Source organism: Photorhabdus sp. CRCIA-P01 (assembly GCF_003545805.1).
GTDB lineage: Bacteria > Pseudomonadota > Gammaproteobacteria > Enterobacterales > Enterobacteriaceae > Photorhabdus > Photorhabdus antumapuensis.
Map to the genome: position 1 here is coordinate 173,014 of NZ_NMQR01000001.1, position 57,671 is coordinate 230,684.

Consider the following 57,671-nt stretch of genomic DNA (forward strand, 5'->3'; position numbering starts at 1 on the left):
GGGTTTTCAAACCACTCATCCCAACGTTTAGTCAATGATATTGCCGATGCTTCCAACTCATTCTGACGAGGTTGAGCCGCCTCAACACAATTAAGTGCCCTCTCCGCCGCCTGCGCTGTCATCTGCACAACATAATCCAGGCGTTCTCTTGCATCGGGGATTGCTTCAGCAGCCTGAGCAATGGTTTGATCCAATCCCAACTCACGTAAACTATCACGCAACATACGCGTAAGCTGGCCGATACGGCTGATAATTTCACTGGCACTAATGGTCTCATCCCTTGGCATGACTGGATTTACACTCATTATGTCTCCTTAGAGGCCCAGTTTTTCAAATATTTTGTTGAGCTTTTCTTCCAAAGTAGCTGCGGTAAAAGGTTTAACAACATAACCACTGGCCCCGGCTTGCGCGGCTGCAATGATATTTTCTTTCTTCGCTTCCGCAGTCACCATCAAAACCGGTATCTTAGCCAATTGGGCATCTTCACGAATGATTTTTAGCAACTCTAAACCATCCATATTGGGCATATTCCAATCAGAGATGATAAAGTCAAATTGAGATGCACGAATCTTAGCCAAGGCTTCTACCCCATCTTGAGCTTCTTCTACATTATTAAAGCCCAATTCTTTTAAAAGGTTACGAACAATGCGACGCATGGTTGAAAAATCATCAACCACCAAAAATCTCAGATCCTTATTCGCCATAAAAACTCCTTGAAATTATTTACCAATCAGCGCAGAGCCGCTTAAAAAATTAAATTTATACCCGTCATCTTTCAAGTTGCCTCTTTGTTGGCTGCGCTCACTCACCCCGGTCACATAGTTATCTATGCTCCCGGGGATTCGCTCCCTTGCCGTCGCGATGCACCTTGAAATCCATAGGGGTATATCCGATAGCGGTTAAATACGGACAGCTTGCCCCGAGCTTATTTTTGCCAACATTCTCTTGCTCATTTTGAGTATATCCATGACCTCATCCACCGCCCCCATTTGTATTGCCGCTCTTGGCATACCAAATACCACACAACTTGCTTCATCCTGCGCCAACGTGTACGCTCCAGCTTGCTTCATCTCCAGTAAACCTGCCGCACCATCACTGCCCATGCCGGTCAGTAACACTCCGACAGCATTCCTCCCGGCAAATTTAGCAACTGATCGGAACAACACATCCACAGACGGACGATGACGATTAACAGCTGGTGCATCGGTGATCAGAATCTGGTAATCAGCACCATTACGGCATAGCTCCATATGGCGATCACCCGGAGCAATGTAGGCATGCCCCGGCAAAATCCGTTCACCATTTTCAGCCTCTTTTACGGTAATTTGGCTAAGTTTATTTAGTCGTTCAGCAAAAGAACGGGTAAAACCAGGTGGCATATGTTGAGTAATAAGGAGTGCTGGGCTGGTGACAGGTAACGGTTGCAACAAATTCTTTATTGCTTCCGTTCCTCCAGTAGAAGCGCCTACTGCTATCAGTTTTTCACTGGATAACAAAGGTTTAAAACTTAAAGGAGCAGAACTTACCGGTGTGGTTATTGGCACGGATAGTTTGGCTTGTGCCGCTGTTCGTATTTTCTCCGCAATAAATTCACTGTAAGCCAGCATTCCTTCACGAATACCTAATTGAGGTTTGGTTACAAAATCAACAGCACCAAGTTCCAATGCCCTTAATGTGATTTCAGAACCTTTGGCTGTCAGAGAAGAGATCATAACCACCGGCATTGGCCGTAAGCGCATTAATTTTTCTAGAAAATCAATACCATCCATGCGTGGCATTTCAACATCTAGTGTGAGTACTTGTGGATTATGCTTTTTAATTAGATCACGTGCTACCAGTGGATCTGGCGCACAAGCCACTACCTCCATATCCGGGTGACTATTGATGATCTCTCTCATGATTTGACGCATAAGCGCTGAATCATCGACACAAAGAACAGTTATTTTATTCATGACCTCTCCTTGCCCGGCCTACACCGTAAACGGTCTGTCCTTGCAAGTAGAATTCCCGGCTTATTTGAGTGACATTTTCAGAATGCCCTGCAAAGAGCAATCCATCAGGTTTTAACAAAGCAACAAAATGGCGCAGTATCCGTTCCTGCGTCTTTTTATCAAAATAAATCATAACATTACGGCAAAAGATGGCATCAAATTTCTCTTCAAACGGCCAATTGGGATCTAACAAGTTTAGATGCTGGAATGTCACCATGTCAGCAAGTTGGGGCCGGACACGAGCATAACCCTCATAAGATCCAATACCTTTAAAAAAGTAACGTTTTCTCTGTTGATCGGTCAGTTGGCGCAATTCATCCAGTCGGTAAACCCCTTTGCGTGCTTTTTCCAATACATGGGTATCAATATCACTGGCAATAATTTTTGCCCGGTGAAAACGCTCCCCTAAGACATCACTTAGCGTCATTGCAATCGAATATGGCTCTTCTCCTGTCGATGCCGCTGCACTCCATACCCGATACGATCCACTCTTCTTACTTGCATGTTTAACTAACAGAGGAAAATGATGAGCTTCCCTGAAAAAAGCCGTCAGGTTAGTTGTCAACGCATTGATAAATTCCTGCCACTCCTCACTATTCATGTCATTTTCAAGAATGAACAGGTATTGCCCAAAATCACGTATTTCAAGGGTACGCAAACGCCGAATTAAACGGTTGTAAACCATCTCCCGTTTATGTGCAGCCAGCACAATACCCGCACGTTGATATATGAGCTGGCAGATGCGCTCAAAATGCGCATCTGACATGGTATAACGCTGAATCATGTGATTCAGTGGCGAAGACGGCAAGCTTGTCGCTGAAGCAATTAAATTTGATTTCATCTGGCCTCAGCGAGTCTGATTGACTGTCCCTTCGCTATCCGCGGACCTCAGCGTCAGTGAAAGTTCATTTTCAAGCTTATTTTCTGAATTATCGGGTAACTCAAATTGTGCCACTATTTTCACCAAAATATCGGCCTGGTCTTCAAGTGCCGCCGCCGCCGCAGCTGACTGTTCAACCAATGCGGCGTTCTGCTGAGTAACCTGATCCATCTGTGTAACAGCTTGTGCTACTTGATGAATCCCCCGACTTTGTTCATCAGATGCCGCAGCAATTTCAGCCATCAGATCCGTGACCTGGTTTACAGAAACGACCAATTCATTCATGGTCTTCCCTGCATGACTAACTAACTCGGAACCTTGGCTTACCCGCTGAACGGATTCACTAATTAATGTCTTAATCTCTTTCGCTGCTTCGGCACTTCGCTGAGCAAGATCCCTCACTTCACCAGCAACAACAGAGAAACCTCGGCCTTGTTCACCTGCCCGGGCGGCTTCTACTGCCGCATTCAGGGCCAAAATGTTGGTCTGAAATGCAATACCATCAATAACGCTGATAATGGCACTGATTTTCTGTGAGCTATTGGCAATTGCATCCATTGTTTCCACAACATCAACTGTCAGTTCGCCCCCTTTAGAGGCTGTTTTCGATGCAGATACCGCCAATTCACTAGCCTGGCGAGCATTTTCCGCATTCTGACGCACAGTTGCAGTCAGTTGTTCCATACTGGCTGCCGTTTCTTCCAGTGATGCAGCTTGCTCTTCAGTGCGGGAAGAGAGATCGGTATTACCCTGAGTAATTTCCTGAATACCGCTATACATCAAGTTAGTATTCTCTTTTACCAAAGTAATGGAATTAACCAATGAACGTTGCATTTCACGTAATTTGAGGAACACTTCACCAATTTCATCTTGAGTGAAAACAGAAACTTCTTTATTAAGTTTTCCTTCCGCAACATTTTGGAAGTGACTACGCATATTGGCAAAAGGTCTAAGCAGATTCTTTTTCAACCACCAATGAGCCGCCCAGGCAACAGCCAGTACCATTAAGATCGCACCTGCAAACATGGCAACTGAAATTTGGTAATAAAGACGGCCATCTTGAACGGCGGTTGTAATCTCCTCACCGATATATTGCATATAATGATTGAAATCAGATTCAAGTTGCTGCTGATACTTTTCTGTCGGCTGGTCTAAGAATGCATCATAATTACCACTTTCTAAAAAAGCCGAGAGTTCTCTAAGCGCTTTGATATATTCCTTATAACTGGTTTCTACTGAAGCCAGCAATACACTACTACCATCCTCGTCATTTAATTTAGGCAGCGCAATAAACTCGGCAAAATGCATCTCAGCCCTATCTAAGGTCTCCTTAACATTAGCGACCATACTGCCAATATGATCCTCAGATTGTTGCAGCGTTTTCCCTACAGCGATTCGATTAAGTGTATTACGCGATTGCAGCAGAGCTGCCCAGCTCAACCCTAAGGTATCCCTCTTCTGTGTTCCCAGATCAATCCGTTCAATATAAGACTGATCTGCATGAATGATTCCAAGTGATAAACCACTTGAGATTATCTGCATTACACAAAACATCATCAGTAACAGATATAAACTGGTTGATATACGAAGCCTGCCTAACATGTAATCACCTCTGTTAACGGCTGCATGTGCAGCCGTAGTTATCGCTTAGTGTTTTAAAATGTTTCCCAATTAGCTTGTTCTTCCACATTGTTGGCTTTCTTCAACACCAGTGGATTCGATTTAGCAGGAGGAGCCTTAGCCACAGGCAAATGCTCAATTTTCATTTCGGGTTGAGATTTATCGCCAAGATTCGGTAATTGAAACAAAGAAACTAGTTTCTTCAATCCAGCCGCTTGATCTTCCAGAGCCGCCGCCGCCGCTGCGGATTGCTCAACTAAAGCGGCATTTTGTTGTGTTACACGATCCATTTCGGAGATAGCCAGACCAACCTGAGTTATCCCTCTGCTTTGTTCATCGGATGCAGATGCAATTTCACCCATAATGTCAGTTACACGGGTTACTGAACTGACAATGTTATTCATTGTTTCGCCTGCGCTCTCAACCAGGACAGAACCTGTATCCGCGCGGCTTACTGAATCTTCTATTAATGCTTTGATCTCTTTTGCTGCCTCGGCACTACGCTGTGCAAGGTTACGCACTTCTCCTGCCACAACAGCAAAACCTCGCCCATGTTCACCGGCACGTGCGGCTTCCACTGCGGCATTCAGCGCCAAAATGTTAGTCTGGAACGCAATAGCATCAATAACACTGGTAATATCGGAAATCTTCTGAGAACTACCAGCAATTTCACGCATTGTCTGTACAACATTCGCCACGACTTTTCCGCCCTGGCGTGCAACTTCAGAAGCACTATCAGCCAGGTTACTTGCCTGAAGAGCATTTTCCGCATTTTGGCGTACAGTTGCTGTCAATTGCTCCATACTGGCGGCAGTTTCTTCCAAAGAAGCAACCTGTTCCTCAGTACGCGAAGAGAGATCATTATTTCCGGCGGCAATTTCACTGGTTCCATCATAAATGCTTTCACTACTTTGACGAACACTACTGACAGTAGTGATAAATTCTTTCTGCATATGCTTCAGGCCAACAGCCAGCGTACTCATCTCATTTCTGCCTAAAACAGTAATATTTTGTGTCAAATCACCGGTGGAAAGCGCTTTAATGTTCTCCAATAATTTGTTTAACGGATTCAGTAAACTATGTTTGATGCTAACCCAACTAAAAATCATGGCTGAAACCAGAATCAGTATGACAATACCCAACATAATCATCGCATTTCTGTAGGATATATCTGCATCAAATACCACATCAGAATAGAGATGATCATTTTGAGTCAAATAGAAGTTATATTCTTCCTCAAAAGCACTCTGATATTTGCTCGTTGGTTGGTTGAAAAATTCTACCGCCCGATCATGTTCAAGCAGAACAATAAGCTCATGAAGCGCTGAAATATAAACATCATAGGCTTTTTTAAGGCGATTAAGACTTTCTGATTCATGAATAGGCAATTTAGCGGTCTGTTCGTATTGTTCAAAACGCTGCTCTGCGATAGAGAGGTTACTTCTGGTATCTGTCAGTAACTGCTCCAGTGTGTAGTAATTATCGACTCCCTCGTCTTTTTTCATCATGTAACGAATGCCAGCACGGTTCAAACTGTTACGGGCCTGTAACAAATTAACCCAAGTGTCATTCAAAAATGTCTGCTGTTCCCGCATTTTATCCAGTATTTCTAGATTTTCCTTGTTACTTTTCAACTCATGGAAGAAAAGCCCTCCGGATATAAATTGCAGAGCACCAAATAATATGATGACCGCCATCAGTCCGGTCACTATTTTCATTCGGTTAAACATGTTTTCCCTTTTTACAATAGATCAGCATGGCTCTGTTATCGGCATCATCAAGGGAAACTTTACTGGTCGAATAAAAGAAATTTGAATATTTTTTCTGGTTTGGAATTTACGGGAATACAGACAAAAAATAACTGCCATCCGTCGATGATGGCAGTCACATTTAATGATTAGTTTTTAGCCACTGAATCGACCAACGCCATCTCTTCACTATTAAGCAATTTCTCAATATCCACTAAAATCAGCATACGATCATCAAGTGAACCCAATCCTGTTAGATATTCGGTAGATAATGTTACTGCAAATTCAGGCGCCGGACAGATTTGCTCAGCTTTGAGCGATAAAACATCCGAAACACCATCAACGACAATACCAACCACTCGGTTTAACAGATTCAGAACAATAACAACAGTATTATCATTATAGGTAACCGTTTCCTGGGCAAATTTAATTCTCAGGTCAATAATAGGCACAATAACGCCACGCAGATTAGTTATCCCTTTAATGAATGCCGGAGTATTTGCAATACGGGTGACCTGATCATAGCCCCGGATCTCCTGTACTTTCAGTATTTCGATACCATACTCTTCATCACCCAGGGTAAAAACCAGATATCCTTCCCCGGCAGTTTCTCCTGACAATTTATTAAACGCTTCTATGGCCGACATGATCTTACCTTTTACTGTGAGATTGACGATTTTCTATGGGGATATTCCCCCATTCAGTGCTTATTTTTTGCTAATAACTCAGCTTTGCTGAGTGCCAATTGGTCATGATTGAGTTGCTGCAAGGCAGAAACATCAATAATCAACGCCACACTGCCATCTCCCATAATGGTGGCAGCGGAGATCCCGGGTACTTTGCGATAGTTACTTTCGATATTTTTCACAACCACTTGATGCTGGCCAACTAATTGATCAACCAGCAAGGCATAACGACGGCCAGCACTTTGTACAATCACAATAATCCCTTTCGTCGGATCTGTTTTTGCATCAGGAATATCAAAAACTCGATATAACTTAATGAGTGGCAAGTATTCTCCTCTGACATGCAATAATTTTTCATCTCCCGCCAAGGGATAAATATCTTCTTCCTGCGGTTGAAGAGAACTGACTACCGCACTCAACGGCAAAATAAACACTTCGCCATTCACTTTCACTGACATACCATCAAGGATTGCCAGTGTCAGAGGTAACAAAATCCGAGTCACTGTCCCTTTACCTGCCTGGAAGTTAATCTGGATTTGCCCCCCCATTTCCTGAATATTTCGCTTAACCACGTCCATTCCCACACCGCGGCCAGATACATCCGTTACAACTTCAGCCGTGGAAAAACCAGGCGCGAAAATCAACATCGCAACCTCTTCGTTACTCATGTTTTCACTGACTGATAGCCCTTGTGATATCGCTTTGGCCAGAATCTTTTCACGGTTCAACCCGGCGCCATCATCCACAACTTCAATACAGATATTCCCGCCCTGATGTTCAGCAGAAAGTGTCAAGTTGCCCGTTTCAGGTTTGCCCACAGCAAGCCGATCTTCCGGCTCTTCAATACCATGATCTAGACTGTTACGGACTAGATGAGTCAGCGGATCAATAATGCGCTCGATTAAACTCTTATCCAACTCAGTGGAACTGCCAACCAAAGTTAGATCCACTTTTTTATTCAGCTTGCTAGCAAGATCCCTGACTAAACGTGGGTAACGGCTGAACACATATTCCATTGGCATCATACGGATAGACATCACAGATTCTTGCAAATCTCTGGAATTTCTCTGTAACTGCACCATGCAATTTAGCAAATCGCCATACAAAGTCGGTTCAAGAGCGTTACAATGCTGAGCCAGCATAGATTGGGTAATAACCAATTCACCAACCAGATTTATCAGTTGATCAACCTTCTCAACCGCAACTCGAATACTGGAAGATTCTGCTCGTTGACGTGGCGATCCAGCCGGAGGTATCGGTGCAGGACGTCCAGCCGGCGGTGTGGAACCTTTTTCCGGTGTAGTTGTTTTAACAACTTTAGCTGTATCTTTATTTTTAACTTTGTCTTTGGGTTCAACTACCGGCAAAAAAGTGATCTGTTCCGGTTCAATAACAAAACAGAGCACTGCGGTAATATCGTCCTCCGTGGCTGATGTTACTAATGATGCTTCAACACTATCCCTAGTCTGTTCAGTATCATAAACCTCCCCCAGATTACTCAGCTCATCAAGCATCAGAGAAACTTCACGCTCTTTCAGACCAGAAAGATGAACCCGAACTCTACCTTGCTGGTTTTCAGTCGCAGCAGGCTCCGATTTTAATTCTGGCTCAGATTCAAGCACCTCTGGCATCACCGCATCCATGACAGGCTCAACACCGCCTTCATTCTCTCTCTGTACTTCCAATGCAAGCTGGCGCAAAGTCTCACAGATGTAGGTAAACGCACTTTCATCCGGCTCCTGAGAACTTTTATAGGCATCCAACTGTTGCTGCATAATATCTTTCGCTTCTAAAAACAGGTTGATAATATCAGTCGTCAGACTCATTTCATCTCGTCTGGCACTGTCCAGCAAATTTTCCAGAACATGCGTGGTTTGCTGTAGCTTGATAAAACCAAAAGTCGCAGCGCCACCTTTTATTGAGTGAGCACTACGAAAAATAGCATTCAATTGCTCCCGATCTGGCTCATCAGGATCGAGCTGCAATAGATGCTGCTCCATATCTTCCAGCAATTCGTCTGCTTCATCAAAAAAGGTCTGATAAAACGCGGTAATATCCATTGTTACTTTGTCACCTTAGCCGGTACACGATTAGGTTCAGCACTCAGTGATGCTGGTTGAGCCAATACTGTGATTTCATTGGACTGTTGTGCTGACCTACTTTCAGCCGAATCCTTTCCAATCGCCTCGTGAATTTCCTTACTATCATTAATAATCAAGGAATCGCTGCCGGTGTTTTGCTGTTCAATCCGCTCTTCCGCTTGTTTATTGAGCACCAAGATACTGATGCGACGGTTAACTGGCGCACTGGCATCTTCCTGTTTCAGGCGAACCGTCGCAGCCATGCCAACAACCCGCAATATCTTTTCTTCATCCAATCCCCCAATCAACAACTCTCTCCTTGATGCATTCGCTCGATCCGCGGAGAGTTCCCAGTTACTGTAACCACGCTCACCATTAGCATATTTCAAGTCATCGGTATGACCAGACAAGCTGATTTTATTGGGAATATCGTTCAGGATTGGTGCAATAGCCCGCAAAATGTCACTCATGTAACTTTCAACTTTTGCACTACCAACCATAAACATTGGCCGGTTTTCTCGGTCAATAATCTGGATACGTAACCCTTCATCCATCATGTCAATCAACAGATGTGGACGTAATGCTTTAAGGCGGGGATCAGTAATGATCAACTGATCGAGTTGCTCACGCAGCCTATTTAATTTACGAGCCTCATTATTAGCTTCAACGACTTCAACCTGACGCAGAATGTCGCCTTCCTGATGAAGCACATCCTCCCCTCCTCCTGGAATAGGATTGGAGCTATCACTGCTACGCTCCCCTTTATTGATTGCAACTTGTAACGGGGTACGGAAATATTCTGCAATTCGAGTCAGTTCTTGTGGGCTGGAAATTGCCAACAGCCACATAACCAGGAAAAATGCCATCATGGCGGTCATAAAATCAGCATAAGCAATTTTCCATGAACCACCATGATGTTTGATGCCATTCCTTTTACGTCTTTTTACCCTAATGACAGAGACGTTACGCGCCTTCATGCCTGTTCTTCAGTTTCTTGCGGGACAGGTACTTTTACCCGGCGAACGTGTTCTTCTAACTCAGTGAAAGAAGGGCGATCTGTGAGATAGAGTGTTTTACGACCGAATTCAACAGCAATTTGTGGAGCATAACCATTCAGGCTGGATAATAATGTCACTTTAATGCATTGCATCATTTTAAGATGCTCACCGCTGCGCTGACGTAGCAATGTTGCCAGTGGCGAGATAAAACCATATGCCAGCAAAATACCGAGGAATGTCCCAACCATTGCATGAGCAATCAGCACGCCAAGTTCCCCTGCCGGGCGATCTGCCGAACCCAAGGCATTAACAACCCCCATAACAGCAGCGACAATACCAAAAGCAGGAAGAGAATCTCCAACCATCGTCAAACTAGTTGCCGGAATCTCGCTTTCCTGCTCATAAGTTTCAATTTCTTCATCCATCAAAGCCTCAATTTCATGAGGATTCATATTGCCACTTACAATCAATCGCATGTAGTCAGTGATAAAATCCATCAAATGCTTATCCTTAAGCAAACGCGGGTACTGGGTGAAAATATCACTCTGCTGAGGATGTTCGATATCTCGCTCTAATGCTAAGACACCATGCATGCGGGATTTTGCTAACAACCGAAAAAGCAGCGCCATCAGATCCATATACATCACTTTGTTATATTTAGATCTACGCATTACCTTTGGCAAAACACGCAATGTTGCCTTAATCGCTTTTCCGTTGTTACCAACAATGAAAGCACCGATACCAGCACCAGTGATAATTAAAAATTCAGCGGGTTGATAAAGCGCGCCTAAATGACCACCTACAATCAGGTAACCACCGATTACCGCCCCAAAAACTACGATATATCCTAAAAATACTAACACGCGATATCCTTTAGCTAAGTTGGTGAGCGGATGGGAAGTTGAGCAGTTTGAATCCAGAATGGTTGTGGTTTCAATACAGGTTACAAGAGAAAAAGTAAAATCCGTAACCTGTAGGAATAATTTTCCCATTTAAATTCACACTGCGTGCTGAGCAAGTCCATCCAGCAGTTGTGAATTAGTATCGGCAGACTCAAGGGAAAGTTTACGTTTTTTTACTGCACGTGATGGAGGTTGGCAAAGGCTACAAACAAAGCTATTCACAGGTTGATGAGCATGAGTAATAAAAGTTCCACCACAAGTCCGACATTGTGAAGGTTGCAACATGCCACTGTCCACAAAACGTACCAACGTCCAGGCACGAGTCAACGCCAAAACCGGGGCGTCCCCTTCAACAGGAGGACATTGTTCAAGATAGAGTCGATACGCTTTAACAACAGCCTCTACACCTTCACAATAACCACTCTTGAGTAAAAAACGATAGGCATTATAAAACATCGATGAATGAATATTCTGTTCCCACGTCATAAACCAATCAGTTGAAAAAGGCAGCATCCCTTTGGGCGGAGGACTCCCCCTCAATTCTTTATAAAGCTTAATTAGTCGCCCTCTGCTCAATTGTGTTTCACTTTCAAGCAGTTGTAACCGTGCCCCCAAAGTGATGAGTTCCATCGCCAACTGTATATCCTTAGCTTCTTGAACTATACTTTTCTCGGCCATCTCTTATGCTCTTTTTTTCACTGACGTATCGTCTTTCGAAGATAACTTTTGAAACAAATGAGTAGATAACAAAATGCCTGTATGTATTTGTTGTAAATCATCCACTCGGGATTCCCTAGTAAGCTGCTGAATAGTTTCACTGTCTTCGAACCGGAAATTACAGACTAATTGATTAGTCTCAGCGAGCTTGACCAACTGAGGTAATGTCAATTCAGACAACGTATCAGCCATAGAATCGCTAATACCTAAACGGAACATCGCTGACGCTTTTTCATGGTTAATTAATCGCTGAGCTAAAAGCAAATACGATAAATTTATGTCATAAATATGTTTGAGCAATTCAACCGTACTCATTTCTCTATCCCGTCCGATTACATTAAAAAATCAGTTAAGTGTTCGAAAAACCACTCGTGAAAAAATTCCTAAAATAGCTTAGGGATTAATAATCTCTTACATAACTAAAATATACAGGGTTAGTCAGAGCAGTAACCATCCTTTGTATTACTTTTGATTCATCCAACTTCAAAAATATTACGGTAGTGAGTTGCAAAAATAATATTGCATTACCTGATATAACATTTTTCATTGGCGATTAAGAATATTCTTAATGCAGAACAACTTTACTCCTGAATCATCGACTTATACAACGGAAAGAGGGCGCAATTTTAAATACTATGTGACATAACTCACAAAAACAAGGGCTTTTAATATGCATTTAATCGATGAATTGCTCATTAACTATTCAAACAATTAAATAAAATCCGAATTCTCAATTTTAATAAGTTAAATTATCTAAATAAAAATATTAGATATATTTTTTGATTTTATACGATCTATTAAACTTATAAATTTAAAATAACGATAAAAAATCCTATCCTGAGTCAAACTAACACTAAAAAAGACAGTTTTATCCCTGAGTAATAAGTGTAAACAATAATCTTATTCTGAGATCCGGTATCTCCATTTGTACGATAAAACAGATTAAGTTTATGTAAAATTTGGTTGCAAAAAAGATACTGGTATGATCACTTTTCGTTTAGATTTGTACTTTTTTTAACCAAAAGGCTTAACTAAAAATGCATACCACCATGCACAGATAACACTAACCATACAAAAATAGCATAAAATACAGTAAGATAATGAATAAAAAAACAACTATAACAACATCTTATTGATTGCATAACAATCAATATCCAGTATAGAGACAGCCAGAAAAATCGGTCTATTTCAACTCCTGACAACCCAAACAGCAGCAAAATTAATTAGAAAAACTTATCAAATAGTGTATCTCATAATATAATAATGCGCAAAACCCCTCTATTGATTACTTTATCTTTTTCATCTTTAGTCTTCATGCCTCAAATTAATAATTAATTAAATTTATACATATCCAATATATATATTTTAAAAACATTAGTCATTTTAAACTAATTGAATATGCTTTATTATCCTTACAATCTGCTTTAAAGTTCTGTAAGAGATACAATTCCAAAAATAAAACGTCCAAACTACATAAATATATAACTTTATCAAATATCTATCATAAATAAAATTACCACCATTTATATAATACAAGAAACAGATAGTTTACATATTAATATTTAAATAAAAAATACACGCTATTTCAGAATTCATATTCTTATGATACAAACCAAATGAAATATTAAAAGTCATTTTTCCCATTTCTCATTATTTCATGTAATATTTACGATCATCATCCCAAAAACATTATTTATACATATAAAAAATATAGCTAATAACGTCATTAATATATATCAAAAATATCATTTCCTTAAATGATGAAAATAGATAAAACAATTAACTCTACAGGAACAAAATAATTAATTGAAATTTATTGCAAAAATAATCAATAGGAATAGAGATAAAAATCAATATTATTTCCCACCAGAATAATGAAACTAATAATCATTGGTGATATAAATACCCTAACATTCCATAAAAAAGATGAAAAGAATAGGATTTTGATAAGAAATTTATTTCCCCATATAAATAATAGTGATAATTTTCCAAGTAATTATAACTATTCATCAAACATGACAGTTTAATGTAACAACCGATTACAACCTAACCTAATCACAAAAACACTCTCAGAACAAAGGCTCTAAACCCAATAGTTCATCAAACAAGAAGGGAATATAGCTATCGAGAATCATTATCAATTATGTAATCAATAACACTGGCAATGTATCTGTTTTTTGGACAAAACACATCCTTTATACGCACAATATATGAACAAAAGATATCTGAGAAAATAACAATTCAATACACTAATCTGGCTGAAATAAAACCTTATGAATAAAATTTTTCACTAAAAAAATCATCAACATCAAAATATATATCTATAAAACAGAAATGAAACAAGCTGGCTCCGCCAGTACCATAGAATATTCAACATTTTTAATACCTCATTTATAATGATCTTCTTAGGAGTTGTTTAATCCATTTTATTCCAATGTAAAAAAAACAAGAAATATCACACATCAGATCTTGTACTAGTAAATGAATATCTTGTACCAAAAAGAATGGAATAAAGGCTCTGGTAATCAACATTGAAAAAACATTACCAAAGTTCAAACTTACCGTTATATTCAAGCACTTGATAATACTCCCACTCGCCTCTCTTCTCTTAACGGCCCTTCATCTGACACCCCTAAATTCTTTATCAAGCCTAGTAATATCTATCGCTTTTTTTGCACTATCTGTACCTTTGCTAACAAAAACTCCTACACCAGCGTATCTCAATACCACAGCATCATTAATGTTATCATCAAGAAATCAACCGCATGCCCGTTCTTTTACAATACAGGATTTTTACGATGCACAGTTTACTAAATACCAATCTAATTTCATTTCTCAAGATTTCAGTAACCACCAGCTCTGTTTGTTAGAATGCTAAAATAACTTTGAATTCTAACCCTACATCATGACAAATCCTGACAGTAATAGCAGAATTATCCTCGGTAAGAACTCTTGCTACTGCGCCACTCTCTCTTAATACAGAAATAACAGGGACTGCACTCCCCTTCACTGGCTCAAAGAAAGTTAGCAACTCCTGTAATATCATCACTCTTTCATCATCATAAAGATGACAAGCGTTTTTACTTTATCATCGGATAAATATCGAACAGTTAAATTAATACTCTAAAACCTTGTCTGATGGTAACCATTAACTACCTCCATTATTTTTTCACGACATTCTTCATCAAGCAGAATTATTATCTATTTTACTCTTATATAAGAACAAACTTAGATCATTTCTTCTACTTATCCTTTGAAAATAATTGATATTTTCACTGAAAATTCTGAGCAATAATGAACAACTGATGGCGAACCAAATTAAATATCAACTCATCAATTTTTCTGTACCCGCGTATGATACCTATATCAGGTTTACCATGACTAAATGCTGATATGAGAATAGCAGACCAGTACCACTTCGCATATCTGCCTCAAATAGCAACAAGAACATAATTTCACCTAGTACAAGATATTCGATTAATCATTCTTGTTTGTTTCTGATGACGAACCCCCATTTGTCAACGGTGATTCCTTATCAAACTAGTGATTGCTGTTTTACACAAAAGATTTTCAGATCGGTAGTTCAGAAACAATTTTCCAGTTTATTGAGCTAACGCTCTTTTCCAGACTTATACGACAAACAATTGCTTCTATCTCTTTTTGCTCATCCAGTGTTGCTAACACTTCAGCGCACACTTCAAATTTTCCAAGTTGAACTCTATCAGCGAAATTCAATGATTGTAACCTCACAGATACTCCATTGAGAGCCTGTAACACCAAAGTTCTCACCAGAATTTCGTCATCACTGTCACACACTACGTGAATTTTATAACACTGTACTTGATCAATAGCCTGCTGCCTGGGTTGTAAATTAATACGTTGGGCCGCTTCACGTAACAATATATTTGCGCAAAGAATAATGGCGGTTGCTATCGCAGCTAGCCAATATTGTCCGAGGCCACACAGCACACCAATTCCAGCAGAGCACCATAAGGTTGCCGCGGTATTTAATCCACGAATGTTCATACCTTCCCGCATAATGACACCCGCACCAAGGAAACCAATGCCTGAAACAACTTGTGCAGCAATACGACCAGCACTATCGGGTGAAGTTGTTATTGAACTGAGGATAAAAACTGCTGCACCGGTCGCAACTAATGCATTGGTTCTTAAACCTGCCATACGTTGACGCCATTGGCGCTCAGCACCAATTAATGCGCCAAAGCACGTAGCCGATAATAAATGAAAGACAAAAGGAGTTATTAACATGACATTCTCCATACAACCAAATGGATAAATAATCATGTGCATTTATTTTGCACACAGAAATGTATGCTGAATGTTTAATTCAGCCCTATTTTCTGTCCATACCCGGAGGTAACAAAGCGTAAATATATAACAGCATAATAAAAACTCAATATACTATCCCGGCTACTTGACCAAGCACCGGATAACACCATTCTTTGAGTAAGTACAGCTCAGATATTTTGAGTGGTACTGCCCGCTTTATTTGGCAAGCAGCAGATCGGAAGGAAATAGCTTGCCGTTTTATTGTCTATTTAACTGAAAACTTTGACTACCCAATGGCTATCTCCCCAATAAAATTTGTACGAAGTATAATCAGGAGTAATTAATAAGTAAAGAAGGATATGGCTTTAGTAAAGAAAAAACCCGTCACTATAGAAAATAGTGACGGGTTTCAAAATCATCCAAGCAATCAGATAGCCATTACGTTTGCTGCTGCTGGACCTTTCGCACCATTTTCAATGGTGAATTCTACGTTCTGGCCTTCTGCCAAAGTTTTGAAACCGTTACCCTGAATGGCAGAGAAGTGAACGAATACGTCTTTGCTACCGTCAGCTGGGGTGATGAAACCGAAGCCTTTAGACTCGTTGAACCACTTCACTTGACCTTTCATTTTGTCAGACATTGTGACTTTCCTATATATCAAAAAAATTTTGCCACCATTGGGCATGTATTGGCCAGTTATATCAGCTATTACTTATGGAGGCACTAAGAAGGAAACGCGTCAACAAAGGCTATCTGAGGATAACACTTACACATAACTCATTAACTCAAGATGTCGTACATAAAGTAGGTCTGTTTATCAGGCCGGCTGCATTAACTCATGATAGAAAAGGAATAGCAACCTTTTTATGCATTGGTGTTTTAAAAAAAATATTTATGCTCATTATTAACGCAATAAGTTAACAAATTACGTCATCAATTACAAATTTTTTTGATTTATTCAACCTTTATCTTAATGAAAGCACTAGAGTTAATCTTAGTCAATAACAGTTGGCAGATTAAAATAAGACAACTGATCTACGTAAGGTTACCTGCCCCATGCTAACCTTAAAGGCAAATAGTTATGAAAATATTTCACTTTTCCTTTGCTTAATCAGGTCAATATATGAATATCATCAAACAGATACTGATTCAGGATCTTGAACGAATCAACATTGAAGAACAACGTGATGGTAAACCTCGTTTTAACAGCCAATTTATCAATCACCATCCTTATCTTTGCCTAGCTATGCTTATATCCTACCTATTTCTCGCTGCACTTATCTGGTACGCCCCATATTTTAGTTTACTTTCACTACTAGCTTTTACCGTACTCTTCATTATTATGTCGGCGGTTCTATTACTCGAAATCAAACCTGTATATCGGTTTGATGATATCGGCGTACTTGATCTACGGGTATGTTACAACGGCGAATGGTTCGTCAGCGAAAAAATCTCAGACTGCGCAATCAAAGAGCTTTATTCCCACCCTCATGTTCCACTGGCAATAAAAGATGAAATCAAACGCATTATACAAATGAAAGGTGAAATTCATTTTTATGATGTTTATATCATGGCGTTTCCTGAACAATCACATACAGCAACATCGTTACCGATCATGAATAGCCGATAATGAACAAAAGTACTTAATTCCAACAAAATAGCGCAATTATAAAACAATGCGCTCATATGACGAGCAAATAACAAAACAGTAAGCTTTTTTGCGTTGACAGCGTTTCAATTGATCGCTAGTATTCGCCCCGTTCCCAAGAACGATTCCTCCATAGTTCAGTCGGTAGAACGGCGGACTGTTAATCCGTATGTCACTGGTTCAAGTCCAGTTGGAGGAGCCAAATTTCAGCCCGGAGATATTAAAGAGAATCTCTGGTATGCATGAAGTAGCTGGTATAAAAAACAGTTAATATGCAGAAAAAGCCCAATGTAAATTGGGCTTTTTCTATATAAGCAGTAACACATTCGCGAGCGCCAAGCCAATCAGTCCAGAACTACCTTGTAAGTCTTCTCTTTAGATTTATGCAATATATTCACTTCACCAACAAATGATATTTCGTAATGAATTTTTACTTGACCATTACCTATATAATTAAAGAAATCAATTCCACCCGGCTGACCATCAGCATTTTCTTCAGGTTTAATCACAGCTAACCGGAAAATATTATCTTCACTACCTTGCAAAGGATCTATCTTTAATACTAATTCTCCCGTATCCCGATTATCAGCAGAATACCCTCTTATATGTACTGTACCTTTTTTCAACTCCTTACCTTTAAGTTTAGCATCGCTGACCAAAATATTAATGTCATAATCAATAATATTCTCACCAATTGGTCGGCCCTTGCTTTCATCATATTCTTCAATATAAGGTATTTCTAAATCGCGACGAACCTGAATTGTTGAAGAATCCTCATCAAGTTCTACAAACACACGTTGAATAGCAGAAAATCTAGCAGTACCACTTTCGCTAATAGTATAATAAAGGCTATCGTGTTTACCTTCAGTAAGGAGAACATCTTTTACCGGCAAACTACGAATATCACCGCTATTTTGCACACCAGGAACAACTTCAACATTATCATTATCAAAAACAAATTTCAGATCATGTTTATCTAAGATATTGGAATCAGTAAAAAGTACTTTAACTCCTGCTTTTATATCGTCACTGCTAATAACATTGTCATAATGTGCCGGATATACAGGCGCTGCCAATCCTACTGATTTCAGTTTAAATCGCTTCAGAGGGACTTTCTCCACTACACTACCACTCGCATCCGTTACTTCAACATCAAAACCAATTGTAGCGTTAACCTTCTGATCTGTCTTAATTTTTACTAATATTTCAGACGCTCTACTAACAGGATCAAATATGCTATCTTTATTTACGATTTCATATTCACCTTCATTCAAGCCATTCACTACGATTTTACTTTTGTAATTTTCTAGTGGTACAGAACCATCATCATCCTGTAGAACTACAAACAGTCGTAATGGAACGTTAAACCAGTCTTTATGTGAAACCCAGTTAGTTACATCAGTATTAATTAAAAACTTCATGACTTCTCCTCATCTATTTTATAGAAATCACCAGAAAATTAGCCACTCTTTTAGGAGGGATATTATTTTCTTATTTTATATTTAAAATTATTTTCACCTCCTCACCAATTATTTAATTTAAGATTTTTTCTGAAATGGTTTTTATTCATTTAATTTCATATGCATATACAAATATATTATTAGATCGATAATATCTTAGTGCACTAGCAGAAAATGATATTTTTTTATTAATGGCAAACTCTTTAATATTCGCTTTGGCGTGGATTAATATCATGTTTGCCAAATCAGAGATCAAATACAAAATTACTTTTTCAGTTAATAATTATAGACAAGTAAATCCGCTAATAAATATCAAAATACAATAAGTGATCTGTTAAAACAGATCAAATAGGAAAATTACCATAAAATATAAAAATATTATAAATAACACCAAAATAAAATTAACTAATATATATTTAATTATATTTTTAATGCTCATGATTAATTATTTTCCAAATAAAAAATATAGATTACATTTTCAACATCTAATTATCATAGAAAAATATCAGTTAATTCTCATATTTCTTGAGCTGAAAATTTAATTGACTAAAAAACATCACTTTGAACACCAGTTAACCAATTAAACTCAATTTTCACTTTTCGCCTTTGACAAGACCAAAATACCCAGATATTATTCGCCTCGTTGTCAAGGACAATTCCTCCATAGTTCAGTCGGTAGAACGGCGGACTGTTAATCCGTATGTCACTGGTTCGAGTCCAGTTGGAGGAGCCAAATTCATAAGAAAACCCGCCTAGTGCGGGTTTTTTGCATTCCTAACTCCACCATTTACTTACAACGTAATATAATAATTCCGATCAACCTGCTTCCTAATAGCATACATCTCCAGCAAATACCCCTTACCTCGGCATAAAAACAGATCAATAAGTTCAGTTTGCCAGCAAGCAAACTATTTTTATTATTTCTGCTTTGACAAAGCAAAAACATACCGTTAATATGCACCCCGTTGTGAAGGAGTTCCTCCATAGTTCAGTCGGTAGAACGGCGGACTGTTAATCCGTATGTCACTGGTTCAAGTCCAGTTGGAGGAGCCAAATTATGAAAGTCCCGCTTAATGCGGGATTTTTGCTATTCCGACCTTTCTACTTAATTTCCCACACCATTTACTCGTAACATAAGCACAATAATTCTACTCAACTCATTCTAATAGAATAAAATTCCATCAAATTTCAATTAATTAGCATGAAAATATAACAACAAGTGCATTTTGACAGCAAACAAACCATTTTTATCATTTTCTACTTTGACAAAGCCGAAACATATCACTAATATGCACCCCGTTGTGAAGGAGTTCCTCCATAGTTCAGTCGGTAGAACGGCGGACTGTTAATCCGTATGTCACTGGTTCAAGTCCAGTTGGAGGAGCCAACTTCATTTCTATTTTTACCCTCATACTTTGCCTTTTCCTTTGTTATTAAGAAAATCCACCTCTGATTACCCTAACCTAGTTGATTTGGCTAAGTTTTTTTCTAAGAATTATATTCATTAATAGCTATTCAACCATTTTAGCTTTATCATCCATTCCCGGCCTGGATATGCTGAACTCAGCATCTTCGTTCCTATCATATATACTGGAGCCGGTTTCTCATGACCACTGAATCATACACAATAAAAATCCGCCGCCCTGATGACTGGCACATCCATTTTCGTGATGGTGAAATGCTAAAAACTGTCGTTCCCCACACCAGTCATTACTTTGGCCGGGCTATCGTCATGCCTAATCTGCTTACGCCGATTACAGAAGTGGTCAGTGCCAAGGCTTATAGAGACAGAATACTGGCAGCCATTCCCGAAGGACATAATTTCCAGCCTCTTATGACCTGTTATCTTACTGACACGACTGAAAGCTCTCAGATAGAAATGGGTTATAAAGAAGGCATTTTTACCGCTTGTAAGCTCTATCCCGCCAATGCCACAACCAATTCAAGTCACGGCGTCTCTGATATAAAGAATATTTATCCACTATTAGCAGCAATGGAAAAACTGGGGATGCCTCTGCTCGTCCACGGTGAGGTTACTGCTTCTCATATTGATATTTTTGATCGAGAAGCCCGTTTTATTGAACAAGTCATGGAGCCACTACGTAATCAATTCCCAGCACTGAAAGTTGTGTTTGAACACATAACTACCAAAGAAGCCGCACAATATGTGCTAGAAGGCAATAACAATCTGGCAGCAACATTAACTCCACAGCATCTCATGTTCAATCGCAACCATATGCTGGTTGGTGGGATTCGGCCACACCTATACTGTCTGCCTGTGCTGAAACGTAATGTGCATCAAGAGGCTTTACGGGCAGCCGTCGCCAGTGGCTGTGATCGCTTCTTTCTAGGCACAGACTCAGCACCACATGCACAACACAAGAAAGAGTCTTTCTGTGGTTGTGCCGGCGTCTTTAACGCACCATCAGCGTTACCTGCTTATGCAACAGTGTTCGAGGAGATGAATGCATTACAGCATTTTGAAACATTCTGTTCACTTAATGGCCCTAAATTTTACGGGCTACCTGTCAATGAAGGCTTTATCGAACTAACTCGCAAACCTTCTACCATAATTGAACACATTGATTGCAATAATGAAAAACTTATTCCATTCTTGGCTGGTGAAGATGCCCGCTGGGATGTGAAAGTAGCAGACTGATATAACATGGGGATGGTCATCATCCCCATTAATTTACATAGTTATCAATACACCAACAAATTGACTTATAATTCCTAACAAAAAACCTTCTTACTTTCATTAAAAAGCATATACTAACTAATGACTCATTCAAGAATGAGGTCGTTTGCTCTTAGTCAATGATATTAATAAATAATGCAGTGATCTGATTAGGAGGTTTTATGGGCAGTAAAGATGAAGTTATTCAAACGCATCCTGTTGTAGGTTGGGATGTCAGTACCGTTGATACATATGATGCAATGATGCTACGCCTTCACTATTTGTCCTCCCAAGATCAAACACCAGAACATGTCATGGTAGATCGAACCTTATGGTTGACAACTGACATTGCAAAGCAATTGATATACATCCTCCAGGCAGGAATTGAAAAGATCGAATCTTCAGAATACAGCGATCTAAACCATACTAAGCATTAATAATCTTAAACCCGGACCCCCGTATAAATGGGTGTCCGGTTAGGAGACCACATCGATTCATCTCAAAGATTTTGTCTGGAATACCATATCACTATATAATAATTTCGGATTAAGCTAACTTAACCATCAAAATTGCCGAGTTGACTACTAATAGATGGGGAGTTTATTGTGAGTTTGGCCAAACAGGAACAGGGATGTACAATAATGAAAATCTTAATTGTTGAAGAGTGCTATTATACCCGTTCAGGTATCAGAGAGTTTTTAAGGGAAAACGATAACGCTGAAAATCTTGAATTTATTGACTCACCTTCAATTCATGAGGCTATAGATATAGTAACTCACTTTTCCCCTGATATCGTTTTAGCTAATTTGACACATTATTGTCATCATGCCAGTTACTGTTCCGATTTACAGAAATTTATAACTCTTATAGATAACACTCGTATTTATATATACCTTAATAGCACCTATCCTTATTGTGACAATTATATTACATTGAAGGATAATGCTGTTATTCTCGCAAAGAGAAATCTTACCTATTTGCTTAATAAACTTAGTAAAACCACATTGCAAGAAATTCAGAGGCACAGAGCGAAAATCGACCAATACTGTTCTATTTTCAGCCCTCAAGAACATAAAGTTATCGATTACTGGATGAAAGAAATCCCTAATTACCAGATATCCCAAAAGTTAAAAATCAGTAATAGTACGGTCTACTCTCATAAAAGACACATTACTGAAAAAATCAATGTGCGTAATAGAGTTGAACTCTGCTTTATTTACAATGTATTTAAATATCTCTATTAAAATATCCTATTAACTAACTCAAATAAACTGGCACATTAATCTCTGTGCCAGCAATTAATCACATTATTCAGCAGACTGTAGTAAAGTGCTGTTCAATCCATCCTGTAGACGATGCCGGGATTTATTAAATATTTTTGCTCCATTTTCACGACCGGCACGGCGAGCACGCTGCTCTGTTTCCGGTAATCTTACTTCTTCTCCGCACATTTCACTACAACAGCCTTCAAATTTAGTTGCACACTCTGGACACTGAATAAATAGCAAATGGCAACCTTCATTTTTACAATTAGTATGACTGTCGCAAGACGCGCCACATTGATGGCAATGAGCAATCACGTCGTCTGAAATACGCTCCCCCATCCGTTCATCAAAGACAAAGTTTTTACCAATAAAACGTACCGGTAATCCCTGTTCTCTCGCTTTACGGGCATATTCGATAATACCGCCCTCTACGTGATAGACGTTTTTAAAGCCATTGTGCAGCATGTAAGCACTAGCTTTTTCACAACGAATACCACCGGTGCAGTACATTACAATATTTTTATCCTTATTATCCTGCAACATTTCCGCAGCCATTGGCAACTGTTCACGGAATGTATCAGAAGGAATTTCAATTGCATTTTCAAAATGCCCGACTTCATATTCATAGTGATTGCGCATATCAACAAATAGCGTGTCAGGATCATCCAGCATCTGGTTGACCTGCTCTGCTTTAAGGTACTCACCAGTTTTTGATGGATCAAAAGTTTTATCTTCAATCCCATCAGCCACTACCCGGTCACGTACTTTCATACGCAAAACCCAGAAAGATTTCCCATCATCATCAAGCGCAATATTCAGCCTCAAATTATCCAATGCAGGATCAACCCTATACAACAAAGCTTTAAATGCTGCTAAATTATGGGTTGGTAAACTTATCTGAGCATTCATCCCCTCTTTAGCAATATAAACCCGGCCAAATACTGAAAGCTCGGTAAATTGTTGATACAAGCTGTTACGAAAAGCCAGAGGATCTAAAATGTTAAAATATTTGTAAAAAGAGATGGTCGTGCGAGGTTGGGTCTCCGCCAACATATGTGCTTTCAGCTCTTTATTAGAAATGCGGTTGTGTAACACTGGCATGGTGTACTTTCCTGAATTTCAAGTCATAAAATATAGGTGTATAAGTGATAGCCTCCGCTATCAAGCGTAATATGATAACGAAAATGATTTTCAACGAGTAGTCATTTGTAACGCAGTGATAGGAAATCAGTAATAATAAAACGGGAGGGCCCTCCTCCCATCAATTGATCACGCAGCCATTTGCACACAGGACAAGGATAGATGCGTCAAACAGCCGACAACCAGCAGGTTTAACTGGCCGTAGCTTATTAATCCTTATCAAGGCTGGAACCAATCATCAGCGCTTTCCCATGTCTCTTGTAGAATCTCTTCAACAATTTTCCTATCATCAGGCGTACCACCACGAACAGATAGCCCATCATGACTTGCCAACTTCACATTGGTTTTAACATCAGGCCAGCGACGTTTAAGACGGTTATCCAGTTCTACAGCAAGTGCAGGGACAGCACCTTTTGGCAGTTTTTTAGATTTATCGATAGTGACTTCTACATGCATAATTTTTCCCTCCACAAACAACACTGTTCATATAAACAGTAATATTATCTACATGAATTGTAAATAGCTCTGTAAAACTATTTTAATTTTTATTTATCAGTAAATTATGAGCTACCATTCTTTATTAATGACAAAACGGGATGACAGCTAAGCGCACCAAAATCGAGCTCATAAACATTTCATGCTTGAAAACTTCGATATCCCGTCAAAAAATGTCACAATAAGGAAATTGTTTTGTCCATCTTATTGGAACTATAAAAACCTGAGAATCCATGATACAAGCACCTTCTTTTCAACGTTCACTACTTCATCCCCGTTATTGGCCTATTTGGTTTGGTATCAGTCTGCTTTACTTACTGGTTCTGCTCCCCTACCCCATTATTTACTGGATAGGCACACGTCTGGGCAGATTTTCTATGCGCTTTCTGAAAAAACGTGCCAAAGTTGCCGAAAGAAATCTTGAGCTATGTTTTCCGGATATGCCACAAGGGGAGCGCAACACGCTATTAATAAAAAACTTCGAATCCGTCGGAATGGGAATATTTGAAACGGGTATGGCCTGGTTTTGGCCTGACTGGCGGATAGAACGCTGGTTTACAGTTACCGGGCGAGAAAATATTCAGAAAATTCAAACTACCGGGCAAGGAATTATTGTTATTGGTATCCATTTCCTGACGCTGGAACTCGGTGCCCGAATTATCGGTTTGCTCAATCCGGGCATTGGTGTCTACCGACCAAATGATAATCCGGTTATGGATTGGCTACAAACATGGGGACGACTGCGCTCCAACAAATATATGCTGGATAGGAAAGATGTCAAAGGCATGATCCGCTGCCTGAAAAAGGGTGAAGTTGTCTGGTACGCCCCCGATCATGACTACGGCCCACGAAAAAGCGTATTTGCACCACTATTTGCTGTAGAACACGCTGCAACAACCACGGGCACTTCGATACTTGTGCGCCTCGCTGATCCGGCAATGATCCCCTTTACCCCCCGTCGTCTACCTGACGGAAAAGGTTATGAATTAATTATTCAACCCGCGGTAGATGGATTCCCTAAAGACGATGAAGTGAAAGCAGCGGCTTTTATGAACAAAGTGGTAGAACAGGAGATCTTACAAGCTCCTGATCAATATATGTGGCTACATCGTCGCTTTAAAACCCGGCCTGATGGTCATCCTTCTTTGTACGGGCAGGCTGACAAAGTCCATTAAATATCATTAACGGCTGTTTCTTCATCTAAGAAACGGCCATAATGACTGTCACATACAGCCTAATAATCCATTATTTTATTCCAATATTGATGTTATACCTTTTAATTTATTGCCGATTTTTATATAAAAGATAGAAATTAAAGTAGCTAAATAAACACAAAGCTAACAATCAAACAACTGTACTTTTTTACCTTTCATTATCACTCTCAATATCTGGCTTCTGAAAAGATTATTTATATTTCATAGCAATTACTTAATTTATTACTCTAAAATCTTTTTATTTACAAAAACATGAAAAACATAAATAAGTCAATAGTCCCCATCATCACTTTAATCAACCAGTGATAAGAAATGGGATTTCTGTCGAACTTTGCTCTGAAAAATGGAATATAAAGTAAGAGATATCCTACTTGTTAATAAAATTGACCGAAAATATGTTAAAAATATATTAACAAGACAAGACATCATTTAATAAAAACGTGGCTTTTTTGTTTGCTCTAAACCTAAATTTGAAAGAGCTTTTTAAAAGCTTTATTTATCACACACACTGCACTCTTAAAGTGCAGTCTTATAGGAAAACTTAGATGCAATCCTCCATTAACAATACAAAAACCAGAACTTTCTTTGGGCATCCTTATCCATTAAGTTCCTTGTTCTTCACAGAAATGTGGGAACGTTTCTCTTACTACGGCATACGTCCACTGCTGATCTTATTCATGGCTGCAACCATCTATGATGGTGGTATGGGTATTCCTCGTGAACAGGCCGCTGCCATTGTCGGTATCTTTGCAGGTAGTATTTATCTAACTACACTACCCGGTGGTTGGCTGGCGGATAACTGGTTAGGCCAACGTCAAGCAGTCTGGTATGGCTCAATCATTATTGCGCTAGGGCACCTGTCTATCGCTCTTTCCGCTTTCTTGGGTCATCACCTGTTTTTTATCGGCTTACTACTGATCGTATTAGGAACAGGACTGTTTAAAACCTGTATCACCGTGATGGTCGGCACGCTATATAAAAAAGATGATCCACGCCGTGATGGTGGTTTTTCCCTATTTTATATGGGGATCAACCTGGGCTCCTTCATCTCTCCGCTAATTACCGGCTTACTCATTCAAGACTATGGCTGGCATTGGGGTTTTGGTATTGGTGGGCTAGGAATGCTAGTTGCCCTACTAATATTCCGCTTCTACGCGGTTCCCCTGATGCGCCGTTATGACAAAGAGGGTGGATTGGATTCAAACTGGGATCTCCCTACAGTCAAACGTAAAAATGTCGGCAAATGGGTTTTTACGGCTATTATCGCTATGATTGCGATTATTGCCCTGCTTGTCCTCGGTATTATTCCATTTAATCCAGTGGCTGTGGCCAGCACAATGGTCTATGTCATCTCATCCTGTGTAACACTTTACTTTATCTATCTGTTCCTGTTTGCTGGTTTGAGTGGTAGTGACCGTTCCCGCCTGCTAGTTTGTTTTATTCTGTTGGTATCTGCTGCCTTCTTTTGGTCTGCATTCGAGCAAAAACCAACCTCATTTAACCTGTTTGCCAACGATTATACTAACCGCTTAGTGATGGGATTTGAGATCCCAACAGTATGGTTCCAATCAATCAACGCACTATTCATTGTCCTACTGGCTCCCGTATTCAGTTGGCTATGGCCTGCGTTGGTCAAAAGTAATATCAACCCAAGCAGTATCAGTAAATTCATTATTGGTATTCTGTTCGGTGCCGGTGGTTTTGGTCTGATGATCCTGGCAGCACAGGATGTATTAGCAACAGGTGAAACTGTTTCTCCACTCTGGCTGGTCGCAAGTATTCTGTTGCTGACACTCGGTGAGCTGTGCCTTAGCCCCATTGGGCTCGCAACGATGACGATACTGGCCCCATCCCGAATGCGTGGTCAGGTCATGGGCTTGTGGTTTTGTGGAAGTGCTTTGGGTAATTTAGCTGCCGGCTTGATTGGTGGACATGTGCGTGCTGACCAATTGGACAACCTGCCTGATCTATTTTCCCGTGTATCTTTAGCTCTGGTTATTTGTGCAGTGGTATTGATGGTGTTAATTGTTCCTATTCGCCGCCTGCTTAATAATGCCGACAAATCAGAAGTGAAAGCTCAATAATAATATTTATAGCCAACATAAAGCCATCTGAATCATAAGATGGCTTTATGTTCCTAAAAAAAATCCATCAGTGTACTGCCGTTATGATTGATGGCTTAACTATCTGTTTTACATTCAGTGATTCGGCTTGATATGCATGATTACGCACTTCCCACAGTTCAACAGCATGTTGAATATTAAGCCAAAAATAACATCCTCGTTGTCTGTATGTTACGCACAATATCATTGTGCATTAAGTCATAAAATGCTGAAAATATCATTTTGTCTTACGCAGCCTGGCTGGTGTGCAGCCATAATGCTGACTAAATGCAAAGGTAAAAGCTGACTGGGAAGCATAACCGGACAGAAAAGCAATATCAGCCAAAGGCTTATAACTATGAACCAATAAATTATAGGCAAATTTCATCCGGCATGTTTTCAAATAAGCCATTGGGCTCATACCCGTTGCAATAAAAAGTTTACGACGCAAGGTACTGGCAGATACCGCGCAAATATCAGCCATATCCATCACTGTCACTTTCTCATGCAGACGCCCAATAAGCCCCTGATGCAGTTTTACTATCAACGTTGAAGACGAACCTACTTGTGGTAGCTGAGCCAGTAGTAAACGGGCAACATCAGCGTGATTAGCGGGTGGCTGTGGGTAATCATGCAACCACTTAATAAGAGCAAGCGCAGGATCAGGTAATGGTTGCCAGAAAGAATCACTACGTAGTGGATTAAACAGTGCCGAAGGCAACTCCAGCACCAATTGCTGATTTTCACCACTAGCGAAAAAGCTATGCTTCGCATCCGGTGGGATCATAACAACATTTCCAAAACTAACGGTACGTTGTTGCCCTTCTACATTTAATTCCAACTGCCCGTTATAGCCAAAAACTAACTGCCATAACCCCTGATGGCTATGGCTAATAGTTTCAGCAGAATACCGGCGTAAATGTAATGAAGGTAATTGAAGAGCCATATTGATTGTCGCTGATTAAAATACACTCCAATCATTCGACAACAAAATAGCGTGGTTTACAACAACTTATGACCATTAGGGACAGGAAGAGTAAATTCTGCGATCACCACCGCACCATTTTCATCGACACTGCCGGTTAACAATACCTCTGATTTGACACCCGCGATCCGCTTTGGTGGAAAATTGCACACACAAAGAACCTGACGGCCAATTAATTGTTCAGGTGTGTAATGTACAGTTATCTGGGCGCTTGAACTTTTAACGCCCAACTCACCAAGATCAATTTGTAATTTATAGGCAGGCTTGCTGGCTTTAGGATTCAATTCTACTGAAATAATTGTGCCAACCCGCATGTCAACTTTCTCAAAGTCAGTCCATTCGATCTGTTCCATATATTCCTCTCCTTTAGTGCGAAGTCACTATACTCACATGCTAATAGAGGAAATTCTTTCGAGAAACTACCAACAATTGTCGACAAACTGCCTATTTTTCCCGACAGGTCATTCAATTCACTATCGAGTTGCTTTGAGTCACAGTTATTCCCGATCGAAAAAGTTACTTCTGGTCATGCCGCCATTCTCTTTAATACGCGCAGCGCGTTCAAAATCCTGACGGACTTTCTCACTGAACCCATCATCAAAGTTATTAAAATTATTAAATTTGTTAAATTCTTCTATTTTCGGTAGGAACTCAATTTCTCTTACCTGTTTTTCCAGTTCCCACTTCTCCGCCGCTTTGTTATTTGCAATGAGTTCATTCAGATCCCAATTCATATCCAAATGCTTGGATTCGAGATTTTCTCGCTTCTTCAAATATTCCGCAGATGGCTTATTGTCTGCCGGAATATCACTTTTATAATGGAAATTTAAAGCAAATGCTTGGAAAGAAATTGCAGATAAAATGACAAAAATGTAACGTGATCCCTTAATCATCATATGCTCCCTTTTCAAAACCATAACTTAGAATAATTATTAAATAATTATTGCCAATAAAAATCAACAACATTTATGTCTAACAAGCCAGTTATCAATATCAGGTTTACACTCTATTTAAATTATGGTCTTTCTACTGATCTGATAAAGCATTAACCCGCCGTGATTTGCGGGTCAATAGTCATTAGATGTTCATCGGGAATACAAGGTGTTACCTTCGCAATTAAATCGGGTTCCCTTGTCGATAAGCCAGCGCAACTGCCAAAGATTGCACTAAACACAAAGTAGCGGACTGAGAACGGAATGCCTCCACCTGTGCTTCTTTAACCACAAAACAAACATCACTAAAACTGGCTAGTGGGCTAATTTGGCTATCAGTAATCACGATCTGTTTTGCCCCGGCTTTCGCCGCCCGCTCACTGACCATCAGTGTTTCTTCTGCATAAGGGGTAAAACTGATTGAAACGATAACATCTTCTTCCCCAATTAAATTAATCTGTTCCCTGAACATTCCCCCCAAACCATCCACGAGTAAAGGGCGACATTCCAGATGATTCAATGCATAAGAAAGATAAACCGCCACACTAAAAGAGCGGCGCAGCCCAATAATGTAAATATTCCTAGCCTGGGCCAATAAGTCTACTGCGTTCCTTAAATCTTCGGGGGCCGTCCTGGCTGCTAGCTGTTGCATTGCCTGCACATTTGAACGAGCAAATTCCTGCAAAATATGCGGAGGGTCTTCTGGCGGCTCCTGTTCGCCATCCAGTTCCCTAAATAACCTGGCCCGGTCTGCATAACTGGCGGTTTCTTCCACCATATGCATGCGAAATAGCTGTTTCATTTCATTAAAACCACTGAAATCAAACGCATTAGCGAAACGAATTAATGTTGATGGAGGAACATCAGCTTCTCTGGCAATCACAGCAACAGTATCAAAAGCAACACTATTAGTATTATCCAGCACATATCGAGCTACTTGTTGCAGGCGTTTACTCAATTCACTATAGCGTGAACGGACTTGTTCTTGAAATTCATTCAGATTCGATGCGACAGACATAAATCCCCCATAAAATTTATCGCCAGCAATTGTAATCGTTTTACAGTATAAGCTGAATCATATTTCATTTTTATAGTTAAAAATGAAACACATAATCCATTCATTGTAATGATTTATTATTACCACTATATTGATTAACATCTAATTAGTCACCTAATTATCGGTATTTCATAAAAACTTTACTCCGATCACACTAATTGCCTTTCGTTCCAAATAATATTGAAAATAAAACATATATTTCATATATCTATTATCAAAGTTTGCGATTCAGTACTAACATCAAATCCGTAAAAGAGGCTCAGAATGGAACAAGTACAGAATTATGTTAATGGGCAACTCATTCCCAGTCATAGCACCCGTTTTTCGCCGGTTTTCAATCCAGCGACGGGAAAACAGATACGTCAGGTAGCACTAAGCACAGCTCATGAAGTTGAACAGGCAATTGAAGTCGCTCATCAGGCTTACAGTGAATGGTCTAAAGTTTCACCTCTCAAACGTGCTCGTGTCATGTTCCAGTTCAAAACATTGCTGGAAGCTAATATAGACAAATTGGCACGATTGATTTCAGAAGAACACGGAAAAATCTATTCAGATGCTATCGGTGAATTAACTCGTGGTCTGGAAGTCGTTGAGTTTGCCTGTGGCATCCCTCATCTACAAAAAGGTGAACATTCCGCGAATACCGGAACAGGCATAGATAGCCATTCATTAATGCAGCCTTTAGGCGTTTGTGCCGGCATTACCCCTTTCAACTTCCCGGCAATGGTTCCTATGTGGATGTTTCCTATCGCATTAGCGACAGGGAATACTTTCGTATTGAAGCCATCAGAAAAAGATCCCTCTCTCGCGGTTGAATTAGCATCACTACTTAAACAATCCGGTTTACCCAATGGCGTATTTAATGTTGTCAACGGCGATAAAGAGGTGGTCGATGTACTACTAACAGATCCACGCGTACAAGCCGTCAGCTTTGTGGGTTCAACTCCTGTTGCTGAATATATCTACACTACCGCTTCAGCTCACGGGAAACGCTGTCAGGCTCTCGGTGGTGCAAAAAATCACTGTATTCTGATGCCAGATGCCGATCTCGATATGGCTAGCAGTGCTATTACAGGTGCGGCTTTCGGCGCAGCCGGTGAACGTTGCATGGCATTGTCTGTTGTATTAGCGGTTGGGGATGAAATGGCAGATGCGTTAATTGAAAAATTACGTCAACAAATCAACAAAATATCTGTCGGTCCCGGTATTGCCGCAACTAAAGAAAACGATATGGGTCCCGTTATCTCCGCCCAACACCAAGCTAAAATCGGTGATTACATCGACAGTGGCGAAAAACAGGGGGCCAGTTTGTTAATTGATGGCCGTCAACTCAAGGTTCCGGGCTATGAAAATGGCTATTTTATTGGCCCGACACTGTTCGATAATGTCACGCCAGAGATGAAAATCTATCAAGAAGAGATCTTCGGCCCCGTTCTGTCAATTGTTCGAGTACCCGATTATGCCACCGCGCTGACATTAATTAACTGCCATCAATATGGTAATGGTACCGCGATATTCACCCGCGATGGAGAAACCGCTCGCCAATTCAGCGAAGATGTACAAACAGGTATGGTAGGCATCAATATCCCCATTCCAGTACCAATGGCCTTTCACAGTTTCGGTGGCTGGAAACGCTCAATTTTTGGGCCACTTAACGTTCACGGTAATGATGGCGTTCGCTTCTACACCCGCATGAAAACCGTTACCAGCCGCTGGCCAGCGAGTATCAGGTTAGAACATCATTCCAGCAGTTTTGTGATGCCAACAATGGAATAAAATGGAGTTCTGTAACATGAACAAATCAACAATGACAATGGCTCAAGCATTGGTGAAATTCCTGAACCAACAATATGTGGAAGCAGACGGAGAACAATATTCATTCATCAGAGGAGTCTTTACCATTTTTGGTCACGGCAATGTTGTTGGATTAGGGCAAGCACTGGAGCAAGATCCTGGTCACTTGACTGTTTACCAAGGATGTAATGAGCAAGGTATGGCCCATATCGCCACAGGGTTTGCTAAACAGAAAAAGCGCAAACAGATTTTTGCCGTAACCTCCTCTGTTGGCCCTGGCTCCGCCAATATGGTAACCGCTGCGGCAACTGCCACCGCTAATCGCATTCCTCTGCTGTTATTACCCGGTGATCTCTTCGCCTGTCGTCAGCCTGATCCCGTCTTACAACAGGTTGAACAGTTCCACGACTATACTATCAGTACCAATGACTGTTTCCGCCCTGTTTCTCGTTACTGGGATCGTATCTCCAGACCAGAACAGCTCATGAGCGCTATGATTAACGCGATGCGAGTTCTGACCGATCCCGCCAATACCGGTGCCGTCACAATTTGCCTACCACAAGACGTTCAAGGCGAGATTTGGGATTTTCCTGACTATTTCTTCCAAAAACGAATTCACCGCATTGAACGCCGCCCCGCTTCCGCCGCCATGATTAACGATGCGGTGGCACTGATAAACCGCAAGAAAAAACCTTTACTTATCTGCGGTGGCGGAGTGCGCTATTCAGAAGCTCATAATGCTTTTCGTCAGTTCACAGAACACTTCAATATTCCTTTTGCTGAAACACAGGCAGGTAAAAGCGCCGTAATTGCCGACCATCCCTTTAATTGTGGCGGTTTAGGCACAACAGGCTGTCTTGCTGCTAACCTGATCGCCAAAGAGGCCGATTTGATTATTGGCGTTGGCACCCGGTTTACTGATTTCACCACTGCATCCAAATCGCTATTTCAGCATCCAGAAGTTGAATTTCTCACTATCAATGTAGCGGAATTCGACGCCTGCAAACTGGATGCAATACCCGTTGTATCAGACGCCCAAGCAGGGTTAAACGCTATTGCAGAACAACTTATTCAATTGAATTATCGCAGCGGTTATCAAGATGAAATTCATCAGGCACGGGAAACATGGAGAAAAGAGTTAAATCGTCTGTTCGAAATTGAGTATCAGGCGGATTTCACACCAGAAATTCCCGGTCATCTTGATGATAAATTGGCAGAGTACAGCCAGACATTACAAACCCGCCTGACACAAACCAGAGTATTGGGATTATTAGACAAATATCTTGAGCCCGAAGCGATTATTGTTGGTGCATCAGGTTCCCTCCCTGGCGATTTACAGCGATTATGGCAGCCTAAACAACCGGATACCTATCATCTTGAGTATGGCTATTCCTGTATGGGCTATGAGATAGCCGCTGCTATTGGCGCTAAACTAGCCTGTCCCAACCAACCGGCTTATGCCATAGTCGGTGATGGCGCTTATATGATGCTGCATTCAGAGCTGCAAACCGCAGTACAGGAAAATATCAAGATCACCGTGTTGCTGTTTGATAACGCTGGATTTGGCTGTATCAATAATCTGCAAATGAGCCAAGGGATGGGCAGTTTCGGAACAGAAAATCGTTACCGTAACCCAGAAAGTGGCAACATGGATGGCAAACTGATTAAAGTTGACTTCGCCAAAAATGCAGAAAGCTACGGCTGCAAAAGTTACCGAGTCCACGATGAGCAACAACTGCTTTATGCGTTACAGGAAGCCCAAAAACAGACTGTACCAGTACTCATAGATATCAAAGTGCTGCCTAAAACGATGACGCATGATTATGAATCATGGTGGCGAATAGGCACAGCACAAGTAGCGGAAAACCCAGCGATAGAATCTGCCGCAAAGAAAATAAAGGAGATGGTTGCAACTAAAATACGCCAATATTAAAAAGCAATGGCCTGTAAGACAGCAGGCCACTTTTCCTTTTCTAATCATTTTTAATGCTATCCTTGAAATTCTTATTCCAAAAACAAATTACTTTTTCCCTTCTCTCAATCACTACGATTAAGCGTAGCGATTACTTAGTCTAATGCATATTATAATTTGTTTTTAAAAGACAAATGTCCCACTCCATCCAGCATCAATCTTACTTTACGTGATCTAATTAACATAAATTTAATATTGTCATCAACAAAATGCTACCCTGCGCTCAAAAACATAATTTCCAAATATTAACAAATTGAAATAAATGTTTTATTTGATATATTTTAAAGTATCTCATAAGCAGATACTTAGGTATCAAGGAGCATCCATGTTCAACATTGCATTATTTGGCGCCGGACGAATTGGACAAGTACACGCAGTGAATATCACTCATCATAAAGAAACTTGTCTTTATTCTGTTGTCGATCCCCATCAGAAAAGTGCTGAACTTTTAGTACAGAAATACCAAACAAAAAGACAAACTATTGAACAAGCAATGTCTGACCCTGAAATAGAGGGTGTTCTTATCGCCTCAGCAACAGATACTCATGCAGACCTGATTGAACTCGCAGCAAAACATCATAAAAAAATCTTCTGTGAAAAACCGGTTCATCTTGATATTGAACGTATTCGTCATTGCCTTGAAACCGTTAAACAGTATCAGGTTCCCTTATTTGTTGGCTTTAACCGTCGTTACGATCCACAATTCCGCCGAGTAAAAACACTATTTGACGCCGGTGCGATAGGAAAAGCCGAATCTCTGCTGATTATTTCCCGTGACCCCTCTCCTCCTTCTGCTGAATACGTCAAAGTTTCTGGTGGTATGTTCCGGGATATGACAATACATGACTTCGATATGGCACGCTTTATTATCGGTGAAGAACCCTGTTCGATCTACGCCCAAGGCAGTAACCTGGTTGATCCAGCTATCGGGCAAGCAGGTGATATCGATACCGCCTTTATCGTTATGAAATTCCCATCAGGTGCAATGGCAACCATTACCAACAGTCGCCGTTCCGGGTATGGCTATGACCAACGGATTGAATTGCATGGTGAAAAAGGGCTACTTAGCGCCAGTAACATCAAAGAAAACAGCGTTGAGCTCTGGGAAAACAGCGGTTGTTTAACAGCTAAGCCAGAGCATTTCTTCCTGCAACGTTACCGGGAAGCCTACATTGCTGAATGGGATCATTTTGTCGATGTCATGGCTGGTCGTACCACACCAGAATGTAGTGGCGCTGATGGCGAACAGGCACTTTATCTGGCCGATAAAGCTCTCGAATCCCTACATTCAGGTAAAGAAATCAGATTATAAAACAGACCTATATCTCTAACTAACTGACTCACATTTATTTTCACCCTAAAAACGGGAAAGGCTACTTTCCCGTCAGCATATTGCTGCCTGAAAATAGTCAATCAGGCTTGGAGGATAGTATGTTAGCTTTTCTCTCATTTATCGGTTTTACTCTATTAGTGGCTGGCTTTGCTTATTACAAAACCCATAATGCTCGTCTGACGGAATCTACTGAAGGCTATTTTCTTGGTGGGCGATCTCTCACCGGTGTTTATATTGGCAGCTCTATGTTATTAATGAACCTGTCCACAGAACATTTAATCGGTTTGAATGGATTAGCATTCCGAACTGGATTTATCGTTATGGCTTGGGAAGTAATAGCCGCCGTGACAATTGTTCTATTCGCTATTTATTTCCTGCCTAAATATCTGAAACTCGGTATTTCAACCATCCCGGAATATCTTGAACGCCGATTTGACAAAAATACGCTGCTTATTACCTCAATTCTGTTCCTGGCTATGTATATCATTTCACTACTCCCCATTGTGCTGTATACCGGCGCGATTGCATTGGAAAGTCTATTTCAGGTTTCCAATGTATTCAGTATTGATAAAACGGCGGCTCTATGGATTATGGTTTGGGGCGTTGGTGGATTAGGTGCGGTCTATGCCATCTTTGGTGGTATTAAAGCCATTGCCGCCGCGGACACCATTAACGGCATTGGCTTAATCATTGGCGGGTTAATGGTCACCATTTTTGCCTTACTCTATGTCGGCAATGGCAATGCCTGGCAAGGATTAGTTGAAGTTTATCAATCTAATCCTGATAAATTTAATTCCATCGGCAGTGAAGATTCTCTGGTTCCTTTCTCTACGCTATTTACCGGCCTAATTGTTTCCAATATGTTTTTTTGGTGTACCAATCAATCAATTGTTCAGAAGGCCCTTGGTGCAAAAAATCTCGCCGAAGGACAAAAAGGGGTCATGTTGTGTGCTTTACTTAAACTCATCATGCCGTCTATTATTATTCTACCTGGCATTATTGCTTTCCATATTTTCAAAGGACAAATAGATAACCCAGATAACGCTTACCCAGAATTAGTACATTTAATTCTACCGGAAGTATTGGTTGGTTTCTTTGCCGCTGTGGTGGTCGGTGCCGTATTTTCCACATTCAGTGGAGGGCTTAATTCATCTGTGACACTGTTTATCGTCAATATCTACAAACAGCGGATCAACCAAAATGCCACCGAAACTCAAACCGTCACTATGAGTAAATATTTGGGGATCGGGTTAGCATTAATCACTATGATCGTCGCACCGTTAGTCGCTAATGCACCGGATGGTCTGTTCTATCTTATTCAACAATTACAGGGGATCTTTAACGCGCCAATTCTCAGCGTGGTATTAGTTGGTCTGATGACTAAACGAGTGCCGCCTATTGCTGCTAAACTTGGCCTATTATTCGGTATGTCTGCCTATATTATCTGTAATTTTATTTTAAAAATTAACCTGCACTTTTTTCATTTGGTTGGCGTTTTATTTGTTCTCAATGTTATTTTCATGTTGGCTATTGGCTACTTTTTTCCAGCTAAACCATTTGAAGATGTTTATACCGAACAGGTAAATATTACGCCGTGGTCCATGGTGAAACCGGTTGCATGGTTAATTACACTATGTTCAATCTCTATATACGTATTTCTTGCACATAATGTTCCCAAAGTAATCATGATTATTTATTACCTGTTTGCCGTATTAATATTATCTTATGTACTCTATCAGGTAGGTAAAACGCTGTTTAAGAAGATTATGATAGATAGTATGCCAAAAAGACCGAATAAAGATAAATAACCGACTTTATTATTCCAACATTATTATCAGAATAACTCACTACCAGGATTTCTCTGTAACCCATATCCAAAAGAGGAAATCCTGGATATATACCTAATAGATTTCGAGTTGCAGCGCGGCGGCAAATGAACGAATCCCCAGGAGCATAGATAACGATGTGACTGGGGTGAGTGAAAGCAGCCAACAAAGCAGCAGCTTGCAAGATGAAGGGGATAGAAGATTATTCTTTTGCTAATGATAAAAACATTCCATATATACTAAATCACAAATGGAACAAAAATTCTAATATTCTATTTTTCCTGTTCTTACCTTTGAATGGAACCTATATCATTAGCAAATTAACCCTATGTAACGCGACGTTACCTAAAAAATCCTTATCAGATCACAACTTGAAATTAATACTTTCATTTAAGTTGAAAATGAAACAAATGTTTCCTATAACAGGTGTACGACAACAACCAAGGCTAACTGACAAACACTAAAGAACTGACTGCAACAACAAACGACCTATCCGCTTCTATTCGGAGAAATAGCTATATGGAAGAGATTCGTATCGGCCTAATCGGTACTGGTTACATCGGACGCACGCATGCCATTGCTTACGCACAAGCACCTACGGTTTTCTCTCTGGCAGGCAAACTAGTTTGTGAAATGATAGCCGAAGTTTCTGCTGAACTCGCCGCAAAACGGTCTGAACAATTAGGTTTTCGGCGCTTTACTGACAATTGGCGCAAATTAGTATCAGATCCCGATATTCATGTTGTTGATATCTGCTCACCAAATTTTCTTCATAAAGAGATGGCTCTCGAAGCGATCAAATATGGCAAGCATGTTTATTGTGAAAAACCACTGGCACTAAATTCAACTGATGCAAAATTAATGGTCGAAGCCGCCAAAAAAGCCGGAGTGAAAACATTAGTCGGTTTTAACTATATGAAAAACCCTACCGCACAATTGGCTAAAGAGATCATTTCGAATGGTGAAATCGGTGAAGTCATTCACTTCTACGGTACTCATAACGAAGATTATATGGCTGATCCACTCATCCCTATTCACTGGCACTGCTTCAAAGATAAAGCTGGATTAGGTGCATTAGGCGATCTTGCTGCTCATATCATCAATATGGCGCAGTACCTGGTTGGTGATATCCAAACTGTTTGCGCAGACATGGCGACTATCATCAAACAACGTCCAGAAAAAACCGACTCTAGCATTATGGTTGCCGTAGAAAACGAAGATCAAGCACATGCTATGGTGCGTTTCAATGGCGGAGCAATGGGTATTATTGAAACCTCCCGTATTGCCTGCGGCCGCAAAATGGGTTTGAGCTACACCATTACAGGAACAAAAGGTGCTTTGAGCTTTACACAAGAAAGAATGGCCGAATTAACACTTTACCGCCACGATGAACCGGCAAACCGCCAAGGATTTAAAACTATTCTTATTGGACCAGAGCATCCTGACTATGCACCATTCTGTCACGGGGCAGGTCACGGCATCGGCTTCAATGATCAAAAAACAGTGGAAATCAGAGACTTGATTAATGGCATCGCCAGCAATAAAGAGATGTGGCCAGATTTCACCGAAGGCTGGAAAGTCTCACGTATTCTGGATGCCATTACTCATTCTTATCAAGAGCAACGTTGGGTGAATGTCACTGAAATTAATTAATTCCTCTTATCAATAATTCACTGTCGGAGCTCGTCATAGCAACACTTGATATTGTACTTAATAAGGAATTGTTCAATGGAGCAGCAAAAAAAATTTGATGTCATCTGCATGGGACGAATCGCCGTTGACCTTTATGGCCAACAAATCGGAGCACGTCTGGAAGATATGGGAAGTTTTGCAAAATATCTTGGCGGTTCTTCCGGTAATGTCGCCTATGGTACCGCTCGTCAGGGGCTTAAATCCTCCATGCTAGCCAGAGTCGGTGATGAGCACATGGGACGTTTCCTTCGGGAAGAGTTGCAAAGTGTTGGCTGTGATACCAGCTATCTAACCACGGATAAAGAACGCCTTACAGCACTGGTACTGCTAGGAATCAAAGATAAAACCACGTTCCCCCTGATCTTCTATCGTGATAACTGCGCCGATATGGCAATTACCCGTGATGATTTCACTGAAGAATACATTGCATCCGCTCGTTGTCTGGCTATCACCGGAACACATCTTTCTCATCCTAACACTCGCGATGCGGTGCTGACGGCCCTCAACTACGCCCGCCGTAACCGGGTGAAAACGGTCATGGACATTGATTATCGCCCGGTACTTTGGGGGTTAACTTCTCTGGGAGATGGTGAATCACGTTATATCGCATCGGAACAGGTAACCACTCAGTTACAGGAAGTATTATCACTATTTGACCTGATTGTTGGCACAGAAGAAGAGTTCCATATTGCCGGTGGTTCCACAGATACTATCGAAGCACTACGCAACATTCGTAAACTCACATCTGCTGCATTGGTTTGTAAACGGGGGTCACTAGGATGTTCTGTTTTTACCGCTGAAATCCCTAATGATTTGAATGATAGCCTTACCATACAGGGTGTTCGTGTCGATGTGCTTAACGTACTCGGTGCAGGGGATGCTTTTATGTCCGGCTTATTACGCGGCTATCTTAATAACGAAGGTTGGGAAAAAGCCTGCACCTACGCTAATGCTTGTGGCGCATTAGTTGTTTCTCGTCATGGGTGCGCACCGGCAATGCCAGATAAAACAGAACTTGATAACTATCTATCACGCGCCAATCAAATACTACGCCCTGATTTGGATGAAACACTTAATCATCTCCACCGTATCAGCGCCCGTAAAAACCAATGGGACGAACTGTACGTAATGGCATTTGATCATCGTATTCAATTTATTGAATTAGCCCGTCAAGCAAATGCCAGTATCAAGCGTATTTCATCATTAAAACAACTTCTATTGCGCGCCAGCCGGGAAGTTGCCACAGAAGCTAGGTTACAAGGAAAAATAGGCCTGTTATGTGACAGCACGTTTGGTCAGGATGTTTTAAACGAAATTACCGGTCAAGGTTGGTGGATAGGCCGCCCAATTGAACTACCAGGCTCTCGTCCGCTTTGTCTGGAACATGGCAACATCGGTTCTCAACTTATTGATTGGCCACTGGAACACATCGTCAAATGTCTGGTGTTTTTCCATCCAGAAGATGCTCACCCACTCCGCCTGGAGCAAGAGAAAAAAGTTCGGGAAATTTATGCCGCATGTTGTAAATCTGGTCACGAACTTTTACTGGAAGTGATTTTACCTGCGGAAATGAAACACTCAGATGAGTTCTATATTCGCGCACTTAGACGCTTTTATAACCTTGGAGTTAAACCGGATTGGTGGAAACTCCCACCACTCAGTTCTGAAAGTTGGGACAACATTAACTCTCTTATCCAACAGCGAGATCCCTATTGTCGTGGCGTCGTTATTCTTGGCCTTGATGCTCCACAAGAAGAGCTAGAAATGGGCTTTAATGCCGCAGCCGGCAAATCTATCGTCAAAGGTTTTGCTGTCGGAAGAACCCTATTTGGTCAACCATCCCTAAAATGGCTAAAAAATGAGATTGATGATAACCATTTGATCCAGAAAATAAAAACCAACTATCACAACCTGATTAGCCTATGGCGTCAGCGCGGATAGCAACATAATAAAATTATTTTATTCAACAGGAGCACCATCATGGCTGTTCAACTTGGTATCAACCCTCTGACCTGGACTAATGATGACTTACCTACTCTCGGTGCAGACACACCACTGGAAACCTGCTTAACAGAAGGCCGCCAAGCAGGTTTTACCGGTTTTGAGTTGGGCAATAAATTTCCTCGCCAGGCCAACGTATTGGGCCCTATTCTCGCCGCCCACGATCTCATGCTGGTATCTGGCTGGTACTCTGGCGAATTACTCACCCGTTCAGTAGCGGAAGAGATTCAAGCGGTACAATCCCACCTGACTCTGCTGCGCGAATTGGGGGCGAATGTCATGGTATTTGCGGAAGTAACAAATTGCATTCACGGCGATCAAAACAGGCCGATCCATCTTCGTCCTCAATTTCCAGCTAACCGCTGGCAAGAATATGGTGAAAAATTGACTGAATTTGCCCGTTACACCCAAGAACAAGGTATTCAGATTGCTTATCACCACCATATGGGAACGGTGATCGAAACTGAGGAAGACGTTGATCATTTGATGGAAAACACCGGAGATGAAGTTGGATTATTGCTGGATACCGGTCATTTGACCTTTGCTGGCGCTGATCCACTGGCTATCACAGAACACTGGGCAAAACGCATCAATCATGTTCACTGTAAAGACATCCGTCCTGATGTACTCAACGATATAAAAAACCGTAAAACCAGTTTCCTTGATGCTGTGCTGAGTGGGGTATTCACGGTACCGGGAGATGGTTGTGTTGATTATCCCGCAATTTTCCAAGTGTTGAAAAAATACAATTATAAAGGCTGGCTGGTGGTTGAAGCGGAACAAGATCCTGCGGTTGCCCACCCATTGACCTACGCAACGATGGGTTATAACAACTTACGTAAACTGGCTATTAACGCGAGGTTACTTTAATTAGCTACCGTTCGATTCATGTAAAAGCAATGCTTGAGGTAAGTAACATGTCCAAATTATTATCAAAATATCATGCACCGGATCAGAACAAACGTACTCAACATATCACGCCAGAATCTGCCAACTGGAAGTATGTCCACTTTGATGTTTATGAGTTGGCTTCGGGTGAAAAAATCACCTTACCCGCATCAGAAAATGAGACCTGTCTGGTTTTAGTGGCGGGAAAAGCCACAGTGACTACGCCACATCAGCGGTTTGAGCATATTGGCGATCGTATGGAACCATTTGAACGCAAAAAACCTTATGCTGTTTACATCACGGCGGGGGAGTCTGTTGAAATTATTGCCGATACGGCTCTTGAACTCGCGGTGTGCCAAGCACCGGGTAAAGGAAGCTATCCGACTCGGCTGATTACACCACAGGATATTGATGCAGAACAACGTGGAAATGGCTACAACCGACGCTATGTTCACAACATCCTACCGGATAACAAACCTGCTGATAGCTTGTTGGTGGTTGAAGTCTTTACCAGTGAAGGCTGCACCAGTTCCTACCCTAGCCATAAACACGATACCGATAATGCGCCACAGGAAACCTATTTGGAAGAAACCTATTACCATCGTTTGAATCCATCTCAAGGATTCTGCATGCAACGCGTCTATACCGATGACCGTTCACTGGATGAATCAATGGCTGTTTACAACAAAGATGCGGTAATGGTTCCCAAAGGCTATCACCCAGTGGCAACCATTGCTGGTTACGACAACTATTATCTCAACGTAATGGCCGGACCAACCCATAAATGGCTATTTACCTGGGAAAAAGACCATCAATGGATTAACAGTGAAGAGTATGCTCAAAAGCATAAGAATTAATGCTCATCAGGTAGAAAATAGACTTCTTTATTTTAATTTTAGCGCACTCAATCGAGTGCGCCGCTGCCTGTACGGCAGTGAACAAGCTAAATTCTGAATTTTCGGACACGTTAGATTTCTAAGCTGCCTGTACGGCAGTGAACATCGGAACGCTTGATGTTAGCACTATGACACATTTCTAAGCTGCCTGTACGGCAGTGAACCTTCTCGCAGGACAGTAACCTTAGCCATCTCTTTTCTAAGCTGCCTGTACGGCAGTGAACGATTTTGAGGTAACAAACGAGGTAACTAATCATTTCTAAGCTGCCTGTACGGCAGTGAACTCTCAGTTGTTTATCGATATTAAGGAGCATGATTTCTAAGCTGCCTGTACGGCAGTGAACCACGGCGTGCTCTCTCACCCGTTTCCCAATCATTTCTAAGCTGCCTGTACGGCAGTGAACGAATTAATGTCGCAAAGATAATTAAACAGACTTTTCTAAGCTGCCTGTACGGCAGTGAACGGTTAGAAAAGAAGTCCTTATTCTTAACCTTATTTCTAAGCTGCCTGTACGGCAGTGAACAGCAAGAACCAGGCAATAGATATTATTACTGTTTTCTAAGCTGCCTGTACGGCAGTGAACACAAAGCTTCTTTTAAGCATCGAGGACAAAAATTTCTAAGCTGCCTGTACGGCAGTGAACTTGTCACTAACAGTATCAATATTATCATGAACTTTCTAAGCTGCCTGTACGGCAGTGAACTGAGGTTGGAACATCGCGAAGAACTGCTGAAATTTCTAAGCTGCCTGTACGGCAGTGAACATACACAGTGTTAGCTTTACCGTGGCGATTGATTTCTAAGCTGCCTGTACGGCAGTGAACTCTTTTCCTCTGAGGGGATGCTAACGTTCAGTTTTCTAAGCTGCCTGTACGGCAGTGAACGTGACTTGGAACCGTTTATTTTTGCGATTGATTTTCTAAGCTGCCTGTACGGCAGTGAACTCATTGCATGAGATTGAAAAACAAATGCGCCATTTCTAAGCTGCCTGTACGGCAGTGAACGCGGTTTGACAAAAATGTCCAGTTCTCTGTAATTTCTAAGCTGCCTGTACGGCAGTGAACTCACGCTGCGTTGCGGCCTGTACGTCGTTATCTTTCTAAGCTGCCTGTACGGCAGTGAACAAATGTGCGCTAAGTTCGGGACTCCATTTTTGTTTCTAAGCTGCCTGTACGGCAGTGAACGATCCAGGTGTAGATTCCCTACTTACGTAGTATTTCTAAGCTGCCTGTACGGCAGTGAACATAGAACTATATCATTTGCTACCAGCCTTGAATTTCTAAGCTGCCTGTACGGCAGTGAACGCCTCAAGCTCATAAATCTGTAAATGCAAGCTTTCTAAGCTGCCTGTACGGCAGTGAACGTGAAAATTACGAACTGAGATTGTTAAATAGATTTCTAAGCTGCCTGTACGGCAGTGAACTTGGTACTTTAACCATTATTGCTACTCCAATCTTTCTAAGCTGCCTGTACGGCAGTGAACGGATGAGGCCAGTCAATTACAGCTAGATATGATTTCTAAGCTGCCTGTACGGCAGTGAACCAGATTGGGCTTCGGACCTGCCGCTTAACGCCTTTCTAAGCTGCCTGTACGGCAGTGAACTTTGGCAATCATCGGCCCGTTCTCTTTGGTTATTTCTAAGCTGCCTGTACGGCAGTGAACACTTTAAGTATTGCTTTCCGGCTTGGATTCCATTTCTAAGCTGCCTGTACGGCAGTGAACTCGTCAGTGCTGGTTTTCGTTGCCATAGCTTTCTAAGCTGCCTGTACGGCAGTGAACATATTAAAATTTGGGACGAGGGTTGGATTTTTTTTTCTAAGCTGCCTGTACGGCAGTGAACTATGCCAATGACCCAAACATCAGTAGCGAAGTTTTCTAAGCTGCCTGTACGGCAGTGAACAGTTAGATATTAACTTTAATTTACTGATTATTAAAGAACATAATGACAAAAAGCAGAAAAACCCTTTTTATAAGCATTATATAATATGATATAAAAATCAATAAGTTAAAATCAGACACAAAAAAAGGGTCAAAATAGGGTCGCATATCTGGTTAATACAACAATACCCAATGTTTCGGTAAAGTGACCTTAACCTTTTGCGATATCCTCGCACTGGGCAAGGGTTTACGGCGGTTTTTACTAAATATCTTAAAACTGAGCGGCTTACTCTCTTCCCGATTACATATAGTTGTATAAAATAGCGGGTAATTTTTGAATAAAATTAAGAACATTGATCCCTTTTTCATGACTAACCCTATTTTAAGAGAGATGCAAATGATTTCACTACCCATCTATCATGTTGATGCATTTACAGATCGCCAATTTTCTGGCAACCCCGCCGCTGTTGTTATATTAGATAACTGGCTTCCAGATGAAGCGCTATTATCAATTGCTACAGAAGTAAACCTCTCTGAAACTGCTTTTTTAGTCGGTAACCACCTACGTTGGTTTACACCCAAAGTTGAAGTAGATTTGTGTGGGCACGCAACATTAGCAACCGCGTTCGTAATGATTGAACATCTATCCGTTACTGATAACCCTATCGTATTCCAGACTCGTTCCGGCGATATTGCCGTTTATCATGACAACGGTACTTATACACTTGATTTACCCAAAGCGACTTACAAAAAAGAGTCATCTCTGCAAGAAAATATCGAAAATGCACTAGGCCAGAAAATATCCGAGCTTCTTGTTTCTGACAATCGCTATGTTTGTTTACTCGAAACCGCAGAACAGATTCTAAATACAAAACCCAATTTTGACAAAATAGCCACTCTGCCTTTACCTGGAGTTGCCATAACAGCACCTGGTGAACAACAAATTGACTTTGTTTCCCGATATTTTGCCCCCGCTAAAGGCGTGCCAGAAGATCCAGTAACCGGATCATCACATTGTGTATTAACCCCATTTTGGAGTAACCGTTTAAATAAACAGAGATTGTATGCACGTCAATTGTCAAAACGCGGTGGAGACATTGTGTGTGAATTACACGGAGATCGAGTACATTTATTAGGAAAAGCCAAATTATTTTCCTACGGGCATATCGTCCTCAATACCTCAATTATTTCCTAAGATAGGAACCTCAACACACATTATTGATATTAAGGTTATATTGAGAGAAGAAAAAGAGTTCTGCCATTAAAGCAAAACTCTTTTTATAAGTAGAGTTTAATCTTATATATAAATCAATAGGTTACCATTAATCGCTAAAAAAGAGTCAAAACCAAGGTACGGTAGCTGATGCACTTAATCCATAAGCGCTAAAAACACCTGATGCTGGTTCTTCCTCTATTGGCCCTTGTTCAACAAATAACGGAAAGCTTTGCCTTGATGACAAGCTCTTAAGATTCAAAAACGGCAAATTGGTACGTTGCTCTTTGCTGATAGGAATGCGCTGCCGAGCTTGTTCTTCCGTTAACCATCCTTTTTTAATCGAACGACGGCGAATCCTATCAACATTGCTTTTTACCTGCACTCGGCTCACACGACGATATCGAGTATCTTGAGGTACCAGCTGGATATCAGTCATTTCAGTGTAGTCCCGGAGCCCTTTTAACCAAGATAACGACTGCAAATCATTTAATGCTTCGTTTACACCGTGAATCCTCAGCGTGTCCCCCAATGTTTTTCTCGCTCCCGGAAAACTGACCCCAATACGCCCGTTACCTACTTGTCCTAACGCCCGATGCAGCTTAGCAAATAACGCCTCCATCAGACTTTGCTGGCTAAATTCAGGATCAGGAAGGACGCGGATTTCAAAGTAATAATCCATTGTGTCCCCTTATTCACCTTTTTCACCAAAAACGCCACCACGAATCAGTATCGCCATAACATAATGCTGTTGCTCTACTTCTGGTACTTTTCCTTTAACGACCCAGTTATCTAACAAAGTATAAAAATCCATTTTTACTTTAGGCTGACGATAAGCCTTACCACGACTGGTGACAGAACCATAAGGTTCAACCGCTATTGGGCCAAGACCTAACTCCGTAGCGTCTGGATACCAGGTATCTATGGTGCGGAGCGCATTACCCACTTTTTGCGAATGCAATGCAGCAATTTCATTTACCTGATACAACACTTTGCTTTTTTTACTGTTACTATCGAGAACTAGCTCTTGAGAAGGGAAAATTTCCTGCCCATGCCCCAAACGAACAAAAGCCTCAACGTTGAAAAATGTTGATCTATCGCTTGCTAATCCTTCCTCAATTTCGGTAGCAAGTTCAGCTAAGTGATCTTCTACCTTACCAAATTCACGTAAACTGAAATCTTCGCAATCAAACTCCCACCATTTGCCACTCTTACCACTTACGCGAACCTTAATTTCTTCTGCTCCAACTCGGTTACGCCACAAAAACCGTCCATTAGCCAGATTTTCTGCATAACGTGCTGCAAGTGTTTTAAAACCATGTTCAGCGATATAACTGTTGATCACGTTTGCCAGTTCAGCTTGATAATCCTGATCATTACATACTGATGGTGTTGAAAGATTGCCTAACACCCGTAATGTGAAGCTCACTTTCAGAGTATCAGAATCAAAAGGCAATGCAGCAACATCAACGCGTTGTAAATTCGCCTTTTGAATCTCAGCATCCAGTTTGGCCGGATCGCTGGTTAAAGCGTTTTTCAAGCGGTTAGAAATCGTCCCTCGGACAGCTTTTTCCTGAATAGCAATAGGTTGCCATTCACCGTCAATTTGTTTCCAGTTTCCGGCAAACATAACAGCATCAGAGTTAGAAAGTTTACGTTCAAACGCCAGTACAGAAGCCGTTTTAATAGTTGATTTAGACATGTAGATATCCTTCTTTAAATTAATCAGTCGATTATTCTTACTTTCTTATTAGGTTTGGATTGACGGGCAACAGTCTGTTGATTACAACACCTGTAGACTCCCTCTTGGTAGTCATAACACCAGAGTAACTGGCGAATATCGTCAATACGGTGCGGGCTTTTCCATTCACCTACTCCGTAGATTGCTTCAACAAAACAAAATGGAGTATTAGGATCACGGGTTTTATCTACTTTCCCGGCGGGATATAGCGGCGATATTGCCTGATAACCTGTTATCAGAGGAACTAAATATCCAGAACCGGGTTTAGGAATATATTCCCAATATGCAGGATCACCAATTTCAGGTTGCTTATCATCCTGAACAGGAATAGCCCGCATTTTTATAGTTGAAAAATCAAGCCAGGCATCAATCATTTCTACCTGAGGATTATCCTGTTTTAATTCCTCGTAGTGTTTAGCTAACAATTCCGAGCGATCTAACAAGGCAAAACCCGGCAGTAAACGACGCATTAATTTACGGGTTGCCTGTTCTTGTTGCGGAAAAGCAATAACATCCACTTTAGCAATTTCAGTGATAGTACCACCTGCTAGTCTCTGAGTTGGACATATTTCCAGTAAATATTGTTCCAATTCGTTCGCCTCTGCATCACCAGCAATTTCACCAGAACATTCTATTAATAAAGAAACTGTCATATGCATTCGACCCTCTTCATTAAATGCAGAGGTTTCTGCTTCCTTGGTTAGTGGATTGCGAGTTAAGGTAAAAACCTTATCTCTAATTGGATCAGACTGATGAGCATGCAGTTGGTGGTTATGACAAATAACGCCACAATTTTCCAATCTTAAGTCGTGGCTTTGTTGTAGCTTACGTGAAAGTGCATGAGTAAAGCCAAGGAAATGGGTAATTGCCGGAAAACCATAGGTTAAACCTGCAACTGCATTCGCGTTTTCTACTTTAACATGGCGCAAAACAATCAAATAACTCATAACGGTACCTCTGGTAATTCATCCTCAAATTCACGTAGGCGTTTTTTAAACACAGAGGCCCACTCATTACGTTCAGTCAATCCAACTTCTAACCGTTCATGGCGCAATTCGTTGTTCAACCAGAGACCAAAATCGTCGGCAATTTCTTTTTTCCAGTCTCCACTTTCACGTTCAAATTTGAATATTTCATCTTGTTGACAACGATAGGGATCAAGCCAAAGCTGCTGAGAACGTTTTAAATCACAATTCGCACTCCAACCTTTAAATTCAACCTGATTCTGTATGCTAGCGACATAATTAAATAAAATATCGATAATTTCATCAACATATGCCTGCCGATTCCGCCGGATTTCTTCCGTACGTTTCTGTACCCGAAATAGATATTGTCGCATCAATCTGACAGTACGGTAGGATAACAGAACAAACTGACTTCGCTGTTCGAAAATAGATCTGTGCCGTTCTGGAAGATTAATATTACTTTGCCAGTTAGGAGCAGAACAAGATAAAAGCCAAACTCGTCCACCTCGCACACTATTAAGATAAGAAATATTTTGCGGCTTAGTTCCACCCATATTCTGTACAGCCGTATTGGGGTAAATTACTCTAGTTTCAGAATGCCAACGTTCTTCTTTCTTTGCCTTATTAATTTCTTTCGATGATTCACCAAAACGGGCTTCCGCGATACGCTGATTCATAGCATGAGCCAGAGATGACGAAAATAGTGGACTTAATAAATGATACTCAGCACATTCACCATCTACCGGGAAATAAAGTTGCTTTGCTAGTTTATGAGAGGAAAGCGTTTCATCTGACAAAGCTTGGCGGAATCCATTCACCCAACGTTCAAGTTGCTGTTCATTTTCCGCCAATTCAGCTAATGCTGAATAATCTCCCCGATTTAAACACACCACCAATGAATCTTCTTGGTATTCTGTTTGCAATAATTTTGCAATATCCAAAGCCGCAGCATTTCCTACAGCATCTATTGCAGGTTTACTCAAAGCAGTAGTAGAAAGATATTCAATATTTTTTTTTCCATTTTCCGATATTGCAAAAATACTACTACCCTTTGCATCACTATGAGTAAATTTCAGAGCATGTGTTACCAGACTGATCTGTTTTGCCCGATTTGCAGCAGCATCTAGCCAATTTCTAACTTCATAGCGCTTTTCCAATTCGTTACGCTGTTCATCTAACTTTTGTTTAACTAGCGAAATATCTTCCGCAGAGGTTAGTTTTGCCAGTTTCTTTTCAGCCTCTTTATCAAAAGCTTCTAGCTTTGGTTGCTTACGGCTTTCGATATAATCGATAATGAATCGACTTAACCCATTTTCATTCATAACCTCTTATTTCACCTTATCAATATTGGTTATCAGAATGCGCTATCTCCCTAAAAACAGAAAGATAGCATCATGTTTATTCCAATCACTCTACTGGTTAGCAGGACTTTGGCTGATAGCAACAGATACCGTGATTACTTTTTGGATTTGAACAATACCTGACTCCTGATGAAAGTCAGTTACTGAAGGCAAATATATAAGTAACATGATAACTATACTCAGCAAATTTCTTGCTTTTCCTTGCTTCCTATTCGGATTTCTTTTCATAGCTGTTTTCCTAAAATGAATGGTCTACAACTACACCTTATACTACACCAGAAAAACAGTCAACCCATGTCGTTTTAGTCTTTACTAGGTATAAACATATAGCATTTAATTTTTTAATTGCTTACCGTATGGATACTACTGTGCAAGTAGCTTAGAAACATGTTGCTTTAGTCTTAAGTAGAAACCAACTGCCGGACAGGCAGCGGCGCACTCAACTAGGTGCGCCAAATACCCCTAAAAATGGGTGGTAATTCCATACATCCTTATCATATTTATCCCTAAAGCAAATTTCCCCAAAATGTAAGCCAACATCCGGCAATTCCATCTCATAAATATCGGCAAAATGCTAGTAAATTGTCTCAGTATCAAGTTCAATCCAGACACTTAGTGTCTCGCTAAATTTAGCGCGAAAACACGACTTGGTACATCACCACCGACCAATAAATACTCCAGCCCTACATTCATCATCCTAACCAGGGTATTTTAATTTATTCTGTTCATTCCTTTTACCAAGATTTTGCCTCTGTATATTTCACAACAAAATACCTAAAAATCACCATATTCTCACCCTAAATTATCGCTGTGGTAATGAGAAATAGGGTATCAATCAAGTCATGGTATTAAACTTGTTTCTTCTGCCAATTCAAGATGAATATACCCATGAAACATCTCATCATCAATGACATATTCATTAGATAGTTTATCTCCTTCAACGTTCAATTTATTTAAAAAAAATCTTCCTCCTTTAAGTACTTTTAAAGGGTAACCCGCAATTTTATATGGAATTTTCATAGTACTTCTCGTTCTATAATAGGTTTAATACAAAATACAGATGTTATCCATAGGCATTAAACTCAGACGAGCATAAAATTCTTCGACTTCCGTACGTGGTAACAGACAAATACATTTAGTGTTTTCCATCTCTAGTCTCAATTCAAAACAATCAGTCACATTAAATCACTTCTCGCTCGGCTAGGTGGTTCAACGGCACCATTCGTTTGTGCAGCACACCGAACACTACTAATTGCCACTTATGCACTACGTAATAAATGACATGGCTGGCATAGGGAAAACTCAAAATATCCGTTCCAATATCAGACTTAAACTTGCCTAAGAAAGGAGTATCGGCAAGCAGGCGAATGGTTTTTCGTAGTTCCAACAGATATTTTTGTGATTGAGCCGTCCCCCATTGTTTCATGGTAAATTGGCGGATTTCGATCAGATCTCTTTGGGCATCCTGTGTTAAACGATAGAGGATAGGCATTAGTCGTATTTACCTGTCTCTAGTTCATCAAAAAACGATTCACCATCAACTAGGTTGCCTGCTTCAATATCAGCTTTGGCTTGGGTTGCTCGATATTTCAAAAACTGAAGCTTGAGCGCTTCGATGTTTTCATATTCATCCATTGATAAAACAACAGCGACCGGCTTGCCGTTCTTATTAATCTGGATTGGGGCACGCTGTGCTCTTAACAACATATCACCAAAGTGAGTTTTAGCTTCATTGGCAGAAAGTGCATACATATTTGTAGTCTCGTAAATACCGTTCGATTCGCTTAATATAATCGAATCGAACGACAATCACCACGATTATTACCTAAAAATACTGCATGTTATTCAACCAATTTCTCTAAACACCCCTAAAAACGGGTGATAGCGCCATGCCTCTCCGTCATCTTTTATCCTAAGACGAATCTCACCAAAATGTTGGCTTACGTTTTTTAACTCCATTTCATAAGTATCAGCCAAATACTGGTAAATTGTCTCCGTATCAAGTTCAATCCAGGCACTCACACCTGGTGCGAACTCTAATTCTGGCACATAGTCAAACGCCCCACTTTCTTTTATCCCTACCGAACCGCTGTCCAGAGCCATAAACTTCGCTTCTTCACCTTCTTCTTCAAGCCACAAATAATATAATTCGTCAGGTTCTGACTGACGAAACGGTTTATGACGTTGGAGTTCCGCACACCACGAAGCCTGTTCACGCCACCAAAGAGCTGAGCAATAACCGTGTTCATTATCAGAGCCACCTTGAAGTTCTTCCCATAAACGTTGATGTTCAAGATCAACCAAATTCTCAAAAGGTGAACTATCTCCAGCATTATCGCGTTCCTTTATTCTTGGCAATGCGCTGACCAGTTCATATTGATAAGGCTCCAGTAATTCATGTAAATCATGGCTGGTAAGACGATAACTTGTTGATTCAAACCCTGGGCGACAATAAGCCGGATGCTCTAAATTAGTCGATGTAAGTGCCTTATAGTTTTTCGCCAGAATATGCAGATTAGGCATCCGTGGCTCTTTTTGCCGATGGCGTTGAATACGTCCGGCAAGTTGTATCAGAGAGCGCATTGAACTGGGTTCAGCAATGGACCAGTCATAATCATGATCCCTCCCTACTTCTGCTACAGAGGTTGCTATTACCACAAAAATATGATGTTTCTCTGGCATCTTCTCTAATGCTTTGCGAATTTCCGTCACTTGCCACAATGACTCTTCATCATATCGTGTCAACGTTGAATCCAGCCGATGTTCAAGATGAGAACGTATCGCCATAGGATGCTGGCTGTGATAGACACAATAATGAATACGTACATTTTGAGGAGATGGTATCTGTAATAACCGCTGTGCAACAGCAACCAATGGATCAATATTTGCCATACGGATTAAACCAATAGAGACGTTTTTACCCGATAAGTGAGTTTGATGATGTTCCTCATGTAATTTCAATATAGAGTGATGCATCACTTCGGCGATAGTATTAATAACATTATTAACTTCACAACTTTCAGAAATAATCGGTACAAGTTCAGCTTTACGCAATGGCACTATTTTTTTAAGCCTGCCAATACGCTTATTAACGAAAATATTATGCTGTTCCTGAAACTGATATGCATTGACCACATCCTGTTGAGTTGTTTCATATTCATCAAACCAAGCGCAACAGATATTAACCTGAGCACCCGGCTGACCACATGCTAACTGGTAATCTTGGCGTCCAGCCCGATAAGCATTGAACAATACCTGAATCAACGCAGGCGGTAATGTGGCTGATGAAAGCAATACCCGCGAACCTAATAACCCGGCCCAGTTCACTAACCTACATAAAGCCGACAAATCGTTAATATCAAAATCATCGGGTTCATCTAACACCAAATCAGAAGTGAGTAATCTCAGCATAGGTGCAATTTGCTTTCCACCACGAATACCCTCAGTGGCGGGAATTAAATGGTCGATGGTCGCTACTAGCACAGGTGCGCTAAGCAGCTTATTAAGTTTATTATCTTTATTTTTACCTTTACGTAGCCAATGACTCAGACGCCCATCATCTAAGCTGCCGTCATAACTAACATATTGATGCTCTGCAAATAACGCTTCTGCGGACATACTACCTACATCAGGCTCAAGCTCCTTTTGACGAAGTTGATGTAACTCCTTCACTGCCTGCGAACCAATCAGTACCGCCAGGTCATCTTCTTCCAAATGCAATTTCTTACGTAACGCATCACCGGTTTGTAGCGTTAATGTTCTTAACCCTAAGGCGATAGAAAAGCGGCACCCTTGTTTTTCATCAGATAATCCATACATGATGCGTGCATTAGCAAAGGTTTTACCGCAACCCGTAGAAGCCATGTTAATGCCAAAAAAGCCTTGTTCCACTGAACGCTCACGCAGAGCACATGCAACATCGAACGCTTGATCCTGCCAGCGATATTTTTCATCTTTGCTGCGTTGTTTAAATCCTTTGTGGCGAGAAATTGCAGGTAGCGTTTTACGGATATGTGGCAAGCTTCTCCCTAGTAATAAAGCATTCTGCCCAACACCGATATTGTGTTCATCTAACCGCTGCTTGCACTTGCCGGTGGTTCTATCAGTATTAGCAAATACATCATAGCTGATATCCTGCCAACCCAAAGTTGCAGGCAATGATGAATAATGATGATCGGACAGCATTAAAACCAGCCGAGACATATGGCTAGTGAAACGCTGGTTCAGATCACCATATTGCAATAATGACGTTGATTGCAGCGCTCTTCGCGCAAATTTTTGGGCTTTCTGACGCCAAGTCTGACTACGGATAGGTGTACCATTTGGGAATGTCCAGACATCACGCTTATCCTGATCACTCCAGCCCTCCTTATCCATGTTGATTGAGTTCCACGATGGTTCTAAGTACTTAGTCAACCAATTATCAATGTATTTCAATTGCGGTTCGTTTGAATAATTACTGTCATAAGAAGGATAAACAGGAAGACGATGATGAGAAAGGATCAACCAAGCGACAGTAGTTGCCAATGGCGATAAGTTAGCAAAAGGTTTTACATAGGAATCAATACCGTCCTTAACCAAACGGGAAAGTACCTTATCCTCATCACCACAATCAATCTGGCTTAACGAAGTCAGCCACTCCTTATCATTTTGCTTATCAACAAATGCCCGAAACAGCCGCAAAGATATCCACTCATGTCGGTACGGTTGGAATCGCCCTTTACCCCGTAAACCTTGCTGGAATAGCACATTAGCTTTACCAAAATCATGAAATAACCCGGCAATTGCTGCCAGCAAACTAATAGCTTCGACACTGTGCCAATGATTCTCATCCTGACTTTTTAGTACATCACGCTGTGTCGTATTCGTGGGTACAACTCCTCGCGAGTTAAAGCGTCGCAAATTCCCGACAATCCATAACAACTCAGTTTGGCCGCCACTTTTTATCCAATGGCAAGCAACCGCTGTATTACGACGTGCCGTTTTACGCAATAGCTTACGCAAAGTATTTAAACCTTCCAGTGTGATAGCCGTTTGCCAAGTTCTATCACCTTTACGTTCAGCGAATTGATCCAAAATTCGGCGGGTTTCTGTTAGTGCTCGTTTGTTGCACTGAGATACTAGGAGAATATTCATCGTGCCACCTGACTCAGTTGTTGAGCAGTTGCTTGCAAGGCATCAATCATGGTGTCCAATGCCTCGGCTTTTTGAAATCCACTAATGCAGCGTTGGCGAAACTCTTGTTCATCTTCTCCAGCCATTGCCGCAATAAATGCTTGTGGCAATACCAACGCATCTTTAATCAGATCAGCAACATCGAAGACCAGACCGCCACGACGGGTTTTACCATGTAACACCGCCAGACCATGTGGTAAACCAATGACCCAAGTTGCAACAGCCGCCAATCCGTAAGCCAGATAATTACCGTGATCAAGAAAACGGTTTGCCAAATCGACACCACCGCCGCGTTTTGCCCGGACAAAATCGCCGTAACTTACTGCATTAGCAGCTAGTTTGTATAACGCTTTAGTCATCACAGCTTCTTGTGCCATTAACTCTTTATTATCGCGACAATTTGCAAGATTCTGCTCATAACGTGTAAGTAACGACAATAAACTCTCACGATTAAACATAAAAGAGTTGTCTCGAAGCATTCGACTACTTAACCAATGCTCACGGATTTGTGCAATGCGAACTTTTTGAAAAGCAATCGCTGCCGCTAATCGTTTTTCATCATCGAACCAGAAACTCACCCAATCTTGTAAATACTCTGTAGGACGATATTCGCTTTGTGGTGTCAACCAAGACACATCAATTTCAACCTCATTAGCCGCAAATAGCGGTGTACCACCACCGCCACAAAAACCGACTAAAACACCCGCCTTAGCGAATTCACGCATTGCTGCCTGAGTAATAGAAGTACCCGTTCCCAACATGATAACGGTGGTATTTGCAATTGGGATATTCCAATACAGTGATTGCTTTCCTTCATCAGTGACATATTCCACACGGCCACCATTAACTAATACTCGACAATATTGCAGGTAATAAATATTCGAACGTTTGGAATGCAAAATAGTTTTAAGGTCACTCGGAGAAAAGTTGTTATCCATAATTTAAGAATTACCTAAATAATTAATTTCATTTATGGTAAATATTATGCATAAATTTTACACAAGTAAAATATCACAGATGTAAATCAAAAGAATTTACAATTCTTTACTGACTTATAGAATGGTGCCTGCCCTAAACAGGAATAATTATACTCTAAGCTATCTGTGTGGCAGCATACTTGATAGTTTAGGAGAATAAGGAAAACTTTCTATTTTTAAACTGCCTGTACGGCAGTGCACTATTTGGATTAATGCGCGTTAGTAGTACCCAACTTCTAAGCTGCCTGTACGGCAGTGCACAGTATTTTTCATTCTGCTTGTAGTTTCCTACATTTCTAAGCTGCCTGTACGGCAGTGCGCAAGCCATGCTAATTGGCGCACTGAATGTTATTTTTCTAAGCTGCCTGTACGGCAGTGCACAGATGGGTAACAACCTGTACGCTGACTTAAAATTTCTAAGCTGCCTGTACGGCAGTGCACCTTTATATTTATGCGCTATGGCAATTAAGGCATTTCTAAGCTGCCTGTACGGCAGTGCACTATCACGCCGAGATGCTGAGAACATGTCTTCTTTTCTAAGCTGCCTGTACGGCAGTGCACCCCATGCGCGAGCCCCGAACGGGATAAATCGATTTCTAAGCTGCCTGTACGGCAGTGCACGGGTATTTGCCGTTGATGTAAGCCGCGTTTGTTTTCTAAGCTGCCTGTACGGCAGTGCACATCATCAAGCCAATTTTTCACAAGTTCATTGTTTTCTAAGCTGCCTGTACGGCAGTGCACGGTCCAATACCGGGGTTAATGGGTTTAAATCATTTCTAAGCTGCCTGTACGGCAGTGCACTATAAAGGTACTTATGACGCACAGCCTTATGGTTTCTAAGCTGCCTGTACGGCAGTGCACATGCTCCCGAACATTGAGCTTAATTGTTATGATTTCTAAGCTGCCTGTACGGCAGTGCACATAACTCGCCGTTTTTCTCGACTATTTCCGCATTTCTAAGCTGCCTGTACGGCAGTGCACACTGGACTAAGTTTATAGTAACTGAGCGTAGATTTCTAAGCTGCCTGTACGGCAGTGCACTTCCTAATGAAATATCAGGCATTAACCTA

General features: G+C 40.9%; 46 protein-coding genes, 4 tRNA genes and 2 CRISPR repeat arrays (2 of these 52 only partly in view). Of the genes, 19 read left to right on the forward strand and 31 right to left on the reverse strand.

The annotated features are described in order from the left end of the window. The 14 genes from cheZ to cspE form a co-directional block, all read right to left on the reverse strand. A protein-coding gene (gene cheZ, locus D3222_RS00940; RefSeq protein ID WP_118984424.1) for a protein phosphatase CheZ crosses the window boundary here: on the reverse strand, positions 1–305 show its start. The gene continues 346 nt to the left of window position 1, outside the view; 305 of the gene's 651 nt are visible here — the first part of the coding sequence; it begins with the start codon at positions 303–305; the stop codon falls past the left edge of the window. 9 nt (positions 306–314) lie between these two features. After that, positions 315–704: a chemotaxis response regulator CheY gene (gene cheY / locus D3222_RS00945; protein ID WP_118984425.1), complete on the reverse strand. Its 390-nt coding sequence runs from the start codon at positions 702–704 to the stop codon at positions 315–317. A gap of 195 nt (positions 705–899) precedes the next feature. Next, a complete protein-coding gene (locus D3222_RS00950; protein WP_118984426.1) occupies positions 900–1,952 on the reverse strand; it encodes a protein-glutamate methylesterase/protein-glutamine glutaminase in 1,053 nt (350 codons plus the stop codon). Further along, the gene (gene cheR, locus D3222_RS00955) at positions 1,945–2,832 is read right to left on the reverse strand and encodes a protein-glutamate O-methyltransferase CheR (RefSeq protein WP_118984427.1); all 888 of its coding nucleotides are present in this window, start codon (positions 2,830–2,832) and stop codon (positions 1,945–1,947) included. Before cheR ends, D3222_RS00950 begins: the two co-directional genes overlap by 8 nt. A gap of 6 nt (positions 2,833–2,838) precedes the next feature. After that, on the reverse strand, positions 2,839–4,473 hold the full coding sequence (locus D3222_RS00960; RefSeq protein ID WP_118984428.1) for a methyl-accepting chemotaxis protein: 1,635 nt from the start codon (positions 4,471–4,473) through the stop codon (positions 2,839–2,841). A gap of 53 nt (positions 4,474–4,526) precedes the next feature. Then, positions 4,527–6,221 carry a methyl-accepting chemotaxis protein gene (locus D3222_RS00965; RefSeq protein WP_118984429.1) on the reverse strand — a complete coding sequence of 565 codons (1,695 nt, stop codon included), beginning with the start codon at positions 6,219–6,221 and terminating at the stop codon, positions 4,527–4,529. 167 nt (positions 6,222–6,388) lie between these two features. Beyond that, positions 6,389–6,886, reverse strand: a complete 498-nt coding sequence (gene cheW / locus D3222_RS00970; protein WP_015834820.1) for a chemotaxis protein CheW — start codon at positions 6,884–6,886, stop codon at positions 6,389–6,391. Between the two features lie 53 nt (positions 6,887–6,939). Beyond that, complete coding sequence (cheA, locus tag D3222_RS00975) at positions 6,940–8,985, reverse strand: chemotaxis protein CheA (protein ID WP_118984430.1); 2,046 nt, start codon at positions 8,983–8,985, stop codon at positions 6,940–6,942. A gap of 2 nt (positions 8,986–8,987) precedes the next feature. Next, entirely contained in the window at positions 8,988–9,983 is a 996-nt protein-coding gene (gene motB, locus D3222_RS00980; protein WP_118984431.1) for a flagellar motor protein MotB, read from the reverse strand. Next, positions 9,980–10,867, reverse strand: coding sequence for a flagellar motor stator protein MotA (gene motA / locus D3222_RS00985; protein ID WP_118984516.1), 888 nt, complete (start codon positions 10,865–10,867; stop codon positions 9,980–9,982). Before motA ends, motB begins: the two co-directional genes overlap by 4 nt. Positions 10,868–11,002: 135 nt before the next feature. Continuing rightward, positions 11,003–11,584 (reverse strand): flagellar transcriptional regulator FlhC, encoded by a 582-nt coding sequence (gene flhC, locus D3222_RS00990; RefSeq protein ID WP_118984432.1) that lies wholly within the window; start codon positions 11,582–11,584, stop codon positions 11,003–11,005. 3 nt (positions 11,585–11,587) lie between these two features. Continuing rightward, positions 11,588–11,938: a flagellar transcriptional regulator FlhD gene (gene flhD, locus D3222_RS00995; RefSeq protein WP_036775787.1), complete on the reverse strand. Its 351-nt coding sequence runs from the start codon at positions 11,936–11,938 to the stop codon at positions 11,588–11,590. A 3,255-nt stretch (positions 11,939–15,193) separates the two neighbouring features. After that, complete coding sequence (locus tag D3222_RS01005; RefSeq protein WP_198672717.1) at positions 15,194–15,892, reverse strand: MgtC family protein; 699 nt, start codon at positions 15,890–15,892, stop codon at positions 15,194–15,196. A gap of 448 nt (positions 15,893–16,340) precedes the next feature. Beyond that, on the reverse strand, positions 16,341–16,553 hold the full coding sequence (gene cspE, locus D3222_RS01010; RefSeq protein WP_011146114.1) for a transcription antiterminator/RNA stability regulator CspE: 213 nt from the start codon (positions 16,551–16,553) through the stop codon (positions 16,341–16,343). A 483-nt stretch (positions 16,554–17,036) separates the two neighbouring features. Between cspE and D3222_RS01015 the strand changes: the two genes are divergently transcribed. Then, positions 17,037–17,543 carry a YlaC family protein gene (locus D3222_RS01015; protein WP_118984434.1) on the forward strand — a complete coding sequence of 169 codons (507 nt, stop codon included), beginning with the start codon at positions 17,037–17,039 and terminating at the stop codon, positions 17,541–17,543. 144 nt (positions 17,544–17,687) lie between these two features. After that, a tRNA-Asn gene (locus tag D3222_RS01020) sits at positions 17,688–17,763 on the forward strand. Between the two features lie 142 nt (positions 17,764–17,905). Here D3222_RS01020 and D3222_RS01025 read toward each other — a convergent pair. Further along, positions 17,906–18,982, reverse strand: coding sequence for a hypothetical protein (locus D3222_RS01025; protein ID WP_118984435.1), 1,077 nt, complete (start codon positions 18,980–18,982; stop codon positions 17,906–17,908). A gap of 696 nt (positions 18,983–19,678) precedes the next feature. On the opposite strand from D3222_RS01025, the gene D3222_RS01030 reads away from it, so the two are divergent. The 6 genes from D3222_RS01030 (at position 19,679) to D3222_RS01055 (ending at position 22,942) form a co-directional block, all read left to right on the forward strand. Continuing rightward, a tRNA-Asn gene (locus D3222_RS01030) sits at positions 19,679–19,754 on the forward strand. Positions 19,755–19,998: 244 nt separating this feature from the next. Continuing rightward, a tRNA-Asn gene (locus D3222_RS01035) sits at positions 19,999–20,074 on the forward strand. A gap of 258 nt (positions 20,075–20,332) precedes the next feature. Beyond that, positions 20,333–20,408: transfer RNA gene (locus D3222_RS01040), tRNA-Asn, on the forward strand. A 219-nt stretch (positions 20,409–20,627) separates the two neighbouring features. After that, on the forward strand, positions 20,628–21,680 hold the full coding sequence (gene pyrC, locus D3222_RS01045; protein ID WP_118984436.1) for a dihydroorotase: 1,053 nt from the start codon (positions 20,628–20,630) through the stop codon (positions 21,678–21,680). Positions 21,681–21,880: 200 nt separating this feature from the next. Further along, positions 21,881–22,135 (forward strand): biofilm formation regulator BssS, encoded by a 255-nt coding sequence (bssS, locus tag D3222_RS01050; protein WP_036775794.1) that lies wholly within the window; start codon positions 21,881–21,883, stop codon positions 22,133–22,135. A 204-nt stretch (positions 22,136–22,339) separates the two neighbouring features. Then, positions 22,340–22,942 (forward strand): response regulator transcription factor, encoded by a 603-nt coding sequence (locus tag D3222_RS01055; protein WP_118984437.1) that lies wholly within the window; start codon positions 22,340–22,342, stop codon positions 22,940–22,942. A gap of 63 nt (positions 22,943–23,005) precedes the next feature. On the opposite strand, the gene trhO is transcribed toward D3222_RS01055, so the two are convergent. Together trhO and D3222_RS01065 are read right to left on the reverse strand one after the other, a co-directional pair. Then, on the reverse strand, positions 23,006–24,064 hold the full coding sequence (trhO, locus tag D3222_RS01060; protein ID WP_118984438.1) for an oxygen-dependent tRNA uridine(34) hydroxylase TrhO: 1,059 nt from the start codon (positions 24,062–24,064) through the stop codon (positions 23,006–23,008). A gap of 258 nt (positions 24,065–24,322) precedes the next feature. Further along, positions 24,323–24,559, reverse strand: coding sequence for a DinI family protein (locus tag D3222_RS01065; protein WP_118984439.1), 237 nt, complete (start codon positions 24,557–24,559; stop codon positions 24,323–24,325). Positions 24,560–24,831: 272 nt separating this feature from the next. Here D3222_RS01065 and D3222_RS01070 point away from each other — a divergent pair, with 272 nt between their 5' ends. Then, positions 24,832–25,773 carry a Kdo(2)-lipid IV(A) acyltransferase gene (locus D3222_RS01070; protein WP_118984440.1) on the forward strand — a complete coding sequence of 314 codons (942 nt, stop codon included), beginning with the start codon at positions 24,832–24,834 and terminating at the stop codon, positions 25,771–25,773. Positions 25,774–26,357: 584 nt separating this feature from the next. Continuing rightward, positions 26,358–27,896, forward strand: a complete 1,539-nt coding sequence (locus D3222_RS01075) for a peptide MFS transporter (protein ID WP_118984441.1) — start codon at positions 26,358–26,360, stop codon at positions 27,894–27,896. 256 nt (positions 27,897–28,152) lie between these two features. Here the strand turns inward: D3222_RS01075 and D3222_RS01085 are convergent, their stop codons facing one another. The 4 genes from D3222_RS01085 to D3222_RS01100 all read right to left on the reverse strand — a co-directional run bounded on the left by D3222_RS01085 (position 28,153) and on the right by D3222_RS01100 (position 30,849). Then, positions 28,153–28,860, reverse strand: a complete 708-nt coding sequence (locus tag D3222_RS01085; RefSeq protein WP_118984442.1) for a helix-turn-helix domain-containing protein — start codon at positions 28,858–28,860, stop codon at positions 28,153–28,155. Between the two features lie 56 nt (positions 28,861–28,916). Then, the gene (locus D3222_RS01090; RefSeq protein WP_118984443.1) at positions 28,917–29,252 is read right to left on the reverse strand and encodes a tRNA-binding protein; all 336 of its coding nucleotides are present in this window, start codon (positions 29,250–29,252) and stop codon (positions 28,917–28,919) included. Between the two features lie 144 nt (positions 29,253–29,396). Continuing rightward, the gene (locus D3222_RS01095; protein WP_232832367.1) at positions 29,397–29,792 is read right to left on the reverse strand and encodes a hypothetical protein; all 396 of its coding nucleotides are present in this window, start codon (positions 29,790–29,792) and stop codon (positions 29,397–29,399) included. Between the two features lie 223 nt (positions 29,793–30,015). Continuing rightward, positions 30,016–30,849, reverse strand: coding sequence for a MurR/RpiR family transcriptional regulator (locus D3222_RS01100; RefSeq protein WP_118984445.1), 834 nt, complete (start codon positions 30,847–30,849; stop codon positions 30,016–30,018). 303 nt (positions 30,850–31,152) lie between these two features. Between D3222_RS01100 and D3222_RS01105 the strand changes: the two genes are divergently transcribed. From D3222_RS01105 to D3222_RS01155, 9 genes are all read left to right on the forward strand, one after another. Then, positions 31,153–32,664: a CoA-acylating methylmalonate-semialdehyde dehydrogenase gene (locus D3222_RS01105; RefSeq protein WP_118984446.1), complete on the forward strand. Its 1,512-nt coding sequence runs from the start codon at positions 31,153–31,155 to the stop codon at positions 32,662–32,664. 16 nt (positions 32,665–32,680) lie between these two features. Beyond that, complete coding sequence (gene iolD / locus D3222_RS01110; protein ID WP_198672718.1) at positions 32,681–34,615, forward strand: 3D-(3,5/4)-trihydroxycyclohexane-1,2-dione acylhydrolase (decyclizing); 1,935 nt, start codon at positions 32,681–32,683, stop codon at positions 34,613–34,615. Positions 34,616–34,979: 364 nt separating this feature from the next. Beyond that, positions 34,980–35,966, forward strand: coding sequence for an inositol 2-dehydrogenase (gene iolG / locus D3222_RS01115; protein ID WP_118984448.1), 987 nt, complete (start codon positions 34,980–34,982; stop codon positions 35,964–35,966). Between the two features lie 119 nt (positions 35,967–36,085). Then, a complete protein-coding gene (locus tag D3222_RS01120) occupies positions 36,086–37,795 on the forward strand; it encodes a solute:sodium symporter family transporter (RefSeq protein ID WP_118984449.1) in 1,710 nt (569 codons plus the stop codon). Positions 37,796–38,332: 537 nt separating this feature from the next. After that, positions 38,333–39,466 (forward strand): Gfo/Idh/MocA family protein, encoded by a 1,134-nt coding sequence (locus tag D3222_RS01135; protein WP_118984452.1) that lies wholly within the window; start codon positions 38,333–38,335, stop codon positions 39,464–39,466. Between the two features lie 75 nt (positions 39,467–39,541). Beyond that, complete coding sequence (locus D3222_RS01140; protein WP_118984453.1) at positions 39,542–41,446, forward strand: bifunctional 5-dehydro-2-deoxygluconokinase/5-dehydro-2-deoxyphosphogluconate aldolase; 1,905 nt, start codon at positions 39,542–39,544, stop codon at positions 41,444–41,446. Between the two features lie 39 nt (positions 41,447–41,485). Next, positions 41,486–42,376 carry a myo-inosose-2 dehydratase gene (gene iolE / locus D3222_RS01145; protein WP_118984454.1) on the forward strand — a complete coding sequence of 297 codons (891 nt, stop codon included), beginning with the start codon at positions 41,486–41,488 and terminating at the stop codon, positions 42,374–42,376. A 47-nt stretch (positions 42,377–42,423) separates the two neighbouring features. After that, a complete protein-coding gene (iolB, locus tag D3222_RS01150; RefSeq protein WP_118984455.1) occupies positions 42,424–43,251 on the forward strand; it encodes a 5-deoxy-glucuronate isomerase in 828 nt (275 codons plus the stop codon). Positions 43,252–43,306: 55 nt separating this feature from the next. Further along, positions 43,307–45,191: direct repeats of the CRISPR family, unit length 28 nt; unit sequence TTTCTAAGCTGCCTGTACGGCAGTGAAC. Positions 45,192–45,566: 375 nt separating this feature from the next. After that, on the forward strand, positions 45,567–46,364 hold the full coding sequence (locus D3222_RS01155) for a PhzF family phenazine biosynthesis protein (RefSeq protein ID WP_198672719.1): 798 nt from the start codon (positions 45,567–45,569) through the stop codon (positions 46,362–46,364). A gap of 145 nt (positions 46,365–46,509) precedes the next feature. On the opposite strand, the gene cas6f is transcribed toward D3222_RS01155, so the two are convergent. The 10 genes from cas6f to cas1f all read right to left on the reverse strand — a co-directional run bounded on the left by cas6f (position 46,510) and on the right by cas1f (position 56,562). Continuing rightward, positions 46,510–47,064, reverse strand: a complete 555-nt coding sequence (gene cas6f, locus D3222_RS01160) for a type I-F CRISPR-associated endoribonuclease Cas6/Csy4 (protein WP_118984457.1) — start codon at positions 47,062–47,064, stop codon at positions 46,510–46,512. A 9-nt stretch (positions 47,065–47,073) separates the two neighbouring features. Then, a complete protein-coding gene (gene csy3 / locus D3222_RS01165) occupies positions 47,074–48,084 on the reverse strand; it encodes a type I-F CRISPR-associated protein Csy3 (RefSeq protein WP_118984458.1) in 1,011 nt (336 codons plus the stop codon). A gap of 23 nt (positions 48,085–48,107) precedes the next feature. After that, positions 48,108–49,070 (reverse strand): type I-F CRISPR-associated protein Csy2, encoded by a 963-nt coding sequence (gene csy2, locus D3222_RS01170; protein WP_118984459.1) that lies wholly within the window; start codon positions 49,068–49,070, stop codon positions 48,108–48,110. Next, on the reverse strand, positions 49,067–50,410 hold the full coding sequence (gene csy1 / locus D3222_RS01175) for a type I-F CRISPR-associated protein Csy1 (protein ID WP_118984460.1): 1,344 nt from the start codon (positions 50,408–50,410) through the stop codon (positions 49,067–49,069). The genes csy2 and csy1 overlap by 4 nt, the downstream gene beginning before the upstream one ends. A 90-nt stretch (positions 50,411–50,500) precedes the next feature. Then, positions 50,501–50,677 (reverse strand): hypothetical protein, encoded by a 177-nt coding sequence (locus tag D3222_RS24910; RefSeq protein ID WP_157975265.1) that lies wholly within the window; start codon positions 50,675–50,677, stop codon positions 50,501–50,503. A 612-nt stretch (positions 50,678–51,289) separates the two neighbouring features. Continuing rightward, positions 51,290–51,469, reverse strand: a complete 180-nt coding sequence (locus D3222_RS01180) for a hypothetical protein (RefSeq protein ID WP_118984461.1) — start codon at positions 51,467–51,469, stop codon at positions 51,290–51,292. A 160-nt stretch (positions 51,470–51,629) separates the two neighbouring features. Further along, the gene (locus D3222_RS01185; RefSeq protein ID WP_118984462.1) at positions 51,630–51,941 is read right to left on the reverse strand and encodes a type II toxin-antitoxin system RelE/ParE family toxin; all 312 of its coding nucleotides are present in this window, start codon (positions 51,939–51,941) and stop codon (positions 51,630–51,632) included. Next, positions 51,941–52,201, reverse strand: coding sequence for a type II toxin-antitoxin system Phd/YefM family antitoxin (locus D3222_RS01190; protein ID WP_118984463.1), 261 nt, complete (start codon positions 52,199–52,201; stop codon positions 51,941–51,943). The genes D3222_RS01185 and D3222_RS01190 overlap by 1 nt, the downstream gene beginning before the upstream one ends. A gap of 93 nt (positions 52,202–52,294) precedes the next feature. Next, entirely contained in the window at positions 52,295–55,585 is a 3,291-nt protein-coding gene (gene cas3f, locus D3222_RS01195; protein ID WP_118984464.1) for a type I-F CRISPR-associated helicase Cas3f, read from the reverse strand. After that, positions 55,582–56,562, reverse strand: coding sequence for a type I-F CRISPR-associated endonuclease Cas1f (gene cas1f / locus D3222_RS01200; RefSeq protein ID WP_118984465.1), 981 nt, complete (start codon positions 56,560–56,562; stop codon positions 55,582–55,584). Before cas1f ends, cas3f begins: the two co-directional genes overlap by 4 nt. Before the next feature lie 212 nt (positions 56,563–56,774). Further along, positions 56,775–57,671: direct repeats of the CRISPR family, unit length 28 nt; unit sequence TTTCTAAGCTGCCTGTACGGCAGTGCAC; it runs 1,530 nt beyond the window's last position.

Excerpts from the sequence above, each read along its gene's own strand:
- cheY (WP_118984425.1), bottom strand. The coding sequence starts at position 704 with ATGGCGAATAAGGATCTGAGATTTTTGGTGGTTGATGATTTTTCAACC.
- D3222_RS00950 (WP_118984426.1), bottom strand. The coding sequence starts at position 1,952 with ATGAATAAAATAACTGTTCTTTGTGTCGATGATTCAGCGCTTATGCGT.
- cheR (WP_118984427.1), bottom strand. The coding sequence starts at position 2,832 with ATGAAATCAAATTTAATTGCTTCAGCGACAAGCTTGCCGTCTTCGCCA.
- D3222_RS00960 (WP_118984428.1), bottom strand. The coding sequence starts at position 4,473 with ATGTTAGGCAGGCTTCGTATATCAACCAGTTTATATCTGTTACTGATG.
- D3222_RS00965 (WP_118984429.1), bottom strand. The coding sequence starts at position 6,221 with ATGTTTAACCGAATGAAAATAGTGACCGGACTGATGGCGGTCATCATA.
- cheW (WP_015834820.1), bottom strand. The coding sequence starts at position 6,886 with ATGTCGGCCATAGAAGCGTTTAATAAATTGTCAGGAGAAACTGCCGGG.
- cheA (WP_118984430.1), bottom strand. The coding sequence starts at position 8,985 with ATGGATATTACCGCGTTTTATCAGACCTTTTTTGATGAAGCAGACGAA.
- motB (WP_118984431.1), bottom strand. The coding sequence starts at position 9,983 with ATGAAGGCGCGTAACGTCTCTGTCATTAGGGTAAAAAGACGTAAAAGG.
- flhC (WP_118984432.1), bottom strand. The coding sequence starts at position 11,584 with ATGGCCGAGAAAAGTATAGTTCAAGAAGCTAAGGATATACAGTTGGCG.
- flhD (WP_036775787.1), bottom strand. The coding sequence starts at position 11,938 with ATGAGTACGGTTGAATTGCTCAAACATATTTATGACATAAATTTATCG.
- D3222_RS01005 (WP_198672717.1), bottom strand. The coding sequence starts at position 15,892 with ATGTTAATAACTCCTTTTGTCTTTCATTTATTATCGGCTACGTGCTTT.
- cspE (WP_011146114.1), bottom strand. The coding sequence starts at position 16,553 with ATGTCTGACAAAATGAAAGGTCAAGTGAAGTGGTTCAACGAGTCTAAA.
- D3222_RS01015 (WP_118984434.1), top strand. The coding sequence starts at position 17,037 with ATGAATATCATCAAACAGATACTGATTCAGGATCTTGAACGAATCAAC.
- D3222_RS01025 (WP_118984435.1), bottom strand. The coding sequence starts at position 18,982 with ATGAAGTTTTTAATTAATACTGATGTAACTAACTGGGTTTCACATAAA.
- pyrC (WP_118984436.1), top strand. The coding sequence starts at position 20,628 with ATGACCACTGAATCATACACAATAAAAATCCGCCGCCCTGATGACTGG.
- bssS (WP_036775794.1), top strand. The coding sequence starts at position 21,881 with ATGGGCAGTAAAGATGAAGTTATTCAAACGCATCCTGTTGTAGGTTGG.
- D3222_RS01055 (WP_118984437.1), top strand. The coding sequence starts at position 22,340 with ATGAAAATCTTAATTGTTGAAGAGTGCTATTATACCCGTTCAGGTATC.
- trhO (WP_118984438.1), bottom strand. The coding sequence starts at position 24,064 with ATGCCAGTGTTACACAACCGCATTTCTAATAAAGAGCTGAAAGCACAT.
- D3222_RS01065 (WP_118984439.1), bottom strand. The coding sequence starts at position 24,559 with ATGCATGTAGAAGTCACTATCGATAAATCTAAAAAACTGCCAAAAGGT.
- D3222_RS01070 (WP_118984440.1), top strand. The coding sequence starts at position 24,832 with ATGATACAAGCACCTTCTTTTCAACGTTCACTACTTCATCCCCGTTAT.
- D3222_RS01075 (WP_118984441.1), top strand. The coding sequence starts at position 26,358 with ATGCAATCCTCCATTAACAATACAAAAACCAGAACTTTCTTTGGGCAT.
- D3222_RS01085 (WP_118984442.1), bottom strand. The coding sequence starts at position 28,860 with ATGGCTCTTCAATTACCTTCATTACATTTACGCCGGTATTCTGCTGAA.
- D3222_RS01090 (WP_118984443.1), bottom strand. The coding sequence starts at position 29,252 with ATGGAACAGATCGAATGGACTGACTTTGAGAAAGTTGACATGCGGGTT.
- D3222_RS01095 (WP_232832367.1), bottom strand. The coding sequence starts at position 29,792 with ATGATTAAGGGATCACGTTACATTTTTGTCATTTTATCTGCAATTTCT.
- D3222_RS01100 (WP_118984445.1), bottom strand. The coding sequence starts at position 30,849 with ATGTCTGTCGCATCGAATCTGAATGAATTTCAAGAACAAGTCCGTTCA.
- D3222_RS01105 (WP_118984446.1), top strand. The coding sequence starts at position 31,153 with ATGGAACAAGTACAGAATTATGTTAATGGGCAACTCATTCCCAGTCAT.
- iolD (WP_198672718.1), top strand. The coding sequence starts at position 32,681 with ATGAACAAATCAACAATGACAATGGCTCAAGCATTGGTGAAATTCCTG.
- iolG (WP_118984448.1), top strand. The coding sequence starts at position 34,980 with ATGTTCAACATTGCATTATTTGGCGCCGGACGAATTGGACAAGTACAC.
- D3222_RS01120 (WP_118984449.1), top strand. The coding sequence starts at position 36,086 with ATGTTAGCTTTTCTCTCATTTATCGGTTTTACTCTATTAGTGGCTGGC.
- D3222_RS01135 (WP_118984452.1), top strand. The coding sequence starts at position 38,333 with ATGGAAGAGATTCGTATCGGCCTAATCGGTACTGGTTACATCGGACGC.
- D3222_RS01140 (WP_118984453.1), top strand. The coding sequence starts at position 39,542 with ATGGAGCAGCAAAAAAAATTTGATGTCATCTGCATGGGACGAATCGCC.
- iolE (WP_118984454.1), top strand. The coding sequence starts at position 41,486 with ATGGCTGTTCAACTTGGTATCAACCCTCTGACCTGGACTAATGATGAC.
- iolB (WP_118984455.1), top strand. The coding sequence starts at position 42,424 with ATGTCCAAATTATTATCAAAATATCATGCACCGGATCAGAACAAACGT.
- D3222_RS01155 (WP_198672719.1), top strand. The coding sequence starts at position 45,567 with ATGATTTCACTACCCATCTATCATGTTGATGCATTTACAGATCGCCAA.
- cas6f (WP_118984457.1), bottom strand. The coding sequence starts at position 47,064 with ATGGATTATTACTTTGAAATCCGCGTCCTTCCTGATCCTGAATTTAGC.
- csy3 (WP_118984458.1), bottom strand. The coding sequence starts at position 48,084 with ATGTCTAAATCAACTATTAAAACGGCTTCTGTACTGGCGTTTGAACGT.
- csy2 (WP_118984459.1), bottom strand. The coding sequence starts at position 49,070 with ATGAGTTATTTGATTGTTTTGCGCCATGTTAAAGTAGAAAACGCGAAT.
- csy1 (WP_118984460.1), bottom strand. The coding sequence starts at position 50,410 with ATGAATGAAAATGGGTTAAGTCGATTCATTATCGATTATATCGAAAGC.
- D3222_RS24910 (WP_157975265.1), bottom strand. The coding sequence starts at position 50,677 with ATGAAAAGAAATCCGAATAGGAAGCAAGGAAAAGCAAGAAATTTGCTG.
- D3222_RS01180 (WP_118984461.1), bottom strand. The coding sequence starts at position 51,469 with ATGAAAATTCCATATAAAATTGCGGGTTACCCTTTAAAAGTACTTAAA.
- D3222_RS01185 (WP_118984462.1), bottom strand. The coding sequence starts at position 51,941 with ATGCCTATCCTCTATCGTTTAACACAGGATGCCCAAAGAGATCTGATC.
- D3222_RS01190 (WP_118984463.1), bottom strand. The coding sequence starts at position 52,201 with ATGTATGCACTTTCTGCCAATGAAGCTAAAACTCACTTTGGTGATATG.
- cas3f (WP_118984464.1), bottom strand. The coding sequence starts at position 55,585 with ATGAATATTCTCCTAGTATCTCAGTGCAACAAACGAGCACTAACAGAA.
- cas1f (WP_118984465.1), bottom strand. The coding sequence starts at position 56,562 with ATGGATAACAACTTTTCTCCGAGTGACCTTAAAACTATTTTGCATTCC.